This is a genomic window from Rhodococcus sp. NPDC059968, assembly GCF_042738615.1.
Lineage (GTDB): Bacteria > Actinomycetota > Actinomycetes > Mycobacteriales > Mycobacteriaceae > Rhodococcus_F.
Genome location: NZ_JBHWUE010000016.1, coordinates 56,357 through 114,027, shown reverse-complemented (window position 1 = coordinate 114,027; position 57,671 = coordinate 56,357). Strand labels below are relative to the sequence as shown.

43 protein-coding genes and 1 pseudogene (2 of these 44 running past the window's edge) are annotated in these 57,671 nt (G+C 64.8%); 26 read left to right on the top strand and 18 right to left on the bottom strand.

All coding sequences use genetic code 11. The features are described from left to right. The 4 genes in view from ACFWAY_RS16350 to ACFWAY_RS16335 are tightly spaced (each overlapping or abutting the next) and all read left to right on the top strand, a layout consistent with a single transcriptional unit that may run on beyond the window. Positions 1 to 902, top strand: partial view of an ABC transporter ATP-binding protein gene (locus ACFWAY_RS16350; RefSeq protein WP_378511278.1) — the 3' portion only. 211 nt of this gene lie to the left of the window's left edge; 902 of the gene's 1,113 nt are visible here — the last part of the coding sequence; its start codon lies beyond the left edge, outside the window; it ends in the stop codon at positions 900 to 902. Then, on the top strand, positions 899 to 1,795 hold the full coding sequence (locus tag ACFWAY_RS16345; RefSeq protein WP_378511263.1) for a 2-aminoethylphosphonate ABC transporter permease subunit: 897 nt from the start codon (positions 899 to 901) through the stop codon (positions 1,793 to 1,795). Before ACFWAY_RS16350 ends, ACFWAY_RS16345 begins: the two co-directional genes overlap by 4 nt. After that, the gene (locus tag ACFWAY_RS16340) at positions 1,773 to 2,570 is read left to right on the top strand and encodes an ABC transporter permease (RefSeq protein ID WP_378511262.1); all 798 of its coding nucleotides are present in this window, start codon (positions 1,773 to 1,775) and stop codon (positions 2,568 to 2,570) included. The genes ACFWAY_RS16345 and ACFWAY_RS16340 overlap by 23 nt, the downstream gene beginning before the upstream one ends. Continuing rightward, a complete protein-coding gene (locus ACFWAY_RS16335; protein WP_378511261.1) occupies positions 2,548 to 3,783 on the top strand; it encodes an NAD(P)/FAD-dependent oxidoreductase in 1,236 nt (411 codons plus the stop codon). Before ACFWAY_RS16340 ends, ACFWAY_RS16335 begins: the two co-directional genes overlap by 23 nt. A 1,054-nt stretch (positions 3,784 to 4,837) precedes the next feature. Here the strand turns inward: ACFWAY_RS16335 and ACFWAY_RS16330 are convergent. The 6 genes from ACFWAY_RS16330 to ACFWAY_RS16305 all read right to left on the bottom strand — a co-directional run bounded on the left by ACFWAY_RS16330 (position 4,838) and on the right by ACFWAY_RS16305 (position 11,579). Next, entirely contained in the window at positions 4,838 to 5,953 is a 1,116-nt protein-coding gene (locus ACFWAY_RS16330; RefSeq protein ID WP_378511260.1) for an ABC transporter ATP-binding protein, read from the bottom strand. A gap of 33 nt (positions 5,954 to 5,986) precedes the next feature. Then, on the bottom strand, positions 5,987 to 6,832 hold the full coding sequence (locus ACFWAY_RS16325; RefSeq protein ID WP_378511259.1) for an ABC transporter permease: 846 nt from the start codon (positions 6,830 to 6,832) through the stop codon (positions 5,987 to 5,989). After that, positions 6,820 to 7,716 carry an ABC transporter permease gene (locus ACFWAY_RS16320; RefSeq protein ID WP_378511258.1) on the bottom strand — a complete coding sequence of 299 codons (897 nt, stop codon included), beginning with the start codon at positions 7,714 to 7,716 and terminating at the stop codon, positions 6,820 to 6,822. The genes ACFWAY_RS16325 and ACFWAY_RS16320 overlap by 13 nt, the downstream gene beginning before the upstream one ends. Next, entirely contained in the window at positions 7,713 to 8,855 is a 1,143-nt protein-coding gene (locus ACFWAY_RS16315) for an ABC transporter substrate-binding protein (RefSeq protein WP_378511257.1), read from the bottom strand. Before ACFWAY_RS16315 ends, ACFWAY_RS16320 begins: the two co-directional genes overlap by 4 nt. Before the next feature lie 62 nt (positions 8,856 to 8,917). Beyond that, on the bottom strand, positions 8,918 to 10,342 hold the full coding sequence (locus tag ACFWAY_RS16310; protein WP_378511256.1) for an alkaline phosphatase family protein: 1,425 nt from the start codon (positions 10,340 to 10,342) through the stop codon (positions 8,918 to 8,920). A 106-nt stretch (positions 10,343 to 10,448) separates the two neighbouring features. Then, the gene (locus tag ACFWAY_RS16305; RefSeq protein ID WP_378511255.1) at positions 10,449 to 11,579 is read right to left on the bottom strand and encodes an aminotransferase class I/II-fold pyridoxal phosphate-dependent enzyme; all 1,131 of its coding nucleotides are present in this window, start codon (positions 11,577 to 11,579) and stop codon (positions 10,449 to 10,451) included. A gap of 618 nt (positions 11,580 to 12,197) precedes the next feature. Here ACFWAY_RS16305 and ACFWAY_RS16300 point away from each other — a divergent pair. The 4 genes from ACFWAY_RS16300 to ACFWAY_RS16285 all read left to right on the top strand — a co-directional run bounded on the left by ACFWAY_RS16300 (position 12,198) and on the right by ACFWAY_RS16285 (position 17,630). After that, the gene (locus tag ACFWAY_RS16300; protein ID WP_378511254.1) at positions 12,198 to 13,082 is read left to right on the top strand and encodes a MurR/RpiR family transcriptional regulator; all 885 of its coding nucleotides are present in this window, start codon (positions 12,198 to 12,200) and stop codon (positions 13,080 to 13,082) included. A 43-nt stretch (positions 13,083 to 13,125) separates the two neighbouring features. Then, positions 13,126 to 13,806, top strand: a complete 681-nt coding sequence (locus ACFWAY_RS16295) for an HAD family hydrolase (protein ID WP_378511253.1) — start codon at positions 13,126 to 13,128, stop codon at positions 13,804 to 13,806. A 582-nt stretch (positions 13,807 to 14,388) separates the two neighbouring features. After that, positions 14,389 to 15,702, top strand: coding sequence for an alkaline phosphatase family protein (locus ACFWAY_RS16290; RefSeq protein ID WP_378511252.1), 1,314 nt, complete (start codon positions 14,389 to 14,391; stop codon positions 15,700 to 15,702). A 605-nt stretch (positions 15,703 to 16,307) separates the two neighbouring features. Next, positions 16,308 to 17,630, top strand: coding sequence for an aspartate aminotransferase family protein (locus ACFWAY_RS16285; RefSeq protein ID WP_378511251.1), 1,323 nt, complete (start codon positions 16,308 to 16,310; stop codon positions 17,628 to 17,630). 846 nt (positions 17,631 to 18,476) lie between these two features. Here ACFWAY_RS16285 and ACFWAY_RS16280 read toward each other — a convergent pair. Together ACFWAY_RS16280 and ACFWAY_RS16275 are read right to left on the bottom strand one after the other, a co-directional pair. After that, complete coding sequence (locus ACFWAY_RS16280; RefSeq protein ID WP_378511250.1) at positions 18,477 to 19,331, bottom strand: 3-hydroxybutyrate dehydrogenase; 855 nt, start codon at positions 19,329 to 19,331, stop codon at positions 18,477 to 18,479. Continuing rightward, on the bottom strand, positions 19,328 to 20,701 hold the full coding sequence (locus ACFWAY_RS16275) for an MFS transporter (protein WP_378511249.1): 1,374 nt from the start codon (positions 20,699 to 20,701) through the stop codon (positions 19,328 to 19,330). Before ACFWAY_RS16275 ends, ACFWAY_RS16280 begins: the two co-directional genes overlap by 4 nt. 117 nt (positions 20,702 to 20,818) lie before the next feature. Between ACFWAY_RS16275 and ACFWAY_RS16270 the strand changes: the two genes are divergently transcribed. The 5 genes from ACFWAY_RS16270 to ACFWAY_RS16250 all read left to right on the top strand — a co-directional run bounded on the left by ACFWAY_RS16270 (position 20,819) and on the right by ACFWAY_RS16250 (position 28,140). Further along, positions 20,819 to 21,781 (top strand): LysR family transcriptional regulator, encoded by a 963-nt coding sequence (locus ACFWAY_RS16270; protein WP_378511248.1) that lies wholly within the window; start codon positions 20,819 to 20,821, stop codon positions 21,779 to 21,781. Between the two features lie 175 nt (positions 21,782 to 21,956). Continuing rightward, entirely contained in the window at positions 21,957 to 23,318 is a 1,362-nt protein-coding gene (locus tag ACFWAY_RS16265; RefSeq protein WP_378511247.1) for a serine hydrolase domain-containing protein, read from the top strand. A gap of 288 nt (positions 23,319 to 23,606) precedes the next feature. Further along, on the top strand, positions 23,607 to 25,313 hold the full coding sequence (locus ACFWAY_RS16260) for a tannase/feruloyl esterase family alpha/beta hydrolase (protein ID WP_378511246.1): 1,707 nt from the start codon (positions 23,607 to 23,609) through the stop codon (positions 25,311 to 25,313). 386 nt (positions 25,314 to 25,699) lie between these two features. Further along, entirely contained in the window at positions 25,700 to 27,130 is a 1,431-nt protein-coding gene (locus ACFWAY_RS16255) for a M20/M25/M40 family metallo-hydrolase (RefSeq protein WP_378511277.1), read from the top strand. 755 nt (positions 27,131 to 27,885) lie between these two features. Next, positions 27,886 to 28,140 (top strand): hypothetical protein, encoded by a 255-nt coding sequence (locus tag ACFWAY_RS16250; protein WP_378511245.1) that lies wholly within the window; start codon positions 27,886 to 27,888, stop codon positions 28,138 to 28,140. Between the two features lie 545 nt (positions 28,141 to 28,685). On the opposite strand, the pseudogene ACFWAY_RS16245 reads toward ACFWAY_RS16250, so the two are convergent. The 5 genes and pseudogenes from ACFWAY_RS16245 to ACFWAY_RS16225 all read right to left on the bottom strand — a co-directional run. Then, positions 28,686 to 28,859, bottom strand: a pseudogene (locus ACFWAY_RS16245) (IS110 family transposase); the annotation flags it as partial. A gap of 356 nt (positions 28,860 to 29,215) precedes the next feature. Beyond that, a complete protein-coding gene (locus ACFWAY_RS16240) occupies positions 29,216 to 30,478 on the bottom strand; it encodes an ATP-binding protein (protein WP_378511244.1) in 1,263 nt (420 codons plus the stop codon). A 769-nt stretch (positions 30,479 to 31,247) separates the two neighbouring features. Further along, positions 31,248 to 32,111, bottom strand: coding sequence for an aldo/keto reductase (locus ACFWAY_RS16235; protein ID WP_378511243.1), 864 nt, complete (start codon positions 32,109 to 32,111; stop codon positions 31,248 to 31,250). A 350-nt stretch (positions 32,112 to 32,461) separates the two neighbouring features. Continuing rightward, positions 32,462 to 33,799 carry an LLM class flavin-dependent oxidoreductase gene (locus tag ACFWAY_RS16230; RefSeq protein WP_378511242.1) on the bottom strand — a complete coding sequence of 446 codons (1,338 nt, stop codon included), beginning with the start codon at positions 33,797 to 33,799 and terminating at the stop codon, positions 32,462 to 32,464. Positions 33,800 to 33,810: 11 nt separating this feature from the next. Then, a complete protein-coding gene (locus ACFWAY_RS16225; protein WP_378511241.1) occupies positions 33,811 to 34,764 on the bottom strand; it encodes an LLM class flavin-dependent oxidoreductase in 954 nt (317 codons plus the stop codon). Between the two features lie 401 nt (positions 34,765 to 35,165). On the opposite strand from ACFWAY_RS16225, the gene ACFWAY_RS16220 reads away from it, so the two are divergent. From ACFWAY_RS16220 to ACFWAY_RS16205, 4 genes are read left to right on the top strand one after another with little or no spacing between them, the layout of a single operon-like run. Next, complete coding sequence (locus tag ACFWAY_RS16220) at positions 35,166 to 36,776, top strand: ABC transporter substrate-binding protein (RefSeq protein WP_378511240.1); 1,611 nt, start codon at positions 35,166 to 35,168, stop codon at positions 36,774 to 36,776. Then, entirely contained in the window at positions 36,773 to 37,774 is a 1,002-nt protein-coding gene (locus tag ACFWAY_RS16215; RefSeq protein ID WP_378511239.1) for an ABC transporter permease, read from the top strand. The genes ACFWAY_RS16220 and ACFWAY_RS16215 overlap by 4 nt, the downstream gene beginning before the upstream one ends. Next, complete coding sequence (locus tag ACFWAY_RS16210) at positions 37,771 to 38,622, top strand: ABC transporter permease (RefSeq protein ID WP_378511238.1); 852 nt, start codon at positions 37,771 to 37,773, stop codon at positions 38,620 to 38,622. The genes ACFWAY_RS16215 and ACFWAY_RS16210 overlap by 4 nt, the downstream gene beginning before the upstream one ends. Continuing rightward, positions 38,619 to 40,244, top strand: coding sequence for a dipeptide ABC transporter ATP-binding protein (locus ACFWAY_RS16205; RefSeq protein ID WP_378511237.1), 1,626 nt, complete (start codon positions 38,619 to 38,621; stop codon positions 40,242 to 40,244). The genes ACFWAY_RS16210 and ACFWAY_RS16205 overlap by 4 nt, the downstream gene beginning before the upstream one ends. A 201-nt stretch (positions 40,245 to 40,445) precedes the next feature. Here ACFWAY_RS16205 and ACFWAY_RS16200 read toward each other — a convergent pair whose 3' ends face one another. From ACFWAY_RS16200 to ACFWAY_RS16185, 4 genes are all read right to left on the bottom strand, one after another. Continuing rightward, positions 40,446 to 41,225, bottom strand: a complete 780-nt coding sequence (locus ACFWAY_RS16200) for a DeoR/GlpR family DNA-binding transcription regulator (protein WP_378511236.1) — start codon at positions 41,223 to 41,225, stop codon at positions 40,446 to 40,448. A 97-nt stretch (positions 41,226 to 41,322) separates the two neighbouring features. Further along, positions 41,323 to 42,843: a M81 family metallopeptidase gene (locus ACFWAY_RS16195; RefSeq protein ID WP_378511235.1), complete on the bottom strand. Its 1,521-nt coding sequence runs from the start codon at positions 42,841 to 42,843 to the stop codon at positions 41,323 to 41,325. Beyond that, positions 42,843 to 44,333 carry an FGGY-family carbohydrate kinase gene (locus ACFWAY_RS16190; protein WP_378511234.1) on the bottom strand — a complete coding sequence of 497 codons (1,491 nt, stop codon included), beginning with the start codon at positions 44,331 to 44,333 and terminating at the stop codon, positions 42,843 to 42,845. Before ACFWAY_RS16190 ends, ACFWAY_RS16195 begins: the two co-directional genes overlap by 1 nt. Next, complete coding sequence (locus tag ACFWAY_RS16185) at positions 44,326 to 45,585, bottom strand: nitrate/nitrite transporter (protein ID WP_378511233.1); 1,260 nt, start codon at positions 45,583 to 45,585, stop codon at positions 44,326 to 44,328. The genes ACFWAY_RS16190 and ACFWAY_RS16185 overlap by 8 nt, the downstream gene beginning before the upstream one ends. Before the next feature lie 541 nt (positions 45,586 to 46,126). Between ACFWAY_RS16185 and ACFWAY_RS16180 the strand changes: the two genes are divergently transcribed. The 7 genes from ACFWAY_RS16180 to pyk all read left to right on the top strand — a co-directional run bounded on the left by ACFWAY_RS16180 (position 46,127) and on the right by pyk (position 55,142). Next, positions 46,127 to 46,891 (top strand): DeoR/GlpR family DNA-binding transcription regulator, encoded by a 765-nt coding sequence (locus tag ACFWAY_RS16180; protein ID WP_378511232.1) that lies wholly within the window; start codon positions 46,127 to 46,129, stop codon positions 46,889 to 46,891. 93 nt (positions 46,892 to 46,984) lie between these two features. Next, on the top strand, positions 46,985 to 48,502 hold the full coding sequence (locus tag ACFWAY_RS16175; RefSeq protein ID WP_378511231.1) for an amino acid permease: 1,518 nt from the start codon (positions 46,985 to 46,987) through the stop codon (positions 48,500 to 48,502). Next, positions 48,499 to 49,929 carry an FGGY family carbohydrate kinase gene (locus ACFWAY_RS16170; protein WP_378511230.1) on the top strand — a complete coding sequence of 477 codons (1,431 nt, stop codon included), beginning with the start codon at positions 48,499 to 48,501 and terminating at the stop codon, positions 49,927 to 49,929. Before ACFWAY_RS16175 ends, ACFWAY_RS16170 begins: the two co-directional genes overlap by 4 nt. Continuing rightward, complete coding sequence (locus ACFWAY_RS16165; protein ID WP_378511229.1) at positions 49,926 to 51,374, top strand: NAD(P)/FAD-dependent oxidoreductase; 1,449 nt, start codon at positions 49,926 to 49,928, stop codon at positions 51,372 to 51,374. The genes ACFWAY_RS16170 and ACFWAY_RS16165 overlap by 4 nt, the downstream gene beginning before the upstream one ends. Next, positions 51,371 to 52,618, top strand: coding sequence for an NAD(P)/FAD-dependent oxidoreductase (locus tag ACFWAY_RS16160; protein ID WP_378511228.1), 1,248 nt, complete (start codon positions 51,371 to 51,373; stop codon positions 52,616 to 52,618). Before ACFWAY_RS16165 ends, ACFWAY_RS16160 begins: the two co-directional genes overlap by 4 nt. A 337-nt stretch (positions 52,619 to 52,955) precedes the next feature. After that, complete coding sequence (locus tag ACFWAY_RS16155; RefSeq protein ID WP_378511227.1) at positions 52,956 to 53,339, top strand: DUF1937 family protein; 384 nt, start codon at positions 52,956 to 52,958, stop codon at positions 53,337 to 53,339. A gap of 312 nt (positions 53,340 to 53,651) precedes the next feature. Next, positions 53,652 to 55,142 (top strand): pyruvate kinase, encoded by a 1,491-nt coding sequence (gene pyk, locus ACFWAY_RS16150; RefSeq protein WP_378511226.1) that lies wholly within the window; start codon positions 53,652 to 53,654, stop codon positions 55,140 to 55,142. A gap of 288 nt (positions 55,143 to 55,430) precedes the next feature. Here pyk and ACFWAY_RS16145 read toward each other — a convergent pair whose 3' ends face one another. Next, positions 55,431 to 56,114, bottom strand: a complete 684-nt coding sequence (locus ACFWAY_RS16145) for a GntR family transcriptional regulator (RefSeq protein WP_378511225.1) — start codon at positions 56,112 to 56,114, stop codon at positions 55,431 to 55,433. A gap of 171 nt (positions 56,115 to 56,285) precedes the next feature. Here ACFWAY_RS16145 and ACFWAY_RS16140 point away from each other — a divergent pair, with 171 nt between their 5' ends. Together ACFWAY_RS16140 and ACFWAY_RS16135 are read left to right on the top strand one after the other, a co-directional pair. Beyond that, on the top strand, positions 56,286 to 57,047 hold the full coding sequence (locus ACFWAY_RS16140; RefSeq protein WP_378511224.1) for an HpcH/HpaI aldolase/citrate lyase family protein: 762 nt from the start codon (positions 56,286 to 56,288) through the stop codon (positions 57,045 to 57,047). Continuing rightward, positions 57,044 to 57,671: the start of an MFS transporter gene (locus ACFWAY_RS16135; RefSeq protein ID WP_378511223.1), read on the top strand. The gene runs 719 nt beyond the window's last position; 628 of the gene's 1,347 nt are visible here — the first part of the coding sequence; it begins with the start codon at positions 57,044 to 57,046; the stop codon falls past the right edge of the window. The genes ACFWAY_RS16140 and ACFWAY_RS16135 overlap by 4 nt, the downstream gene beginning before the upstream one ends.

The window sequence follows — 57,671 nt, the reverse complement described above, 5'->3', positions numbered from 1 at the left end:
CGGGTAGCGATGTCACTGACGTGCCGCCGGCAAAAAGAGGTATCGGCGTGGTGCTGCAATCGTATGCGCTGTTCCCGCACATGCGGGTGGCGGACAATGTGGCATTCGGTCTGAAGGCACAACGCGTTGCGCGACGTGACATCGCCGCACGAGTGTCCGAGGCGCTGGACATGGTGGGCATGCGTGCTCATGGCGACCGGTTGCCCCGTGAGCTCTCCGGCGGACAACAGCAGAGGATCGCGATCGCGCGAGCGTTGGCGATCAAACCTCGCGTCTTGCTGCTGGACGAGCCGTTGGCGGCGTTGGACGCGCGGTTGCGTCAGTCGATGCTGTCCGAGCTGCAGGCGCTCAGAAACGCGCTTCCGGACACCACGATGCTGTATGTCACCCACGATCAGGCTGAAGCGCTCGCGCTGGCCGACCGAATCGTCGTCATGAACGATGCGCGGTTGATCGATGTCGACACCGCCGAGAACCTGTGGAATCGGCCGCAGTCGAGTTTTACCGCGGCCTTCCTCGGGGGTGCCAATCTGATCCGGTGCAGGCTCGAGCGGATCTTCGGCACGTCGGCGTTGGTTTCGTTTGCGGGCCGGACCGTCCACGCAGAGGTGCCGCACCCGTCAGCCGAGGCACGGGATTGGCGAGTGGGATCAACAACCCTGTTGTGCGTACGTCCGCACACCGTGCAGATCGGCTCGCCGGCCGAAACGGATGCGGTGCGAGGTATTGTGACTGCCGCGGTGTGGCGGGGCGCCACCACCCGGCTTGTGGTGGACCTCGCAGGGTTGCCTGATCAACTGATCGAGGTCGATACGCCCGGGCACCTGCATTTCGGAATCGGCGACGAGGTGGGCGTGCGGTTTGCCGATCCGGCCGGCGTGCTTGTGCACGAGGCGCCGTGACCGCGGTGCGGGAGCGGACCGCGCCGGCCGGGACAGCGCAGCGGGGTCCGCGTTCGTATGCGGTGTTGTGGGCCATGCCACCGCTGCTGATGGTGCTCGTCGTCGCGGTGTACCCGCTGGTTCGGGTATGCCTGGAGTCGGTTCGCGGCGAGTCGACCTGGTCGAAAATGTTGGCTTCGGCATCGTTTCGCGAGGCGCTGTGGCGGACGGTCGCGATCGCGGTGACATCGACGGCAGGATGTCTGGTTCTTGGTACCTTCTTGGCTATCGTACTGGCGTTTGTCCCCTTTCCCGGATCTCGAATGATCGGGCGGTGTATCGACACAGTGCTCGCGCTTCCCTCGTTTTTGATTACGCTGGCGTTCACCTTCCTCTACGGTACGGCCGGGCTGCTCAATGCGGCGATCTCACTCGCTACAGGCGAGGCATCACCGATGGTGAACTTTCTCTACACCCCGGCCGGGGTGATCGCGGCCGAGATCACCTTCTTCACACCGTTTGTTGTTCGGTCGCTGCTGGCGTCCTTCGCAGTTCTTCCCCGGCAACATCTCGATGCTGCGGCAAGCCTCGGTGCATCACCGTGGCGAGTACTGCGTTCGGTCGTCATGCCCGAAGCGTGGCCGGCATTGGTGGCGGGCGGTGGTCTGGTTCTGTTGCTGTCGCTCAACGAGTTCGGGATTGTTCTGTTTACCGGCGCGAAGGGCGTCACCACACTACCGGTACTGATTTACACGAAGGGAATCGTCACCTTCGATCTTCCCGGCGCCGCCGCGGTCGCCACCGTTCAGATCGGGCTTTCGCTGACCCTCTACGGCCTGTATCGGGTGAGCTTCGCGCGAGCGATGGCCAGTCGCAGGAAGGAGACTCCAGGTGTTGCTGTGGAGCCGGCGTAGTAAGTCAGCGATTCTCGCGATCTTCGCGGTTGTCGTGCTCGTCGTATTTGTCGCGCCATTGGGAACGGTATTACTCGCGAGCCTGGCAGGGGCATGGAACGGTCCCCTGCCGTCGGACCTCAATCTCGCACATTTCGACGACGCACTGTCCGGGGAGAATCTCGATACCATCTCCGTGAGTCTGCAGACGGCGTACCTCGCTGGGGCCATCGCGTTGGTGGTGGGAACCTGGGCGGCGTTGGTTGCGCGCGAATCTCCTCGCTGGCTGAGTAGGGTGATCGACGCCGTGTTCCATCTACCCATCGCAGTGCCGTCGGTTGCTGTCGGGCTCGGACTTCTGATTGCCTTCAACTCGCGCCCCTTCCTGCTGGGCGGGACGAAATGGATCGTCATCCTCGCCCATGCCACTTTGGTACTGGCTTTCGCGTTCAGTTCGGTATCGGCAGCGCTCGAGCGCCTCGATCCGGCATACACGCAGATCGCTGAATCCCTTGGCGCAGGCCCGGTTCGCGTGCTGATCCGGGTCACTGTGCCGCTGCTTCTGCCAGCCTTGGGTGCGGCGGCCGGCTTGGCCGTCGCACTGTCGATGGGCGAGCTTGGGGCAACGATCATGGTGTACCCGGCCACCTGGAAGACGCTGCCAGTGACGATCTTCGCGCTGAGCGACCGCGGTCAGACGTTCCAGGCATCGGCATGTACGACAATCTTGCTCCTGCTGACCTTGCTGTCGCTCCTTGCGCTGGGACGAATCCGTGGGCGCGCCGCCGTCCGCTAAAGCCCCAAATACCCCGCTTACCAGACAGTTCACCATCACAAGATCGATCGTAGGAGGAAATCCGTTGCAGATTCGGGTAGGTATCGTTGGTGCCGGTCTCATGGGCGCCGCAACCACGTATCACTTGGCAGCACTGGGCGCCAAGGTCACCGTGTTCGACTCACACAGCCCTGGTGGGGGCACGAGCGGGTCGAGCTTCGCGTGGATCAGCGCGAGTGCGCCCGCGATCGAGGATCGAGATTACTTCGATCTGTGCCATACCGCCATGAGCGAAGTCTCGGCACTTGCCGATGACATCGGCGGCGAGCACTGGTTTCAGCCTTCTGGGCATCTCCGTTGGGCAGTTCACGGCTCCGACACCGAAAAGGAGCTCCTCGCGCACGCCGACCAAATCGCAGGCTACGGATATCAAGTAAACATCCGTAGTGCCCAAGATGTCCGCGAGTCAATCGAACCAACGATCCAATTCGAATCGCCGAACCAACCGGTGCTGGTATTCCCACAAGAATCCTGGATCGATGCCCCCGCGTTGATTCACCGATTGTTGGCCGCAGCGAAGGCACACGGAGCCGAGACGGTCATTGGAAGGACCGTGACGCACATCGACACGGACAGTTCGTCCGTCACCGGAGTGGTGCTCGATGACGGCTCCCGCTACACCCTCGATGTTCTCGTCAACGCAGCAGGTCAATGGAGCGGACACATAGCGTCACTCGTGGGTCGAGATCTCCCACTGTTGTCGAGCCCTGGACTCGTCGCCAGACTACGAAGCAAGAACTTCCGAACAACCTGGGCAATGCACAGTCCGCACGTCGAGATTCGGCCCGACGGCGACTGCCAGATGCTGCTCCACAGCCGTGAAATTGACGCACAGTTGGACGCCAGCGGATTCGCCGACGACCAGCAAGTCGACGATCTCTACACACTCGCCAAAACCGTCATACCCGATCTCGAGACGAGCCGTGTCATCGATGCTCGGGTCGGCTGGCGCCCCCTCCCACTGGACACCCTGCCCTCGGTCGGAAGAATCAGCACGCTCGGCGGCTACTACGAGCTCGTAACGCACATGGGCGCAATCCTGGCGCCCATGCTGGGACGGCTCGCTGCAACCGAGATTGTGACCGACCAAGATAGTGTGCGGCTCGCAAAATACCGTCCCGAGCGGGACGGTCTCCGCACAGTGAAACCAGGCGACGTTCTGTCGTCGTCCTAGGATCGGCCAGATCAGGGAAATCCGGTGGTGGGTGGTCTCGGACGTGTCAGACACGCGGCCGGGCCACCTTACGCCGGCGCGCTTCGTTGGACGCGTGTTCGAGGGTCTTAAGCCAGCGAGGTCGAGGGGACGGTAGCCTCGGACTTTCATCCTCGCGCTCCCACAGGACCAAGCGTGTCAGTTCCCGGCACGCCGCTCATCCTGGCGGTCGGAACTCGGTCGTCCACACCTCATGCGCGGACAGTCCGCTTGCCGCTGCGTGCAGGCCCTTCCCACTATCGCTGGGCCTGTCAACGCCGGCCGAAAATTATTCCCCCTCGTTGACGGGGCCTTTTCGAATGGTCTGAGCCTTGAATTATGCTCGCGCCCACTAGGTGTTCATGCACCGCAGTACGGCGTGGATCTCGGTCCGGTAACACCGGCCATGGTGGTTCATCCCGCGAATGACCGGATTGATCCACCGCACTCAATCATCCAACATCGGTCGTGGTGCGTAGCCGGAGTCCGCAGGAACGATCCACCGTGCCCATGTTCTTGCGGGCATCGCCGCTGACCGCAGGCATAACCACCGAGAACACGCTCGACTGGTCCCGCGTGAATCATCTCGCCCGAAACAACCACTCGTGGAAGGTGTTCGAGGCATCCTCACCTCGATAGCCTGCCGGGTGGCCTGGGTATCCGTTCCGGACCCGTGGAGCGCGGGACAGGGGAACGAAAAATTCAACCTCCCCATCCTCCATGCCCATCACTCCCGCACGCAGAATCGCCAGCACACTCAGCGGTTTCGCCCTCCCCAGGCCGCGAAGCTGGGTGGCGCTGGTTCCGAGCGCGCGGAGGAGATCAGGCGCGCGGTGTCGTTCGCCGATGCACCCAGAGGGTGCAGTTCATCGGTTATCCCGGATCGAATGTACTTTGCCGGGTCTTTCGATGATTCGAGCCCTTCGACGGCCCTGCCCCCGACCCCGCTCGCAAACTCGGTGGAATCTCGGCTGAGATCGCCGTGTCGGCGGAGGCGAAGTGGCGTGGCCTTATGAGGCAGAACGGTCAGGCGGCTTCAGTCGTCGGACGCCCTCTCACCGTGGCGCTTGTCGACCATGACCGACCGGTCCTGCAGTGTCACGGCGACTGCGGCCCCCACCGGGAAGGCCGAGGCATCGTAACTGGACAGGTCGGCCTTGACCGTGGTGCCATCGGCGAGCCGCACGGTGAGGCGGGTGACCGAGCCGAGGAACGTGATCCCGGTGACCCGCGCGGTGCCGTCCGGTTCGGCGGTCAGCTGGACGGACTCGGGCCGTACCAGTACGTCCACGTCCCGGTCCGCGCCATGGCCAGGCCCATCGACGGGCAGCCGGCGGCCGAGCACCTCAACGGTCGTGCCGCCGTCTACGGTATAGCCGGGTACCCGGGTCATGGTGCCGACGAACTCGGCGACGAAGGCAGTCGCCGGGCGCGCATACAGTTCGGCGGGTGCGGCGCACTGCTCGAGGCGGCCCGCGCGCATCACGGCGACACGATCGGCCATCGACAGCGCCTCTTCCTGGTCATGGGTGACGAATAGGGTGGTGATGGCGAGTTCGCGCTGCAGCCGCCGGATTTCGTCGCGGAGTGTCAGGCGGACCTTGGCGTCGAGGGCGGACAGCGGCTCGTCCAGCAGGAGAACGCGTGGACGCAGCGCCAGCGCGCGGGCGAGCGCGATGCGTTGCTGCTGGCCACCGGAGAGTTGGTGCGGGTAACGGTCGCCGTGCTGTGGAAGCCCGACCAGGTCGAGGAGGTGGGTGGCGCGGGCGCGGCGCTCGGCTGCCCCGACCCTGCGCATGCGCAGCCCGAAGGCTACGTTGTCCGCGGCATTGAGGTGCGGGAAGAGACTGTAGGACTGGAAGACCATCCCGGCGTCACGCCGGTGCGCGGGCACGGACGTAACGTCCTCGCCGTCGACCAGCACCTGGCCGGAGTCGGGCATCTCGAACCCGGCGAGTGTGCGGAGCGCAGTGGTCTTGCCGCAGCCGGACGGGCCGAGCAGGGCGAGCAGTTCGCCGGGCCTGATCTCGAGGTTCAAGCTGTCGAGCGCGACCGCCTGGCCGTAGGAGCGCCGCAGCTGCCGGAGTTCCACGGTGGCACCGGTTGCCGGGGAGGCGGTGATGGTGGGCGGGGCAAGGGTTGCGTTCGGCATGGCTGGGATCTCTCTTTCGTCAAGTGCTGGGGTCTAGGCCCGGTGGCGGGGTCCGCCGCTTGCGGAGAGCACGACCAGCAGCGCCCAGGTGAGCAGCAGGCTGATCATGGAGATGGCGATGGTGACGGGACCTTGAGCGCCGTTGGAGCTATTGACGATCCACACGGCGAACGTCTGGAAGCCGAGTACGGAGGGCACCGTGAACTCGCCGAGCACCAGGGCGAGGGTGAGCGCGATGGCGCTGAGCAGGGCGCCACGAAGGTTGGGCAGAATCACCGTGACCACCGCACGGATGCGGCTCGCGCCGTTGTTCTGGGCCGCCTCCATGAGCGTGGGTACATCGAGGGCGCGCAGCCCGGTGTCGAGTGCCCGGTAGGCGAGCGGCAGCGCCAGCACCACGAAGGCGAGCACCAGGACCACCGGGAAGGAGGGGTTCTGGATCGCGATCATCGTCGCGAAGAACGGTGTGTCGGCCAGGTAGTCGGGTCCCCACTTGAACACCGTGGTGAGCCCGGCGGCCAGTGCCAGCGCGGGCACGACGAGCGGCAGCGAGCACACCACCTCGACGACCGCGCGCAGTCGCGGACCTCCGAGCCGCGCCGCGACCATCGCGGGGACCAGGATCAGCAACACCACGGCGGTGGTGGTGGCTGCGAGGCCGAGGGACATCGCCAGTGACGGCAAGAAGCCGGGGGCGTCGAGGATGCCGGTGTAGGCGTCGAGAGTGAACCCTGCGCCGGGGTCGTCAATGGTGTAGAGGACAGCGCAGAGCAACGGGACGGCGAAGTAGACCGCGCTCACCAGCAGTATGGCTCTGCGCCCCAACGAGGGTCGGGTCCGCGCGCGCCGCGGCGGGGTGGGTTCGTTCAGACCAGCCATCGGGTGCTCCTGCGCTGCAGGGGGATGTAGAGAGCCATCACCACACCGGCGACCACGACCATGTCGAGGCTCATCGCGAGTCCCACATTGCCCTGCCCGACGAAAACGTTGCCGTTGAGCGCGTTGGCGATCTGCAGGGTGAGCAGCGGCACCGTGGCGCCGACCATGGCGCGTGCGGTGGCGTAGGCCGAGAAGGAACTGCCGAAGAGCAAGATGAAGCCGCCGAGCAGCGAGGGTGTGAGCACCGGCAGAGCGACGTACCGCCAGTATTGCCATGTGGACGCGCCGTTGTTTTGCGCGGCCTCGCGCCATTGCGTCCGGAGGCCATCGAGGGCTGGGATGACGGTGAGCACCATGAGCGGGATGAGGAAGTACAGATAGACCAGGACCAGGCCCCAGAAGCTGTACAGGCTCCACCCGATCTTGTCCAGGCCGAGGTGTTGGGTGAGCACGCCCGCGTTGCCGAGTGTGGCCACGAAGGCGAAGGCGACCGGTACGCCGCTGAAGTTGGCGAGCACCCCTGATGCGCTGAGCACCGCGTGCCGCAGCGCGGCGAATCGGGAGGTCACTACGGCCTGTGCGAGCAGCAGTCCGGCGAGGGTGGCGAGCAGGGCGGCCGTCAGTGACAGTTTGACGCTTCCGAGGAGGGCTGTGAGGTAGGGGTCGTGGAGTGAGGCGGTGATGTTGGCGGTGGTGAGCCTGCCGTCCGGTGCGGTGAGTGCGCCGCTGATCATGGCGAGCGCGGGCACCCCGAATGCGACGGCCACGAACGCCAGCAGCGGCGTGACCGCCAGGAGCCGTCCCGCCGTCCCGGAGCGGCGGGCAGACGCGCCGGGGGGCGCCGTTGTGTTCGTGGTCGTCGTGTTCGTATCGGTGAGAGTCATCCGGAGATGGCCTTCGCCCAGCCCTGGCCGAGTACCTGCTTGGCGTTGTTGAGCTGGTCCTGTGTCGGGAAGGCCGCGGTGCCGCTGACGGGGGGCAGCTTGGCGGCGGCCGCCTGGTCGAGGGTGCCGTCCTGCTGCATCGAGGACGTCAGTACCGGTCTGGCGTAGCCAGCGAGAAAGAGGTTTTGGCCCTCGACGCTGTAGAGGTATTCCTGCCACAGTCGTGCGGCGGCCGGGTGTGGTGCCCACTTGTTGATGGCCTGGGTGTAGTAGTTGGCGTACTTGCCGTCGGTGGGGATGTTCACCTGCCAGTCCAGGCCTTTGGAGTTGAACTCGTCGGCGTAACCGGTGTTGAGGAAGTCCCAGTAGATGGCGATCGGTGTCTCGCCCGACCCGATGGTCGCCTGCGTCGCCTGGACGGGGTTGAAGTTGCCGATCTTGTGCAGTTCCGCGAAGAAGTCGATGCCGGGCTGGATGTTGTCCAAGCTACCGCCGTTGGCGAGGGCCGCGGCGTAGACGGCGGCGAAGGCGCCGCCCGCCTGGGAGGGGTCGCCGCTGAGCGCGATCATGCCCTTGTACCGGGGGTTGCGCAGGTCGGCGAAGGTCTTGGGGCAGGTGGTGACCTTCTTGGCGTCGCAGCCGATGGAGACATAGCCGTTGTAGTCGTTGTACCAGGTGCCGTCGGCGGCGGCCTGGTCGGCGGGGATCTTGTTGAACGAGGCGACCTTGTACGGCGCGAACAGTCCCTGTTGTTGGCCGCTGAGCGCGAAGGCGGCACCCACTTCGGCGACGTCGGGGGCGCGTTCCTGGCCCTTGCGGGAGGTGATCGCGTTGAGTACATCCTGGCTGGAACCATGGGGGTTCTCGAGGTTGACCGTGATGCCGTACTTTGCGGTGAAGCTGTCGATGATGGCGCCGTAGTTGGCCCAGTCCCGCGACAGTGCCAGCGTATTGACCGATCCTTCCTTCTGGGCCGCGGCGATCAGGGCGTCCATGTCGCCGAAATCGGAGGCGGAGGTGGCGGTCTGCGCGCCGGTGGAGGTGCCGGTCGATGCCGACCCGCAGGCGCTCAGTGTCAGAGCAATGACCGCGAGGCCGCACACGGCGGCACCGGCGAAACGGAAGCGGGAGAAAATCACGGGGGCGTTCCTTCGGGTCTTGGGAAAGGTGAGTGGTGGATCAGGGTCGATCAGCCTGCTGCTCACGGTCGACACCTCTCGGCGGAGAGGAAATAGTGCCGCCCGCCGAACTGCTGAAAATGGGCGGTGGTCACGTCGGCGGCACTGCGCTCTGCGACGACACGTCGGCTTTCTGGTGCTGCGGATCCGGTGCCGGTACTACGGGGGCTTGCCTCACTGAGTACACGTCCGGACATCGACGGCGGGACCGGTAGGCCGATGAGCCAGCAGATGGTTGGGGGGATGTCGAGGTGGTCGGCGGGGAAGTGGAATTGTTCGGCGGTTCGAAAGCTCGGCCCGTTCAGGACAAGCGGTATGTGCATGTCTGCCGATGATGTCGATCCATGTCCCCCGGCGAGTTGTTCGCCGGCGCCTCGGGCGCTGAGGCCGACGCGCAGCTCACCAGCGTGATCGTGGTAGGTCAGCGACACGTACGCCAACAAGTCGGGGTCGGTTGTCGGTCCGGACCGTAAGTCATCGAGCGAAAGGGCGCCCGGAACTTTGCTGCGCTCAGCGAAAGTGGGCCCGGACCACCCGGCTGACATGACGGCCTCGATCACTGCATCGGCTTCTTCAGGGCGCAGCCGCTTGCCCGCATACACCAGCAGGCCACCGTTGTTGTCGACGATGCGGACATCGCGCGAGATCGGCAGCGGAATCCATGACGCCGTCTCGGCCACGTCAATGGTGTGAGTTGCGTTGGAGAAGCCATGGTCCGAGGTCACGATGATGTCGGTGTGCGGTGCGGACTGACGAACCCGACCGACCAGCCGGCGCAGGCGACGGTCGATCTCGAGGAGTGCATCATCGCTGGCGGGACGGTCGGCGCCGTTGTCATGCTGGATGTCATCGAGCTCGCCGGACCACAGCACAACGACATCGGGTGCGAGCTCGGGCATCACGTAGTCGACGATGAGGTCCACTGCCCAGTCCAGTTGGGGGAAGGGGCCATCCGCTGTGCGCGGATCGTTTCCCGCGAGTTGGTTCCGAACACTGTCGGGTTGGGCGTAGAAGGCGTCGTTCTGGAACGGATATGCGCCGATGACCGCGCCGTGTCCGTCGATCGCCCCCGGATTGAGCAGCAGTGTGCCCCCGTTCGAACCCGTGCCGACGGCGACCAGTTTGCGTCCGTGGTCCGCCAGGTGCTCGCTGAGAGTGGGCACTGGAAGCAGTCGATTCCCTCGACGTGCCCGGAGCAGATCCAGGTTGTCGGGGCAGGCGGCATCGATCAGACGTCCGGCGGCCCAGATGTAGTTGCCCATTATCCCGGCCGCAGCCGGAGCCTGTCCGGTAGCCAGGGACGCCGCTGCCGGGAATGTCAGTGAGGGTGCAACAGATCGCGCGTGGTCGTAGGAGACACCGCGGCGAGCGAGTTCGGTGATGAACGGCATCTTCGACACATCGGACGCCCGGAGCCCGTCGACAACGATGAGCAGCGTACTCACCATTTCTGACTCTCCCACGGTTGGGCTTGTCCGCGTGGGCTGTGAGCTCGGGCGAGCGTTTCCGGGCTCGACCGTGCGTTGTAATGTGCTGGCCGGTGGGGTGAGGGCATCAGCTGATCCGGTCGGTGAGGATCGTGGCCATGGTCGTCAGGCCCCGGCGTAGTTGTGCGTCGTCGACGGCGAAGCTCAATCGCAGATGTCCGGGCGCTCCGAAAGACGCACCGGGCACCGTGATGACGCCCGCGGTCAGCAGGTGGTCTGCAAGTGCGACATCATCGGGGTGGAACCGCCGTATATCGGGGAAGAGGTAGAACGCTCCGTCAGGAGGCGACTGCAGCAGTCCGAGAGGTCCCAGGATCGACTCACACAGACTCAGCCTGCCGCGCAGCAGCGACCGGAACTCGGCGGTTACGTCCGGTCCGGTCAGGGCAGCGAAGGCGGCAGCCTGTGTGATGCGGCTGACGTTCGAGGTCGTGTGGGACTGGATGGCGGTCGCGGTGTCGATGACTTGTTTCGGGCCCGACATCCAGCCGACCCGCCACCCCGTCATCGCGTACGACTTGGACACGCTACCCACGGTGACGAGCCGGTCGGTCACCGCTGGCTCGACGTGGCCCGGTGCCGGTACGGACCCGAAGCCGAGATCGACATAGGTTTCATCGGAGACGATCCAGATGCCGCAGGCTGCCGCCCAGGACAAGATGGCGTGCAGCTCGGTCTTGTCGTAGACCTGGCCGGTTGGGTTGTTCGGCGAGCACAGCAGCAGCACCCGCGTCGCCGGGGTTCGGGCGGCCTCCAACTCGTCCGGGCTTACTTTGAGTTCACCGGCGGGCGGCTCAACGATCACCGGGTTGCCGTTGGCGAGGCGGACGGACGAGGGGAAGGTCACCCAATACGGTGCCGGTATCAGGACCTCGTCCCCAGGTTCGAGCAGGGCCCTGAACGTGTTGAACAGCGCCTGTTTCGCGCCGTGGGTCACCAGGACGTTCGAGCTTGCCAGGGGCGCCGAGGCGCGCAAGGTAAGTCGGTCCGCGATCGCCTGCCGCAGGCGATCCTCACCGCCGGTGGGACCGTAGCAGTGATTCTCCGGCCGGGCCGCGGCCTCGATCGCTGCGGCGACGATATGGGCGGGAGTTGGCAGGTCGAGTTCTCCCGCCGAGAGGTCGACGACATCGACGCCCTCGCGGCGCAGATGCTCGGCGCGTTGCCGCAAGACGGCGGTCGGCGACAGCGTAATCATTGATCATTCCTCATTTCCGATGCTGGTAATCCGCCCGGAAGGGGCGGCAGCGGTGGTAGCACAGTCGTCGGGCGACTGGTGTCGGGTTGTAATCCGTGGCCTGCCGGCGATGCGCCAGGAGCGGGCTGGGTCCGGCGCACGGTGATGACGGCCTCGCGCCGCTGGACCGTCTGGTCGACGGCCCCGGATCGCAGCTCTGTCTGTACCGTGGCGTAGTGACTCGGTCACCACGCGCCAATCGGCTGTGGCATCGCGCCGGCGACCGAGAGCCTGCGGACGTCCACCGGCCGCCCTGCGCTGACTCGCCCACCTCTTGTTGTGCCACAACCGATTGCCGAACTCGTCGTACCGGGCGGGTGGCATCCGCCTGGTCACACTCGCGGCATGGCTGCAGATGGGTGATCGGACATGAAGTTCCTTGGCGCTGAAAGTGTTCGGACCCGGAGGACGCTATGCAGCAACAGCAACGTCCACCACAACTCTGAGCAAACGCTGGATGAACTATTCCATAGAAGTCCTGTCAATGGGATTGTTCATCCGACAACTGTTAGCGTGTCCCTCGCGGCCGGCGATCGCTGGACGCCCTGGACCTACGGACCTAGGAGATGAGCAGTCACGATGACGATGACGAAGCAGGTATTGGTCGGTGGCGAGTTCGTCACCCGGGCGCGGGCGGCGATGTCCGGGCTCGGAGAAACCGACAAGCGGGTGCTCGAGACGATCCTGCAGGACCCCGAGGCGGTGGTCCGCGCCTCGGCCACCGAGCTTGCCGCCCAGGCCGGCACAGCACAGTCGTCGGCCGTGCGGGCATGCCAACGCATCGGCTACCGCGGCTTTCAGGATGTGAAGCTCGCCATCGCACGCGACCTGGCCCGCCAACAGGACACCGACGTCAACCTCTCGCACGACGAACGAATCGACGAGGCCACACCACCGACCGAAATCCTCGACCGGATCCTGCGGCGCAGCGGCCACGCACTCCTCGATGCCACCCGCACCGTCGACGGCAAGCACTTCGCCCAGACGGTCGAACGCTTCTCGACCGCAACAAAGATCCTCGTCATCGGCAACGGGACATCGGTGGCGCCCGCCCACGACGCGGCGTACCGCCTGTCGGTGCTCGGTCTCACCGCCAGCGCCCCGGCCGATGTCATGACCCAACACCTTGCCGCGCGCCAGCTCGACGCCTCATGCGCGTGCCTGGTGATCAGCAACACCGGCGCCACCCGGGAAACCCTGACGGCCGCCGAGGCGGCGAAGCAGGCCGGCGCGTTCGTCGCCGCGATCACCAGTTACAGCAACTCGGCACTGACCCGCATCGCCGATGCCCCGCTCGTCGCCGGCGGCCCGGAATACGGGTTCCGACTGGCCGCAATGTCGAGCCGACTGGCACACCTCGGCGTCGTCGACGCGATCTTCGTCGGTATCGCAGCGCGTAGTCCCCAGCCCGCAGAGAACGCCCTCGACCTCATGGCCGATGTCACCGCCGAACACTCGCTCTGAAATCCCGCCCACAACAGACCCACTCTCAAGGAAGCCCACCCTGATGCTGCACAACTCTGTCCCGCCGATCACGCTGGCCGTACTGGACATGGCCGGCACCACCGTCGACGAACACGGAGCCGTCCGCACAGCCGTCCTCGCCGCCATCGATCACGTCACCGACGGCAACCGCCCCGCCGACTTCGACCACGTCTTCCACCGTGCCCGCGGCGGAGCCAAGACAACCATGTTCCGCGCCCTCCTCCGCGACGACGACCTCGCCCGCCGCGCCCACACCCGCTTCGAACTCGAACTCGAGAACGCGATCCGAGCGGGCGTCGTCGAACCCATCGACGGCGCCGCCACCACCTTCGAGGCCCTCCGCGACCGCCACGTCAAGATCGCCCTCACCACCGGATTCTCCGTCACCACCCGCCGCGCCCTCCTCGAGCACCTCGGCTGGACCGACACCGTCGATCTCGTCCTCTCCCCCGAGGACGTCGGCCGCGGTCGCCCCTACCCCGACACCGTCCTGACCGCGATCCTGCGCCTTCAGGTCGACTCCGTCGCCGCAGTCGCCGTCGTCGGCGATACCACCAACGACCTTCTCTGCGGCACCCGCGCCGGCGCCTCCGTGGTCGCCGGAGTGCTTACCGGCGCACACGACCGCGACACCCTCACCCACGCCCCCCACACCCACCTCATCGACGACATCACCGGCTTGGCCACGATCATCGGGGAGTAGTAGTTGTCCGGGTGAATCCAACTCCGGCGCACCGCCTTAGCCCGCAGGAAGGTCTGCACGGCAGGGTTTCGCCGAAGGAAGTCCAGAGCTTCTGCATCAACGCTCGAGCCCGGTCCGGTGGAGCCGATCAGGGTGCGTGCGGCGACCAATTTCCCGGATCCCGACTCGCCCACGATCGCCCGGCCCTCGCCAGGCGGGCTGGGCGTAATAGATCCTCTGCACCATAGTCTGATTCGCGAAACCAAGCTCGTCGAGGCATACCGCATCAATCGGCAAGCAACGCTCAGGGCACTGAACCGAATGGGTACGGTCTGGAATGGTACGTATGGCGCCCGGCGTCGGGACCCATGCCGCCCCGGCGGTGCTGCTCCGACACGTATCGACGACGAGGAAATGAGCCTGCGCGAATCGCGGGCTCCCACTGGTGTTGACGTCACCCGCACCTCCTCGGAAGGTTCGGAAACACCAACGTGGATCAGCAGGGCCGGATACGCCGGATATGCCCTGCGACTACTTCAGCCACCAGCCTGAGATATCAGACCGTTCGAACATCACCGCGAAATATCAAGGAGGAAACTGATCATGTCTTCCACCGAACACAGCCGACAGACGGTTGTCGCAAACGGCCAGAGTTACATCGCGCCCCAGAAACCAACCGTCGTGATCACAATCGACGGATGCGCGGTCGAATACCTCACCGCAGCGCTCGAGAAGGGCTGTATGCCCAACCTGCAGGCGCTGCTCGACGGGGGCGCGTTCTCGGTCGACGCCCTGTCCGAGATGCCGAGCTTCACCAACCCGAACAACATCTCCATCGTCACCGGAGTAGCACCAGCGATCCACGGCATCGTAGGCAACTACTACCGTGACCCCCACGGTGTCGAACGACAGCTCACGCAGCCGTCCGATCTTCGCGCGTCGACAATCCATGCGGCCCTACATGCTCACGGGATCCCGGTACTCATGGTGACGGCCAAGGACAAGCTCCGCCGTCTCCTTAGCGTGGGAGGAGTGCCCTCGGTGAGCGTCGAGAAGGCAGATTCGCTGCCGATCGCACCCTACGGCGATGCGACGGCAGCCGACCTCGTGGGTAGGCCGGCACCGCACATTTACGACTGGGACGCAAGCATCTACGCCATGGACATCGGTCTCGCCGCGCATCGGCAAGCCGGTCCGATCGGATTGCTCTACGTCTCCTTCACCGACTACGTGCAACACCGCGAACCACCTGGATCGGCCCTCGCCAACCAGTTCTACAGCGCATTCGACGATCGCCTCGGCATCTACCTTGCCGAGGGCTTCCTTGTCGGGATCACTGCCGACCACGGAATGAATGCGAAACACAACCACGACGGGTCTCCCCGTCTGATCCTTCTCGAAGACGTCCTGCAGGAAGCTGGCATCAAGGGCCACGCTGTCTTGCCTATCACCGATCCCTACACAGCACACCACGGTGCACTCGGATCATTCGCCTGGGTATACGTTGACCGCACCGACCGTGATCGGGCGATTGAAATCATCGGGAATGCAGCAGGTGTCACGGAGGCCTACACCGGCAGGGAAGCTGCCGCGGCATACGAACTACCCAGCGACCTCATCGGGGACATCGCGGTCAGCGGTGACCGAAGCATGGTACTTGGCCGCTCGGCCTCCTTTCATGCAGCCTCGCCGCCCCCCGGCCACCTCAGATCCCACGGAGGTCGCTACGAACAGCCCATCCCACTGATTCTCAGTGAGCAACCGCGGCCCGAATTCCTCGGTTCACGTGCGGGGCGGCCACACCGCAACCGCTACATCCACGATCTTCTACTCAACGGATGCACGGAGCAACAAGAGGCACCGTCCGGCATCGGAAGTGTTCAAAAGCCGATCAGCGTTGCCCCATTTGGCGAATGACGACGCTCGGTCGCCACGTCAAACGACGAGGAGATCGGCTTCAATGGCCGAATCGCCGCTGCGGGCAGCTGTTCATCGGAATTCGGGCTGTCGTGCAACAGCCGGCATCGGACAGCGACTACGCCCTCCATCGAGCACGGCGCGGCATGATTGCGTTGGCGCCGCGAGGCCGAGAGTGAACACAACGTGATGACGCCTCCACCGATCGGCACACAACGCGCTTGGCTGCGTAACTGGGAACACCAAGGAGAATCTGGGGCACTCCGATCTCGAATCCGCCGGAGTATCGACGCACCGACGGAACGTGACATCGAGAACGGTGGCATCTCTCTGCGGGTCGGGATTAATGATGAGCTCCTCTGGTGCGGCGAGGATCGTCATGGTCTGTCCACAGCCGATGACATCCGCGCTGCCGACTCGGGATCCAGGAGTCGGTTCGATGCCATATTGTGCACTATTTCGCGGTGGAGACATCCCCTGAGCTCCCCACCGGCACGGTGCCGGAGAGCTACCTGCCCGGACCGCGATGGTGCCACAGATTGCGGCCACTAACGGCGGCTCGCCCAGTACGACAAAGATCATCACCACACCTTGAGGAAACCGTCATGACCAACGCGCAGCACCGGCCTGGCACGTCAAACACGGAAGGGACGGACGCGGAATACCTTCGACGATTCGGCTTCTCGTCGAAGCAGGACGTGGTCGCAAAATCCATCAGCCACTGGAATCCCGACAAGACCCGATTCTGGATCGATGCCGGAGTGCCCCTGATAATCGGTCGTCGCCATGGATACTTCATGTTCGACATTGACGGACACCGACTCATCGATGTCAGCCTTAACGGTGGCATCTACAACCTGGGCCACAGAAACCCTGAGATCATCGCCGCTGTTGTCGACGGGCTCGAGTACTTCGATATCGGTAGCCATCAGTTCCCGTCCGTGGCACGTACAGCCCTCGCCGAAGCCCTGATCGACGCCACCGAGATGGCGGTATCAAAGGTCGCTTTCGGTAGCGGCGGTGGCGAAGCCGTCGATATTGCGTTGAAATCGGCGCGACACGCAACTGGACGCCGCAAGGTCGTCTCGATCAGGAACGCCTATCACGGTCACACAGGCCTGGCAGTTGCGACCGGCGATCCACGCTACTCGCAGATGTTCCTGGCTGATCGACCTGACGAATTCGTCCAGGTGCCGTTCAACGACATCAACGCAATGCGGACCACGCTCGAACGCGAGGACGTCGCCGCAGTCATTCTGGAGACCATCCCAGCAACATACGGCTTTCCCCTACCCGATCCGGGCTACCTTCCAGCGGTAAAATCTCTCTGCGAACAGTTCGGCTCCCTCTATATCGCTGATGAAGTTCAAACGGGCATGATGCGTACCGGTCGCCTCTGGGCGATCTCCGGTTACGGAGTCACCCCCGACATAATCGTCAGTGCAAAAGGCTTCTCGGGAGGTATCTACCCGATCTCGGCGGTTCTCCTGAACCAGAAAACCTCCGCATGGCTCGACGAAAACGGGTTCGGCCACATATCGACCTTCGGAGGCGCCGAAATCGGGTGCATCGCGGCGCTGAAAACCCTTGAAATCACGACGCGCACCTCAACTCGGGAATCGGTGGTTCAGCTCGCCGAGGCGATGACCGCCGGCTTGGTTGCTATTCAGGACCGCTACTCCGACTGGCTACTCGAAGTCCGCCAGAACGGCCTCGTGATCGGGCTGAAGTTTGCCCAACCTAATGGCGCAAAGATCGTCATGAAGCATATGTATGCAGCTGGCGTGTACGCAAAGTTCGCCGCTCTCGATCCGAGTGTGCTGCAGTTCAAGCCGGGCCTTCTTCTCGACGAGGACCTTACCAACGAACTCCTCACCCTGACTGAAGCAGCGGTCGGCCAAGCCTGGTCGGAAGTACAGCGCGCTTGAATACGACACTGGTTGCAGAAGTGCAACGCGTTGCGATCGCCCGCTGCCTGGAGAACATCCGCCCGGCACCGTACAGCGGATGAGACCTGCAGATTCCGCCACAGCCCAATTCACAGATCCAGCGCGCACATTGCGGATTCTCGTATACGGATAGGTACCCAGACGTCGCGGCCAGCGGCGTGAAAATACCTGTCGTAACCCACATCACACCTTCTCGATCGGTTCAGGGCCGTGTCATATGATTTCCGCGCACTGACCGCCGTCCGGCGGCAACGCGGCGGCCTGGTGCTCCGACCTCGCCAGCCAAACCCCCAGCGGCTGGCGAGGCCGCCCACACTTCGACGGTCCGACTGGACCCGACTCGGGACCGTCGATGGGAACCCCGCCTCCCCGCGCCGCGGGATGGCGGGGTTCCACTTCCGGCCGTAGCTTACGCGAGGGGACGGTGTCATCTCCGCTGTTCAGGACCATTTCTTACTGGGGTCAAGGCTCGACTGGGACCAAACGCGAGAGCGCGGGCATGGAAGGGGAACCTACCGGGAACGCCGTCGCGCACCGACTCGATCACCCCGTCTGATGCTCACGATGACACGGACTCCGAGGTGGCATCGGTACACCTTGACGCGGTCACCCATATTCAAACCGTCGCGGTTTCCCGGATATTCGGTCATACGTCACGATGAACCCGTAGGAGTTCGGTGCGCAAGCCCTCCGGTACTACCGGGTTCTAGCGAACCTCCGAACAAACCTCCACAAGACAGATACAGTCCGATGCTCACCGGAACATGCAGCACACCCCGACCCGGGCAGAAACACGCTGCGAAGAACGCTCCCGCCCCTGGACTTTCACCCGGCGGTCCAGCCGCCGTCCATCGTGTACGCAGCTCCGGTTACCATCGCCGCAGCGTCCGAGGTCAGGAACGCCACGAGCTCGGCGACCTCGGCCGGCTCGATCAGTCTCTTGATCGCGGTGCGCGCCAGAAACACGTCTTCTGTGACCCGTTCCTCCGAGATCTCGTGTGCCCGAGCCTGTTCGGAGATCTGAGCGGAGACGAGCGCGGTCCGGACGTAGCCGGGATTGACGCAGTTGCTAGTCACACCGTGTTCGCCGCCTTCGAGTGCGGTCACCTTCGACAGGCCTTCGATGCCGTGTTTGGCGGCGACGTAGGCGGCTTTGTACTTCGACGCCCGCAATCCGTGCACCGAGGAGATGTGCACGATCCGCCCGAATCCGCGCTCGTACATCCCCCGTAGTGCGGCGCGGGTAAGCAGAAACGGCGCTTCGAGCATGAGGGTGGTGATGCGGCGGAAGTGTGCGGGGTCGAAGCTCTCGATCGGGCTCAGGTGCTGTATTCCCGCGTTGTTGATCAGGATGTCGACATCCAGGGTGAGCTCGGCCAGGGCGCCGGTGTCGGTCAGGTCCACCTGCCAGGCCTTGCCGCCGATACGCTCGGCCACCGTGGCTGCGGCGTCGCCGTCGAGATCGGCGACGGTGACCTCGGCGCCGGCGCTGGCCAGTCGCTCGGCGACCGCGGCCCCGATGCCGCCTCCGGCTCCGGTGACCAGCACGTGCCGACCGGTCGGGCCTCCATTGCGTTCGGCGACCCCGAGGGTGGCGGTGGTGGGTTGGGCGTCGTCGGGGTCCAATCGCTGCGCCAGGGCCAGCCCGGTACTTGCCATTGGTGTGGGTCGGATCGTCATCGCGCCACCTGCATGACCTCATCCCGGTCATCCCGGTCATTGTGGCGGTCGGCTGCATCCATGGTGGACAGGCTGATTCCTCGGGTCTCCCGGACGAACAACACCGCCACGAAGCTCACCGTGCACGCGATCGCCAGATACACCGCGATCGGGGTCGCGGAGTGGTAGTTCTTGAGTAGATTGGTGGCGATGATCGGGGCGAGTGAGCCGGCCGCGATCGAGGTCACCTGCGCCGCGAGCGAGACCCCCGAGTAGCGCATGCGGGTCGGGAACGATTCGGCCATGATCGCCGGTTGCGGGGCGTACATCATCGCGTGGAACACCAACCCCAGGGTGACGGCGAGGACGACGAAGACGGCGCGGCCGGTGTCGAACAGGGTGAAGGCGAAGAAACCCCAGGTGGCGCTCAGGGCGGCCCCGGTGAAGTACACCGGTCGCCTGCCCACGCGATCGGCGATCGAACCGAACATCGGCATCACAATCAAGTGCACCACGTGCGCGATCAGTAGCCAGGCCAGGATCGATGCAGTGTCCATTTTCACGACGGTCTTGAGGTAGGTGATCGAGAACGTGACGACCAGGTAGTACATGATGTTCTCGCCGAACCGCAGCCCCATGGCCGAGAGCACGCCCCGCGGGTAGCGCTTGACCACCTCGAGCGCCCCGTAGGACACCTGCTGCTCCCGCTTGGCCTCCTGCTGCGCCTCGATGAACAGCGGAGACTCGTCGACCTGTGTCCGGATGTAGTACCCGACGAGCACGATCACCGCGGAGAGGAAGAACGCGATCCGCCAACCCCAGCTGAGGAACGCCGCGTCGGAGAGGGTGTTGGTCAGGATCAACAGCACGACGGTGGCCGCCAGATTTCCGCCGGGCACCCCGGCCTGCGGCCAGGACGCCCAGAAGCCGCGGGACCGGTCGGGGCACTGCTCGGCCACCAGCAGCACCGCGCCGCCCCATTCTCCGCCGACCGCGAAGCCCTGGACGAAGCGCAGCAGCACCAACAGCGCCGGAGCCCAGTAGCCGATCTGGCCGAAGGTCGGCAGGCAGCCCATCAGGAAGGTCGCGACGCCGATCATCATGATCGAAATCTGCAGCAGGTGTTTGCGGCCGAGCCGGTCACCGAAGTAGCCGAAGACGATCCCGCCGATTGGGCGGGCCGCGAAGCCGACCGCATAGGTGACGAACGCCGCGATGATCGCGTCGTACTCACTTCCGCCGGCCGGGAAGAAGACCTTGTTGAAGACCACGGTGGCGGCGATCCCGTAGAGGAAGAACTCGTACCACTCGACGACCGTTCCCGCCATCGAGGCAGCCACGATCTTGCGTAGCCCCGTGGGACCCGCGGCGAACTCGTCTTGCTTGACCATTTGTGGACTCCTGTTGTCACAGCACACCGTCAAAGTGATGTGCACCACGCTCACCCGAAGTCTCACTGAAGGAAAAAGCACACGCAATAACCAACTTTGCCCATACAATCTGCGTTCATGCACATTGATCGTCTCGACGCCAGCAGCCTGATCACACTGCTCGCCGTAGCCCGGACCGGCCGCTACACAGCCGCAGCCGACCTGCTCGAGATCAACCACACCACCGCCTCCCGCCGCATCACCGCACTCGAGCAGACACTGGGGGGACCGCTGCTCGCTCGCGGTCCCAGCGGCTGGGAGCCGACCGACCTCGGCAAAACCGCCCTGCGGGCCGCCGAACAGATCGAGTCGACACTGGCCGGGTTGCACAGCGAATCTACCGACGCCCTGCACGGCACTGTGCGGATCGCGGCGACCGACGGATTCAGCGCCCGCATCGTCGTCCCCGTCGTGGCCGCACTCGGACACGAAAATCCGTTGTTCTCAGTCGATCTCATCACCGTCACCCGGCGAGCCCCCTCGACGTACTCGGGTATCGACATCGAAGTGGTGGTCGGTAGGCCGAACACCTTCCGAGTCGAGCCGATACTGCTCGGCAAGTACCGGTTGGGCCTGTACGGCTCGTCCGACTACCTCGCCGCCGCAGGAATCCCGAATGAACGCAGCGACCTCGTCGGCCAACCCCTGGTGTACTTCATCGAATCGATGCTCACCGTCGACGACCTCGACTCCGCCAGGCTCCAGCTGACCCAGATGACGGACCGACTCAACTCGACCAACGTCCTGATCCATGTCGAGGCGACCCGTGCAGGCGCCGGCCTGGGCCTGCTCCCCTGCTTCCTCGCCGACGACTGCCCCGACCTGATCCGTGTACTGGCCGATGATGTGTGGGAAGACCTCGAATACTGGATGGTCGTACGCCCCGAGGCCGCACGTCGACGCGAGGTCATCGCAGTCGCAACCGCACTACGTGAGCGCGTGCACACCATGCGCGCACAACTCCTCGGGCAGTCCGCCTCACGACACGGCTCCGATCCCGGGACCACCGCGACACCCGAGCCGATCCAGTCGTCGACCTGACCTGTCGCGTCCCTGCCGACAGATACGGAACGCACGTACGCGCACATCGCCACCCAAAAAGACGGTTTTACGTCTGCAAAATCGCAGATCGAGGGTGCGGAACTAGTTATTGAACTTGCGGTCGGTGAGCACGAGTATTTGTCAGGCGCCCCGCAAGTGAGTCGCATCACAAGAGATGACGTTCGCGGTCCATATCACAAGGAAGTGGTATGGCCATGAGGAGGAATACCACGCCATGAACAACCGTGACACCGACCGCCACTACGTTATGAACCGGCGGTCCGCGCTCGTCACCGCGGGCGGGCTATTCGCCGCCGGCGCTCTCGCCGCCTGCGGCACCAACGCGTCCTCCAGCCCCGCATCACAGAGCGCTAGCGTGGTACCAGGCCTAGAGCCGATCGCTGACAATTGCCTCGACCCCACTATGGCGAATCAGGCCGCGACCTACCGCAACATCGACCGTCAAAAGCTGGGAACACGCGTCATTCCCCGGGATCCGAACCGCACCAGCCCGCTACCTGGGAGCGGAAAGTCACTGAACGGCCTGCGCTACACCTACAAGGGGACCGAACGCACCCTCGACAGCTTCGTGGCCGACAACCGGATCAGCGGCCTACTGGTACTCAAGGACGGCGCGATCGTCCACGAGCAGTACGCGATGGGTAACACTGAAACGTCGCGGTGGACGTCGATGTCCATCGCTAAGTCCGTTACTGCAACGTTGATCGGGGCGGCCTTGGTCGACGGCGCGATCGGCAGCCTCGACGACCCGATCCCGCAGTATGTTCCCGAATTGAAGGACAGCGCCTACAAGGACAACACGATCCGGCAAGTGCTCCAAATGGTCTCGGGCGTCAAATGGGTCGAGGACGGTGCCAACGACCCATACGGCGACAACGACATCGCACGGATGTTCAACGGGGTGTACGGCAACGACCCCAGCGCAGTGATGGAACTCATGCGAACCCGCCCGCGGGCAGCGGCACCGGGCACCGTCTTCAACTACTCCACCGGCGAGGCCTACGTAGCCTCCACACTCTTGGCGAACGCGACCGGGAAGACAGTCAGCGACTACCTGTCGGAGAAGATCTGGCGCCCCGCTGGCATGGAAGCTGACGGCTACTGGATGCTCGACAATCCCGGCGGCCGCGAGTTGGGCGGAAGTTGCTTCCAGGCCACACTGCGCGATTACGGCCGCTTGGGACAGTTCATTATGACGCCCCCTGAGGGAGTCCTGCCGAAGGGGTGGCGGGACGAGGCCGGCAAACCCCAATCGCCGATCACTCAATACGATATGTACCCCGACGATCCAGACCACTACGGCTACGGCTACTACTGGTGGTGTTTTCCGCCGGGCGTGGTCGGTGCGCGTGGACCCGCGCCGACCTTCATGGGAATGGGTCACGGAGGGCAGAGGCTCTACATCAACCCGTCGGAGCGCGTGGCGGCTGTGCTGTGGAGCGCCTGGCCGAACAAGCAAGGGCGCGATGACGAGTTCTTTGTGGTGCTCGACGGGGTGGTCAACGCACTACGTTGATTGCGTTCCCGCGGAACCGGTCCCGTTGGCACAAGGCCCCTTACGAGAATTCGAAGCCGACGGCCGCGGGGTGGCCGATTCGGCATCTCGAGGTTCCCTTGTGCGGCACGACCGGAGGGTCTTGGCTGTCCGAACTTTGTAGGCCGGTCACGTCGCATTCTCGAGCTGGCGACTCCGGCACCGATTCGTTACCCGAGTTCTGCATCTGAGTACACACACATTTTCCCCGAGTTCAGTGAGACACATCCGTTTACGGAGGTACTGAATGGTTACGAAGGAGTACCTGAAATGTCCACCATATCCACCACCGGCCCCCGAACTCCGGGCCGCCGAGCCGCCGCACTCGCCGCACTCGCCGCAGCAGGACTTATCCTCGCCGCGGCCGCACTGTCCGCGTGCGGCACGGACACGTCGCAAACCAGCGACCAAGCCAGTGATGCAAGCTCGTGTACCGACCTGGCGGGCACCAGCATCCCGGCCTCAGCCATCGGGTTGCCGACCAGCGGCGGGTATGTCGCACGAGCACAGCTGGTGTCGGCGGAGGGCACCGGCGAAACGGCGACCGCTGAATACTGCGAGGTACAAGCGGCCCTGAAACCCGTGGATCCGAACGCGCAGAACATCACAATGACGATTGGGCTGCCCACGAACTGGAACAACAAAGCGTGGATGCTCGGAGGCGGCGGCTACAACGGAACCGAGCGAGTGGTCGGCGGATCTTGGTGGGACGGCGGCACGCCTCTGATCACTCGGGGATATGTGACCTTCGGCAGTGATTCCGGTCATGTCGGGCGTTCGATTGACGGCCACGGTCTGGACGGTTCATTCGCGCTCGACGGCAACAAGGAGACGATCGACAACTACACCGGCGATGCTCTGAAAAAGACACATGATGCTGCAGTGTTTTTGATGAACGCGCGCTACGGCAAGACACCGGAGCGCATCTATTTCGTCGGCGGCTCCACCGGCGGACGGGAAGCGCTGCAGGTCGCGCAGCAATGGCCCACCGACTTCGACGGGGTGGTGTCTATGGCCCCGGCCTGGAACGGTGCCTCCCTCGACCTCGAATTCGGTCGGCTGACCAACGTATTCTCCCAGCCGGGTGCGTGGCCGAACCCGGCTAAGCAGACACTGATCTACAACGCTGTCATGGACGCCTGCGACGGCAACGACGGAGCCTCCGATGGCCTCATTTCCAACCCTGGCGGCTGCCATTACGACCCGCACGTTCTGCGCTGCCCCGACGGCACCGATACCGGCGACACCTGCCTGTCCGACGTACAGGTCAATGCCCTCATTGCCGCGGACGGCTCGCTGAAGGTGAACTACCCGCTCGCCAGCGGAGAAACCGGATACCCGGGCTTCCCGTTCTTGTCCGGGATGGAGATGCGGGACCCGAAGGAAGACATCGGCTCGAAGCCACCGGCCAACCCCACATCCAGCGGCAGTGGATTCTATATGAGGTTCTGGGAGCAGTGGATCCGCAACTTCGTCACCCAAGACGCGAAATACAACGCGCTGACCGTAGACCCGCAAAACCCCGGACAGTGGCAGCAACGGATCAGCGAACTGACCGAGCGCCAGGACATCAACAACCCCGACCTGAACGCGTTCGCCACAGCAGGCGGCAAGATGCTGATAGTCCACGGGACGTCGGACCAGATTGTCAGCTACCGGTCCACCGTGGACTACTTCAATCGGGTACAGGCCACCATGGGATCGGAAGCAGTGAACGATTTCGCTCGCCTGTATCTGGTTCCGGGCTTTGACCACTGGACCAAGGCCGTCGCGTTCAACCCCCTATGGGATTGGGCTGCGGCTCTGGATAACTGGGTCGAAAACGACCAGGCCCCACAAAGCCAGGTGGCATCCGACACCACGGCCGAAGGAAACAACCGCACCCGCCCCCTGTGTGAATACCCGGCCTGGCCGAAGTACAACGGCACCGGTGACGTGAACCAGGCCAACAACTTCACCTGCGTCACCGCACCCTGACAGCGGCGCAGCACGTAGCGTTCGGCCCCGGGAACAGAACGACCGGCTGGACCGGGTCTGCCGAATTGGCTAGAGACCTGAATCGCGGTGGGCCAGTCGGTCTCGGGACGATTGGTTGCTCTGCCCTGGAATTAGGTGATGAAGACATGCACAGCCTCACGCCCGGTCATCCCGAGGACTGAAATCTGCGATTCTTAACTGAAGCCAAATTTTCTGTACTAAATGATCCACGCCATAGCAAGGAGTGTCCGATGAGTTTTCCCAAGGTCGAGTTGGCCGCCAACGCTCGGGCCCTGAGAAGGCCACGACGCGGGCTTCCTACGGCGCTTCACCCTGATTCTCAACGAAAACGGCCTTCCGGCGGTGGGCCAGGCCCACTCTTCAAGATCTTTGCTGTGGCGGCCACCGCGACGGTGGCTCTGGCTGGGTGTGGCTCGGACACGACGGATACTCCGGCACAGTCCAGTGGCGCACCGTCAGCCGGTGACGATCTTGGCGCGTTCCGGGACATATACCGAGAGTTGATCGAAACCAACACCACCGCGTCCGCCGGCAACTGCACGGAGGCGGCGACGAAGATGGCTGATCGACTCAAAGCGGCGGGATATCCGGAAGACGATCTCGTGCAGTTCGTCCCAGAAGATCACCCAAAGGACGGAGGGCTGGTTGCCACGCTGCAGGGATCCGATCCAGCGGCCAAGCCGATCCTGTTGCTCGCCCACATCGACGTGGTCGAAGCCAAGGCTGAGGATTGGGGCCGCGACCCATTCAAGCTCGTCGAGGAGAACGGCTACTTCATTGCGCGCGGCGCAGAGGACGACAAGCAAATGGCCGCTATTTGGGTGGACAGCCTGATCCGATACCGCCAGGAGGGCTTCAAACCCAAGAAGCCCATCCGCATCGCCCTGACCTGCGGCGAGGAGGGTGGCGGCACCGTGAACGGTGCGAAATGGCTGCATGAGAATCGTCCCGACCTGGTCGATGTGGATTTCGTTTTGAACGAAGGTGCTTTCGGAAAGCTCGACGCTGACGCCAAACCAGTATTCTTGGCGGTCGAAGCAGGGCAGAAGGTCTACCAGGACTTCACTCTTGCAGCGACCGACGAGGGCGGCCACAGCAGCCAGCCCCGCCCCTACAACCCCATCGTCGCCCTCGGGGCCGGGCTGGACCGACTGGCGGCCGCACCGTTCCCAGTCCAGCTCAACGAGACCACGACGGCGTACTTCGCCGGACAGGCCCCACTTGTCCCCGGTGAGGTCGGGGACGCCATGCGTGCCCTCGCCGCCAATCCCAACGATGCTGTCGCGGCGGCAACTGTAGCTCAAGATCCGCTGTCCAACGGGATGATGCGAACCACCTGCGTGGCCACCAAGTTCGATGGCGGCCACGCCAACAATGCGTTACCGCAGAACGCAACGGCTAACGTGAACTGCCGTATGCTGCCGGGCAGCAACCCTCAGGACGTCCAGGACGCCATCGTCAAAGCCGTGGCAGATCCCAAGATCTCGGTCACCCCCACAGACCCGTTCTCTACCGACATTGCCAAGGCACCGCCTCTTGCACCGGCTGTCATCGACCCCATCAAAGAGGTCGCAGCGACGATCTGGCCAGGGATCCCGCTGGTACCCCAGATGTCACCGTGGGGGACCGACGCGGCCCAGTTCGGCGACACCCCGGTGTACGGACTCAACGGGCTCTTCGAGCAACCCGGCGAGAGCCACATCCACGGCCTCAACGAACGGGTCCGCGTGCAGTCGCTCTACGACTCACGTGACTTCCTCTACGAACTTGTGAAGAAGTACACCGACGGTGCGTGAGCGCCGCTCAGCGTCTACAAAATTCGGGTCAGCCAGACCACGGTGTAGACGGTGTCTCCACCAAAATGAATCAATCATTGTGATCGAAAGGCTGCCGCCGACGGCCGACAGATCGTCGGCGGCGGCGGACGAAGTCCGATATCGGTTCGACGCACATCGATGTGCACGGACCTCTGGAACTCGCTCCTCCAGCATCCCGGCGGGGTCGAGGTTCTCCACGAGCCGATCCGCAGCGCTTCGGCGCCCGAATCGTGGCCCGCCTTCGGCCGGATCTGCTTCAACGGGAACCCGCACCGCGATCGGATTTCCGCAGGTCTCTCAGGCGGCCCGATATTGAGGGTGTGAAAATTCCATGAACTCTCGTGAGTACCGCCGATGGCGCCAACGACGACGCGCCGCGTGGGACGACGCCCACCACAAACCCAAACATCCTGACACCGAGGCAGAGCGCCTCATCGAATTCGCCCGCATCTGGGCTCCATACGGAGGTGCTACCGAGGAGGAGACCCTTGTCCACTTCGGAATGACCACCGGCCGGTTCATCGAGCGTTTGTGGCAGGTCATCCCCGAATCGAATTGCTCCCAAGAAGAGATACGGAGGTTAGCGAACGCATACTCGCGCCGCCCACAACCCAACAGTTCCCGACGGGTTCGGTAATTCCCTCGACGTTTCGGCTAGGTGGAAGGCCCCGCCAACCGGCGGTCCCACAGACCCATTGCCCAGAATCCAGAATAGGCAACGCAAGCAGGAGAAAATGTGGCACAGCCATCGCGACACCGACATCCTCGACTTCGCGCTTCTCTGGGAGCCCCTCGGAGGGCCCGCTTCGGAACACGTTGCTGCCGCGTTCGCCATCGATATCGAGGACTACCACCGCCGGCTTCGCGCTGCCGCGAAAAGCCAGCTGGCCCTCCTTCAGAACGGTGCCACTTCTCGCGAGCACATCTACGGGTTGTCCGCGATCGCAGCATTTGATCGAGCTCCCATCCGAGCGACCGGATCTTCCTGATCGCAACAACCATATGCGTTGGTGTTTGAGGAGACGCCACTGAGTAGGAGTCCAGGGTCGCCGAGACTGCTGACCGCTCGTCATCCGATAGGAACGCGCGGATTCCACTCGTAACTCATGGGATCCACTATTCGACCACGTGGAGCCGGGCGCCGTATCTGTCTGTCAATTCCTGCCATCATCGCAATGGTCTCGTCGATCCCGCAGTCGACAACCGCACCACGGTCGAGCATCAGCGCCGCGTGATCAATGACTCAAGCATGCTGTGATACATCGCGAGGTAACGCGGACGGTCCAGTCTCGCCAGCACAGCGTTATAGCCGAGATTGCGCTCAACTATGCCCCCCGTCGAAGACGATAGAGAGGCTCCACCCCGGAATATAGGACCAAATAATGACACGCGTCCCACCGCAATGCCGATGACGGGATGGCAGAGGAAAACGCATAGGCAGCCTATCTGCACCAATTCCTCACGCCCATAACAGAAAGAACTCATATTGATCGTGTCAAACCGCCGCGGGGACGTTGGGCGGTACGTCGGGTTGCTAGGTTCGGTTGTCTCGGATGAGGGCGTAGAGGACACCAGTACGTGCCAGACAGATGGTTGCCTGGACCGAGCGATTGCCTGGGTCTCGTTGCGTTGGTAGTAGGCGCGAGAGCCAGGGTCGCAGCGGATCGCGGTGAGCGCGGACATCTACATCACCCGGCGCAGCGGGCGACAGTGGCGGCGACCGACGGGAGATCGACGCTCAAACCCTGCGGCACACCCTTGCCGGCGGCAAGCGTCAGTCCTGGCGGGGGAAGAGTGTCACAATACTCTCCGTGCCCAGCTTATCGATTGTCACGGACACCTATCCGGTGGGCCATTCTGATCGTCATCAATTCCGCTGAGGCGCCCACACGATTCGACTTCGAACTCGTTCTGCCGCGGGGAGTGACGACTTCCAGGCCCCGACATGGAGTCAGTGTCGGAACCTCGAACCGGCAGCCATTGGGAGAGTCAGCAACTGTCGGTCGGCTTGAAAGCCTTCTGCGCAATACGGTCGGCGCCCGGAGCCAACCCTCTATTGCGGCTCTAGCTCCGGGCGAAGCGATCGATGTCCACGGTGAACGCGTCGAGCATGTCCGGGGTCAACGTCGGGCGCATCGCACCAATCACCCCCAGATAATCCTCGGTGCTGGCATGACACCGTCCGCCCGTGTCGATACTGCACTCAAATATTGTCTGCGCCACCATCCGCGCCGCATGCGCCACATCAGCAGGAGTAAATCCGTCCGAGGCAACCACCAACGCGGAAACGTCGACCTGCTCCCCCACCAGATACCGCTCCCACAACGCATACCGCGCCTGCGCATCCGGGGCCCCGATCGGCAACACATAATCGAACCGACCATGCCGCAAAAACGCCTCGTCGAGATCACGCACCGAATTCGTCGCACACACCAGCAACCGGCCCGCCCGCTCCCGAAAACCGACGATCGACTTCAGCAACTCGTTCACCACCCCCACCGACTCCGACCCCGGCCGGCGCCGGGCCGCCACCTCCTCCACCTCGTCGATGAAGACCACCACGTGATTGAGCTCGGACATCGACCCGAACATCTCGCCGATCCCGGCCGCGAGACCGTCCCCGTTCGAGGACAACCGCGACGGAAACAACTCCACGAACGGCCACCCCAGCCGGCTCGCGATCGCCCGCGCGAAGGTGGTCTTGCCCGTGCCCGGCGGCCCGAACAGCACCACCGCCCGCGGCGGTGTCACCCCGTGCTCGGCCGCGAGCACCGACCGGGACAGCGGAAGCACGATCCGCCGCTCGATCAGCGTCTTCTCCTTCGCCATCCCGGCGACCTGTTTCCACAACCCCGCCGGCGGCACCGCCCCACCGAGCCGGGCCAACACTCCCGCGGTCCGCGGGGACACCGTCCCGACCTTCTCGTAATAGGTGATGCCCGCCCGCGCGGTGAATCCGGAATTGGTCAACGCTGCCGCACCGGTCTCCCCGTCCGGCAACAGGGCGCTGAGCCGCCGCACGCCCTTCGCCAGCAACCGGTACTCGAGCTCGGAAATCAGGGCGCTCCCCAACCCCAGCCCCCGCCAATCGGGATCGAGGGAGATCCGGAGGATCCACGCCCGATCCTCATCCACCCGGCTGACCGCGGCACCGATCACCCGATCACCGGCCACCGCCACCACCGCCGGGTGCCGGCCCAGCAAACCGGCCACCATGTCCGACATCGCGAACACCGGGCGTTCAGAGGTCGACGGCGAACTCGCATTAAGTCGCACAACCGATTCCAGATCTTCGCGCACGAAATCGCGAATAGCCCAACCCTCCATCGAAGGCCTCCCAACACTCGCCAGCCAATGCGCACCGTCGACTCCGAGCTCCGCCACGCAGGAATCCGTAGGCGCTGGCCAACGAGCATAAACCCCACACGCACGTCAGTCACCCCTCAACGGCCGAACCGCCCTCCCTACCACTCTCGGGCATCTACCGGAAGGACACATCCAGAAATCACTGGAAATCGATAGGCAGTGGACCTGCGTTCCATGAACCGAGGCGTAGCCGCAAATCATCACGGACTCAGAGTGAACGGCCCACGGTATGCGGCGACCGCCTACTTGGCAGCGACGCACTCGACCTGCTCTCCCCTGCGCGCCGGGGTCGTCCTGGTCGTCGATGCCGCCCGGCCGCTCCTGGCGCAGCCACATTCCGGACCCCCTTGCCCGATTCGTTCAGGTTGGGGTGCGGGTGCTGTCGTCCCGAATCTGCACGCCAACGGCGTCGTCACCACCGCGCGGGCGATCTGCGGATCGGCCGACGCCTCGCACAGCTCGACATCGCCGACGAGCCGTGCTCACGACCACGACCCGACAACCGTCGCCTCGGTGCGTGTTCATCAACGGATCGACGAGAACACCGAAGTCGATCAGGTTTCCTCGACATCGCCGCCTTCGTCTGTGCGATCGGCCGGGCCGTGCCCTGCGTGCGATCGGGGCCGGGCTTTCTCGACCGGAAGTCGATCAAGAGCCACGGCGGATGGTATTCCTGCACTGTCGTCGGCGGTGTTCCGTGAGGCGGGCAGCACAGAACTGAGTGAGGCGCTCAGATCGCAGCCGACAAGGCAGCGAATTCGTCGTCGGTAAGCTTGATCTCGCTTGCGGCGATGTTTTCCTCCACATGTGCAACACGGGCGGTGCCGGGGATCGGCACCACTACTGGGGAGCGGCGCAGCAGCCAGGCGAGCGCTAGTTGAGCCGGGGTTGCCGCGTGTTCTTTCGCGGCTGCGTCGAGCGGACCGCCCGGCCGGGCGAGTTCACCGGTGGCGATGGGGAACCACGGGATGAATGCGATGTTGTTTGCTACCGCGTGTTCCAGCACGTCCTCGGCCTTTCGGTTGGCGAGGTTGTACAGGTTCTGCACTGACACGATCTCCACCAGTTCAGCTGCCTGCTTCAGCTGGTCTACGGTGACCTCGGAGACTCCGATGTGCCGGATTTTGCCTTCCTGCTGCAGTTCACGCAAGGCACCGAGTTGGTCGGCGAGTGGCACGTCCGGGTCTATGCGGTGCAGTTGGTAGAGGTCGATGTGGTCGACGCCGAGGTGGCGCAGGCTCAGGTGCAGTTGTTGACGCAGGTACTGAGGTCGGCCGAGCGGCTGCCAGTCGGCGGGCCCCGAGCGGGTTTGCCCGGCCTTCGTGGCGATGACGAGGTCATCGGGGTAGGGGTGCAATGCTTTTCGGATCAGCTGTTCACTGACGAACGGGCCGTAGGAGTCGGCGGTGTCGATGAAGTTCACTCCGAGTTCGAGGGCTCGGCGCAGGACACGGACGGCTTGGTCGGGATCAGACGGGTCGCCCCATACGCCTGGGCCGGTGATCTGCATGGCACCGTAGCCGAGCCGGCGGATAGGCAGATCACCGCCGAGGAGGTGTGTGCCGGATGCGGTGGCGGGTTGTGCGGTTGTCATGTGCTAGTTACCTCGGGTCGTGGGGGGAAAGTCGTTCTTGTTTTTTGGGTTTCGACACGGCGGACGATCCTGGTCGATCGATACTGTGGTTGATCGGGCTGGGTGCGCCTCCAATGCGCTGGTTCTGCGTGACCGCAGGGCCGTGTGGTGGTCGCGGCAATGATGGGGGCGGGTCTGGCCCTGCACCGGCGGCCGATAATCGGTGGGTGGCCGTCCTGTGGGTGCCGATCGCGAGGATTCCTGGCCGTGGCGAGGAGGACGAATCCACACCGTCCAGGTGCGTCGGCGGACGTTGCGGCACAAGGAAAGGTTGGCCGGGAGAGCAAGTACCACCACGGTCCCGGTCGGAATCACACGCCCTGCCGAGCACTGGCCGTTCGGGGGCCCGGCGACAGGCTTGTCGTCCACCGGTTCCACCGCGCGCGCAGTGTCGTCTCGGTGTATTCGTGTCGGAATAGGCCGCGGCGCCGCAGGATCGGCACGACTTCGTCGACGAAGATTTCCAGCCCGGACGGGAAGGCGTCGGGCATGATGTTGAACCCGTCGGCCGCGCCGGCGCGGAACCATTCCTCGATGGTGTCGGCTACTTGTTCGGGGGTGCCGATGATGCGGCGGTGCCCGCCGGCGCCGAATTCGCGCATCGCCTCTCGCAGGGTATAGCGGCGTCCTTGGGCGATGAGGCGTTCGCCGATGCCGCGGACGATCGATTCACGGAAGCCGAGTGACGCGGCGAATGTGTTCGGGTTGTCGGGGTCGGTCAGGGCGTCTTGCGGGAAGGGTTCGTCGATCGGGTAGCCGCTGAGGTCGTGGCCTAGTTGTCGGCCGAGGACGGTGAGTTCTTGGTTGGGTTCCTGCAGTTCGCGTGCGGTTTCGTAGCGCTCGACCGCCTCGGCGTGGGTGCTGCCGATGACGGTGATCAGTCCCGGCAGGATGGCGATGTCGCTGCGGGCGCGGCCGTGGCGTTGGGCGATCTGTTTGACGTGTTCGTAGTGTTCGGTGCCGGCTGCGAGGGTGGTTTCCGCGGTGAAGACGGCGTTGGCGGTGCGGCCGGCGAGTTCTCGTCCTGCGGGTGAGCCACCGGCCTGGACGATCAGGGGATGGCCCTGTGGTGAGCCGTCCAGCGGTAGTCGGCCGTTGAATTCGAAGAATTCGCCGCGGTGGGTGATCTCGCGGCCGTCGATGGCCGCCTGCCACAGCGACAGCACCACATCGACGAATTCGTCGGCGCGCCGGTAACGCGATGAACGGTCCGGGTTGGCGGGCAGCCCGAAGTTGGCGCCGGCACCCGCACTGGCGGTGGTGACCGCGTTCCAGGCGGCGCGGCCGCCGCTGAGGTGGTCGAGAGCCAGGGTGCGTTCGGCGAGCTCGACGGGGTCATTGTAGGTGGTGGACAGGGTGCCGATGAGCCCGATCCGGCTGGTGGCCGCGGCGATGGTGGCCAGGATGGTGGTGGGTTCGAGTGACCGGTTGTCGCGATAGAAGGTTTTGCCGAGTGGGTCGACGGACATCGATGGATTGTCGGCGAGGAACACCGCGTCGAGGGTGCCTCGTTCCGCGAGGCGTCCGATGTCGGCGAAATAGTCACCGCTGGCGATGGAAGTCTTGGGCAGTTCGGACAATTGCCAGGCGGCCGGGCTGATTCCCAGGTCGAGGATGTTGGCGTTGAGGATGACGTGGTCGCCGGTCATGAGATTCTCCTTCACACCGGCGCGAAAACCGGGCGTAGACGCTGTGGTTCAAGTTCGCTGCGCCGCGTGATATCGAGGTACTCGCGCAGTGTTTGCCGGGTGGTGCGCGTTCGGACCAGGTCGGTTCCCACCAGTTCGGGCAGGATGTGCTCGACGAAATTGTGAAGGTCAGCGATGTCGACCCGGACCAGCACGCCAGACACGGCGGCCGGGGCGGCTGCCAGTTCCTTGACCAGGGACAGCAAGTCGGGTTGGCGGCCGTCGACTCGCACATGCGCGGTCACGGTGGCCGGCAGTTCGGTTGCCGCAGAGGCATGGTCAGAGGCGGTTACCACCGCGACGTCGGCCACGCCGGCGGCCTCGGACTCGCCGGTCCGGTAGTTCCAGAACACGACCGGCTCCCCCTGCGGTGTCGTCGGCACGTTCAAAGGGCCGGTCGTCGCGAATACTCCGGCGTGGTCGGCGTAACGCACCTCGGCCTGCGGCGGGCGGGGGGACGGGGCATCGAGGGTGAGCGATTCGATGGGCCATGTCCGCCACAACGCGCGCACCGCGGCGGTGGCATCGGCTAAAAGTGACGCTCCGGGTAGTGCGGTAGGCTCTGCCCAGGTCCCGTGTTCGGGCGCGCCGAGGACGATGCTCTGGTCGCTGCGGATAGCCAGCCAGCCTGCCCGCCCACCCGAGATGTGATCGAGGGATGCGGTGCGGCGGGCGATGTTGTACGGGTGGTCACGTTGCGGGGAGGCGGCGGCGACGATACCGAGTCCGTAAGTACGGCGCGCGAAGACGGTGCCGACGAGCAGCGGGCTCACCGACGCCGCGGCGTATGTACCGCGATCGGCGCCGAGCACGACGTAACCGATCCCAGCCTCATCGAGCAGTTCGGGCACCCGGTCGAAGCCGTTGCCCACCGCGTGGGCAAGTTGATCATCCGGAATTTCGACACCCAGAACCAGGGTGGTCATGTCCCATCTCTCTTTCAAAGTTCGTCAGCGGCTCATCGATCCGTCCCAGCCAGAAATGCCGCGTCGGGCGCAGAACTCACATGAGCAGGGCCGCCATTTCCACCCCGAGGGCGGAAAATCAGTATAATTTGCCGGTCACGATAAACGACGAAGTGGACGGGAGCGCTCCCGCCTCAAACGCATATGTGTGATCTACCGCACGCGTCGACCCACTTATCCAACACGCTTGCCGCACCGAATAATACGCGACTCCGATCGTACAGCGCTCCAGGGGCCCCTCGTTTAAATCATCATGATCGTAGGAGCTGGGCAGCCGATATTTCTCGCGTACGCTCACCCCCGCGATGTCGAACGTAAAAGCAGTAAATCGAATAGCCCTCATAGTGGCGACAATTCTGGCAATGGTGACCACCACAGCAGCGTGCGCCGGGCCACGCAGCGGAGACGGACGCGCAACTGGCGTCCCTGCGGCGGCGGGAGATCCAGTCGATGACGGGGTCATCGAATACGGTCACGAGCAGGAGCCGCCGTGCGCGAATGGCGGGTGGATCCATAACGCGTATCTGGATCGGCAGTATCTGGACAGCCTGGTATCACTGGCCGACGACGGTACCGTCGTGCCGTGGCTGGCGACCACCTGGGAGATCTCCCCGGATCGCCGTAGCTACACCTTCCACCTCCGTCAGGACGTCACGTTCACCGATGGCACCCGCCTCGATGCGGCCGCGGTCAAATACAACTTCGACTACAACCTCGACCCCCGCACCCAAAACAGCTCGGTCGTCGGTTATCTGGGCCCGTATTTCGCTTCTGGTCAGGTCGTCGACGACTTCACCTTCCGGCTGGAGCTCGAGTCCGCGTACGAGCCGCTTCTGACCGTGGTCTCCCAACCCTGGTTCGGGATCCAGTCGCCGACGGCCTTGGCGCGCGGCCCGCAGGCCAATTGCACGGCGCCCATCGGGTCGGGACCGTTCATCTTGGAGAAGTGGGAGCGGAACAAGGCGATCACCTTCGTCCGCAATCCGAACTACAACTCCGCACCCGCGAATGCACGTCATCAGGGTCCGCCGTATGTGAAGAAGCTGATCTGGAAATTCTTGAAGGATCCGGTGCTGCGATACGGCTCGCTGACCAGCGGCTCCTCAGACGTCATTTACAATGTCCCGGCGGTGAATTGGGCTGATGCGGCCGAGAGGTTCCAGGTGCGCCAGTTCGTCATCGGCGGGCGCCCCAACACCGTCACCCTCAATGTCACGCACGCGCCGTTCGACGACATCCGGGTACGGCAGGCGTTCGCGTGGTCGGCCGACCGCCGCGCCGCGGTGCAGGGCGCGTTCCTCGGGGTGGTGCCCTACACCCCCAACGGGGCGCTCAGCCCGGCCACCACCGATTACGATCCCACCCTCGACGACGCCTACCATTACGATCCGGCGCGAGCGCAAGCACTGCTCGACGAGGCCGGCTGGACTGGGCGCGATGAGCAAGGAATCCGACTCAAAGACGGTGCACCGTTGCAGGTTTCACTGATCTACCCGGCCGGGGCCGTCGTAGGCCCGGAAGGCGAGGCCGTCTTGCAGGACCTCGCAGTCCAGGCGCGGCAGGTCGGTTTCGACGTGCGCTTGGTGCCGGCCACCCAAAGCGAATGGTTCGGCGGGAAATACTCGGCCGCCGACGCCTACAACGCGACACTTGCCTATTGGGTCAGCCCGACCGCGGCCCTGCTGTCCATCCCGTGGCGGCAGCGGCTGGGCCCCAACCCGAACACCAGCAACATCGCGTACTACAACGACCCGCTGTTGCAGCGGGCCATCGAAAGTGGCAACGCCGCCACAGATCCCGTCGACAGGAACCGCAATTATGCTGCCGCCCAACGCATCGTCTCCGACCAGGCCCTCGCGCTCGGACTGTACGCCCAGACCACCTCACTCGCGGTGACACCACGCCTGCACGATGTGTGGTTAGAGAAGACCCTGGGCGGGCCGATCTTCGCCGACGCGAGGTTCGTCCAATGACCACCACCGACGCCGCCGCCGCTACCCTGCTGCCGACGCCACGACGGCGTCGGCGCCCACACGCCGCCAAATCGTGGATCAACAAGATCGTCGGCGCAGTCGTGGTGCTGTGGGCGGCGGCCACTGCGACGTTCCTGCTCCAGGCGCTGGCGCCGGGCGACCGCGCAACACTGCTGCTCAATCTCGCGTCCGGCCAGAGCCGCCAACGGACACCGGAGGAAGTGGCGCCGGTCAATGAGAAATTCGGGTTCACCGATCCGCTGGCCCGCCAGTACCTGCATTATCTCGGTGGGATCCTGCGCGGTGACCTGGGCACCTCGTACCAGCTGCAGCGGCCGGTGGCTGCGGTAATCCTCGACCAGATCGCACCCACCCTCGCGTTGACCGTCACCGCGCTGGTGGCGGCCTGGCTGATCGTGATCGCGGCGACCGTGCTCAGCGCCGGCCGGCCCGGCCCGCTGGGGGGACTGTCCAGCCTAGCGGAGACCGTCGCCGCCGGCGTACCCCACTACTGGCTCGGGATCATCCTGCTAGTGGTGTTCGCGATCAACCTCGGCTGGTTCCCCGTGGAAGGCGGCGACAGCCTCAAAGGTCTGGTGCTACCCGCTCTGACCCTCGCGATCCCGCTGGCCGGCTTCCTCGGCCAGGTGACAAGAGCGGAATTCACCCGCGCGCTCGAACAACCACACGTGCTGTCGGCACGGGCGCGTGGACTCGGTGACACCGCCACCCGGTTCCGGCATGTGCTGCGCCACTCGCTGATCCCCGCGCTCAGCATCTCCGGATGGGCGATGGGCGCACTGTTCGGCGGCGCCGTCATCACCGAAACGATCTTCGCCCGCGCCGGTATCGGACAAACCTTGGTCACCGCCGCGCAATCACGGGATGCGCCGCTGGTCAGCGGCATCGTCATCGTCATCGCCGCGGTCTACGTGATCGCGAACCTGGTGGTGGATGTCGTGTACACCGTTGTCGACCCAAGGATCTCCACGTCATGAGCACCGTGAGCACCCGAACCCACACCGAGAGCACTCGAACCCGCATCACCCGACCACCGGCGGTAGTCCTGCTCGCTGCCGCGGTCCTGGCGGTCGCGGTGTCGGCCGCCCTCGTGCCGGATTTCCTGGCCGGCGACCCGGTCGCTGTCGATCTCGACACGGTGCTGTCCCCGCCGTCGTGGCAGCATCCCTTCGGCACCGATCTCTCGGGCCGCGACCTCTACGCCCGGGTCGTCCACGGTACGCGGGACTCGCTGCTCATCGGGCTCGGCGCCACCGCGGTCGGGCTGGCGATCGCCGCGCTCCTCGGATTCACCTCCGCCTTGGCACCGAAACCCGTCGCCGCGGTCGTCAACCGGTTCGTCGAGGTGCTGTTCGCGTTCCCGACGATCCTGCTGGCACTGCTGCTGCTCAGCGTTTTCGGCCAAGGCCGCGCAATGCTGATCATCGCTGTAGGGATCGGCGCCGCCCCTGGCTACGCCCGCATCATCCGCGGTCAAGTCCTCACCGTGCGCGGCTCCCCCTACATCGAGGCCGCCGGCGCGCTCGGGCATTCCCGATTACGGGTGTTCCGCCAGCACCTCGTCCCCAACGCGATGCGCCCCATGGTGATCATCGCGACACTCGGCGTCGGCCAAACCATCGTGTGGGCCTCCGGACTGTCATTCCTCGGCCTCGGGGTGCCGCCGCCCGCGCCGGAATGGGGCGCCCTGCTCAACGCCGGCCGAACATTCATCACCCACGCCTGGTGGCTCGAAGTGTTCCCCGGCCTGGTAATCGTCGCGATCGCCCTTGCCGCGACCACGCTCGGTCGCCACATCGAACGACGTCTGGAAGGACAATCATGACCGAACCGCTGTTGCGGGTGCAGAACCTGCACATCAGCTTCGGAGACCAGCCCGTGGTGCATGACGTTTCGTTCACCGTTCACCCCGGCGAGTGCCTGGCAATCGTGGGCGAATCCGGATCCGGAAAATCAGTCACCGCACGCACGCTGATCGGTCTCACCGGACCCGGCTCCACCGTCGCCGCCGACGCCGTGGAATTTCGCGGCGAATCGTTGCTGCCCAAGAGTGAGCGGGAATGGAAGAAACTGCGCGGCAAAGACATCGGCTTCGTCCTGCAGGACGCTCTCGTCTCGCTCGATCCGCTACGGCCGGTCGGCCGCGAAATCGAGGAAGCATTGTCGGCCCACGGCTACGGACCACGCACACGCCGACGCGCCCGAGTGTTGGAGTTACTCCAGCTGACAGGCGTGCCACAGCCCGAACTGCGCTCGCAGCAACGGACCGATCAGTTGTCCGGTGGACTGCGGCAACGTGCGCTCATTGCCGCGGCACTGGCCCTCGACCCGCCCCTGCTGATCGCCGACGAGCCGACCACCGCATTGGACGCGACCGTCGCAGCACACATCCTCGACGTACTCGCCGCAGCCAAGCGACGCGGCAAAGCGATCATCCTGATCAGCCACGACCTGTCGGTGGTCGCACAGATCGCCGACCGCGTCGCCGTGATGCGCGCCGGTGAAATCGTAGAATCCGGCGATACCGCCGATGTCCTGAGTCAGCCGCACCACCCCTACACTCGAACGCTGCTGGACTCGATTCCGTCGAGCGCCTCCAAAGGCACCCTGCTGGTAGACCGCACCCCGCTCGCCCCCGCAGCTCCCCCGGCCCCCGGGGCACCCCCCGCGCTCGCTGTCCGCGGATTGCGGAAGATCTTCTCCACCCACGGCGACGACAAGCCCATCGGCGTCCACGACGTCGCCTTCGAACTGGCCGCGGGGACCACGCTGGGCATCGTCGGGGAATCCGGATCGGGCAAGACCACCACCGCCCGCATGGTGCTCGGTCTGTTGCAACCGGACTCGGGGACAGTGGAGCTGAACGGAACACCATGGTCGTCGCTGTCCGAACGCGACAAACGCGGCCGACGCCATGAGATCTCGGTGATCTACCAGGACCCACTCAGCTCCTTCGACCCCCGCTGGAGCGTCGGGCGGATCCTTGACGACGCCCTCGGTGCCGCCGCCGTGCCCCGGCTCGAGCGCGAGGAGCGCATCACCGAACTCCTCAGCCAAGTGCAGCTGCCCTCCTCGGTGCGCAACCGGACACCGATACGGCTGTCCGGTGGGCAACGCCAACGCGTCGCCATCGCCCGGGCCCTCGCCGGTCGACCATCGGTGATCGTCTGCGACGAACCCGTCTCCGCACTCGACGTCTCCGTCCAGGCACACGTGCTGGACCTGCTGACCACCTTGCAGGCCCGCACCGGGGTCGCCCTGTTGTTCATCTCCCACGACCTTGGTGTCATCCACCACATGAGCGACCGCATCCTTGTCATGAAGGACGGCGTCATCGTCGAACACGGCGACGCCGACCAGGTCTTCGAGCGACCTGAGCACCCCTACACTCGCGCACTGCTCGACGCGATTCCTCGCCTGGCATCGCCCTCGATCGCCGTCGCCTAGTCACAGCGACCGCACAGACGGTCGATTGTTGGGATACCGGGCTTCGCCGGATCGGCGCCTGGGGCACTGCAGAATTCAGTCCGCGGTAGCGGGACATCGCAATGTCACGCAGGCTGACAGGCGCTGCATGCTTCGCTGCCGCCCCTCCACCGGAACTCCGGGTTCACCGGTTCTCAGTCCCGTTGAGCGCAAGGCCTGAAGTCAGCCTTTGCGTGGTCGTGGATAAACAACGTTCGTCACGGCTTTGACGAGGGCGCCAGTTGTGTCTGCGCTGGGCGCTTTTTCGGTGACGAGGTCAGCGATCGGTTCCCAATCGCACACCACGGCATCGGCTATTCGTCCGTCTTTCGAACTGTCGGCGAGCAGGACGTTGCGGTCGGAGTTCTCGATGACCGTCCGACTGAGGGAGGCGTAGTCGACTTTGTAGTCGGTCACGCCGCGGCCTCCCGACATACCACTGCAGCTGATGAAGGCCAGGTCGTAGTGGTAATTGCGGAGGAACTCATTGGTGACGGTGCCGCTGAGCGAGGGCTCCTCGAACTGCACGAAGCCGGGTGCGACCAGAACCTTGACGCGTTCGGAACGAAGCAGTTCTGTGGCGACCAACATCGACGATGTGACGACGGTCCCGATGAATGTTCGGCTGATCGCGCGGGCGAGCTGCTGGGTGGTGGTGCCCGCGTCGATGAACAGGGTGCGCTCGGTGGTGATGAGTTGCGCGGCGAGCATGCCGATCGTGCGCTTGGCGGCTGCGTTGATCGTGGTTCTGGTGTTGTGAGGTTGTTCTGGCGCCGGGGGTTTGGTGAGGCTGACTGCGCCGCCGTGTACGCGCCGGAGGAGCCCCCGATTCTCCAGCTCGGCGAGGTCGCGTCTGATGGTTTCGGTCGACACGCCGAGCGCTCTGGCGGCATCCAACGCCGACAGGGTGGAATTCGCCTCGACCTGCGCCAGTATTTGTCGGTGCCGATCTTGCGAGAACACTCGACCGTCCTTTCGATCATTACTGGGCGCCGGCGGAGTGGTTGCGCGCACCCACCCCCACGGGTGAGTGCGGCGCAACCACACGCGGCACGTCACATTATGCTCGCCGCCCGGCGATTGGCGCGTAGGTGACGGTCCATTCCGGAGCGGGATCGTCGCGCCACGGATAGATGGTTGTGGGCAGCCTGGTGAACGGCAGACGCATCAGGTCCGAACTGGCCGCGCCCGGTGTATCGGCTTCGACGATGGCGCCGGCGAAGGCGCTGTAGCCGGCCCGGAACGACGTCGAGGCCTTCACCACGACGAGGTCGTACAGCGTCGGTTCGATGCCGTGTGCCCGGTAGAGCTGGGGGTCGCCGTTGCCGGCCATCCATTCACACACCACGACATCGAGATTGCCGAAGGTCAGGACCGCGGTGCGTCCGATGCGTTGTGTCATGCCGCGTCCGGCGGGCCCCTCCTGGCGGAAGACGCCGTCGTGCAGTGACTTCACCCTCGCCTCGCCGGTGATCGACGTCGACGCCGGGTTTCTGGTGGCCCCCAGGGTGAACTCGGCGGTGGCACCGACGCCGAGCTCGTGTGCCTTGCGTGCGGCGGGAGCATCGTTGACGACGGACGCGGCGCGGATGTTTCCGCCGATCGCGAGGATCTGTTCGGCGACGGCCATGTTGTCGCCGGATGCGCCCGCATTGCAGGAGTCCGCGGAGTCGACGAGGATGATCGGCTTCGGCTGGGATGTGTCTTTTGCCAGGGCGATGACGTCGTCGATCGTGGCCAGGCTCGACTTGAACTCGTATCGTTTTCCGTAGAGGAGCTCGGCTAGCTCGGTCGCGTACCTGGCTGCGTCCTCGGCGTTGTCCGCGACCGCGATCGCGGCGGAGTTCGGTTCGGGAATGTCCAGCCAGGGTTGCATCTGGTAGACGGTGAAGTCGAGGATGCTGCCGGCGTCGCGCAAGGTGTGTCCGTGGTCGATGACTTCCTTGAATGCCCCATCGAGGGTGTTGTAGGACGCTGCGGGCGCGATCATGGGGATGGGTACCCACGCGGTGACCGGGCGAACATCGCTGGCGATGGCGTCGATCCCGATTCGTGCTGTGCGGTAGCCAGTTTCGAAGTGATCGACATGGGGGTAGGTGAGATACCCCAGGATCACGTTGGCGTGTTCGACCAGCGTCTGTGAGATGTAGGCGTGAAGATCGGTCGCGACGGCGATGACCGTGTCGTTCCCGACGAGTGCGCGGATGCGTTTGGTGATTTCGCCTTCTGGGTCGTCGAAATCGGTTGTCATGAGGGCACCGTGAAACGACACGAAGATTCCGTCGAGCCCGGGGTTGGCTTCGATCTGCGGAATCAGTCGACTCAGGTAGTGGTCCATGACGGCCTGCTCGGCTACGCCTCCGCTCTGACTGGCCATGACGGTTCCGCAGATCACCTCCGGCTCGAGTGATGACTCGTCGAGGGCTTTAAGAAATCCTCCGATCGCACAGGGTTGATCGGTGAAGGTGTCGCGGACTGCCTGCCCCTCGTACTCGCCGGTGTGGTGCCAGAACTCCAGGCTCGACAGTGTGGGGTTGAAGGAGTTGCTCTCCTGCCGGAATTCTGTGAGCAGGATCTTCATCAGTAGTTTCCGTTCAGGTCGGTGTGCACGTCCTGCAGTGCGTCGTGCAGCTTGAGGTAGGTGTCGTAGTTGCGGTCGTAGACGTCACGATTCGCGGGGTTCGGCTGGTATTGCTTCTGGATGCGCACCGCGTCGGCGACGGCGTCGAGGTCTTGGATCCAGCCCAGACCCAGTGCGGCGCAGTAGAAGGCGCCCAGGGTTCCCGTGTATCGCGGAGCGTCGGGAACCTGCACCGTGATCTGCAGGACGTCGGCCAGGATCTGCATCCAGACATCGCTGACCGCTCCGCCGCCCACGACGCGGATGGTTTCCGGTCGGGTACCGGTTCGCCGCGCGTAGTCGTCCAGATTGCGGCGGTGGGTGAAACAGACGCTTTCCATCATCGCTCTCGCCATGTGCCGGCGATCCGTGCTGGTGGTGAGGTTGATGAACATGCCTTTGGAGTTCTTCGACAATGGGGCCAGTTCGCCGGTGAGCCAGTGGGTGGCCAGCACGCCGTCGCTGCCGGGTGGGACTTCCTCGACGTCCTTTCCGATCAGGCTGTAGATGTCGCCGTTGAGGACGGACCGTTCGACGCGGTAGAGCTGGTCGACGAGCCAGTCGAGAGCGAGGCACCCGGTTTGCAGCGCGAACGTGGCGCCCTCGGTCTTGCTGTTGACGGAGAAGTACTGTGGCGCGTCGAGCTGGAAACGGTCTTCGATGAGGCTGACGAGCCACGAGGAGGTACCGAAGTAGATGTGCGCGTCGCCGAGCTGGGCTCGGCCGACGCCCCAGGTGATGGCGACGAGGTCGCCGAAACCACCGAAGACCGTCGTGCCCTTCCGAAGCCCCAGCCCTTCGGCGGCGCGGGCGGTGAGCGTGCCGACCGCGTCCGTCGCCTCCGTGGCCGGCGGGAACTTGTCGAGATCCTCGGTCAGACCGGCCGACTCGAGAACGGCCGCGTAGTAGTCGTTCAGTCTCGGATTTTGCGACCGGATCAGATCGTCGGACGGCTCGGTACCGATCGCGCCCGTTGCTCGGAACTTCAGAAACGAGTTGAGACCGAGAATGTGGTCGGAGCGGCTCCACAGGTCGGGCTCGTTCTCCTTCATCCACATCAGGCGTGGCCAAAACTCCTGGCCGGTACCGACGAACGAGCCGTGTGTGGCGTTCAGCCGCGCGGCCTGTTCGGTTGCTCGGTAATCCATCCAGATGATGCTGTCGCGGACGACGTTGCCGTCGGCGTCCACACCGATGATGTTCTTCCACGGGGCGACGAAAACCGCCGCGTGTACGTCGACGGGGCTGGCCGAGCTGCGCCGCAGAACCGCCTGGCTCGTCGCGCACACGTGCTCCCAGATCTCCTCGGGATCTTGTTCGGCCCACCCTGGATGGGGTTGGTTGACCTGGTAGGTGGCTCCTCCCTCGGCGATGATGCGTCCGGTGCGATCGATCAGCGCAGCCTTGAGGGACGAGGTTCCGATGTCGAAGGTCATCACATATTCAGGCATTGATCTCGGCTCCGTTACTGGGTGCGACGACGTTCGGGGTGACTCGACGTCGGGCGCCGAGCACGAGGTTGATGACCAGGCCGATGACTGCGGCGGCCGCGGTGACGTACCAGGCCACGGTCCATCCGTAGGACTCGGCCAGCATCGGCACCCACACCGGGGCGATGATGCCGCCGGCGCCGGCGATGAGGATCACGAGGCCGACGGCTGGGCCGGCGGCCGCGGAGCCGAGCAGGTCCGAGGGCAGCGACAGTCCCGGACCGTTGGTGGCTGGGACACCCCAGCCTGCGATGACCGCAACGAGCAGCGCCAGTCCGAAGCTCAGCGGGGCAAGGTGGGGAATGAGTGCGCAGCCAACGGCTCCGACGAACAGTGCGATCCAGGCGTTGGTGAAGGTGCGGGCGCGTAGGGGGCCCATCCGCCGGACCAGCTTGTCCGAGACCCATCCGCCGAACGGCGTCGACACGACCGCGATCAAGCCGTTGAGTAGCACGACTGTGCCGACCGCACCCGAAGAGAAGCCGATGGAGTACAGATACTGGGCCAGGTAGGCATACATGCCGTAGCAGTTGAAGAAGCAACAGAATGTTGCGGCGCCCAGCAGCCACAGCCGCGGGTCGGTGTACACGCTGCGATGGGATGCGGTCTCCGATGTCGTGGCTTCGACTGCGGTTTCCTCGTCGAGCGGGGGCGCGTCCTTGACCAGGGCGAGGAAGGCGATGGCTCCGACGACGGTCAGTGCGGTGATGACCCAGAATGTGCCCTGCCAGCCCAGGACTGGGTTCAGTAACCCGGTCAGGTATCCGCCGAGCGCCGATCCGAGTCCGATCGCCCCGAGCAGGATGCCGACCGCCAGGCCGCGCTTCTTGACTGGATACCAGGCGCTGACGATCGCGCACATGAGGACCACCATGCATCCCCAGCCCTGCACGAAGCGCAGCGCCAGGATGACCGGGTAGCTCGGTATCACCGGTATGAGCGCCGACGCGATCAGAAATGCGGTGATCACGTAGAGGAACATTCGCCTCCACCCGAGCTTCGGAATCCACTTGCCCTGGACGAAGCCCCCGATCGCGTACCCGGCGATGAGCGCTGCGGACCCGAGCTGGATTTTGCCGGGTGTGAGGTCGAAGGTGGTGGCCAGTTCGTTGACGGCCACGGACCACGAGGTCAGCGACATGTATACAAGCGAGAGCATGAGTGTCGTTCCGACAAGCGCTGCGGTCTGTCCTGACCGACTGGTTCTAGTCATGTTCGATGATCCTCTGCCGAACCGGCGGATATCGGTACCACCGGTGATGGGAATGCATCCACCAGCAATCGAGGCCTTATGTGAAGCGCATCGTGCGGATGGTTGCACTGTTTTCCAGGTCACATCAATCCTCGGCCCATGTGGGAAATCATTCAATTTTTGTGGGAATTTGTGCGTTTAAGTCGTGGTGCGCGCCACACTGGCCTTCGGTTTCCCGGGTGGTTTCGCACGGCGGAGCGCAACTCTTTCCGCGTCCGCCACCGAGTGCACACCTTCCGTGACGGCCCAGTCGTCGATCATCCACGGCCTGTCGGAGCCCCACCGCTCGAGACGACCCTCACGCACGCTTCGGGTTCACGCACGCACTCCTGCCGGGCCCAGACCGTGCCCGTAATCGGGGCCTGACCGCGAGCGATGCGGTGTCACGTGCAACAGGTTCGGTCCTCGTGTGGCCCAGTTCTCATTTTCGGGTTGACTGCAGACGGGCGAAATAGCACACTTGCAGTCATATCCAGTCAGTCATCCACAAGGACGGTCACAGATGCTTCCCGTTGAACGCCACAAGGCCATCGTGAACGCTCTCGATTCCGCCGGCGTGGTCAGCACTGAGGGGCTGGTGCAGCTGCTGGGCGTTTCGCAGGAGACTGTCCGGCGTGATCTCGCGTTGCTCGAGGAACGCGGCACACTCCGGCGGGTGCACGGCGGGGCCGCGAGTGTCGTGGCCCGAGGCGGTGAGGAGCCGTCCTTCACCGAGCGCTCACAGCTCGAACACGAAGCCAAGGCCGAACTCGCCCAGGCGGCGGTCAGCTTGATTCAAACCGGTCAAACCATCGTGATCGACATCGGCACGACCGCGGTCGAGGTCGCCCGTGCGATTCCGCACAGCTTCCGCGGAACGGTCGCGACGCCGTCACTGCTGGTTGCCGCGGAGCTCGCCGAGCGTCCCGACATCGACCTGCTGGTCTGCGGCGGTCGGGTTCGGAGAGGCGATCTGGCGTGCGCGAATGCTCACGCCAAGGCGTTCTTCACCGATTTGTATGCCGATCTGGCGTTCGTCAGTTCCGGTGGGCTCGACGCGGAGATCGGATTGACCGATTTCCATCTCGACGAGGTCGATGTCCGCAAGACGATCCTCGCCAACAGCGCGCACAGCTACGTGCTCGCCGATTCCTCCAAGATCGGCCGGGTGGCTCCGCACCGGGTGTGCACTCTGGACAACCTGGATGGCCTGATCACCGATTTCCCTGTGGCACAGGACATTGCCCAGGCATTCGAGGACGCCGGCGGGGTGATCTTGACGGCGTGAGTGCGGCGGAAGCCACCGCCCGAAATGAAGGCGGGCGACGTTGCAGCGTCGCCCGCGGGATCGAACACCCAACTCCAGTCAGAAAGACGATCCATGAGTCATCATTCCACACCCTCAGATTCCGCTGGTGTCGGTGAGTTCGGCTATACCGAGTCCCTCGAGCGCTCTACCGGCCGGTTCGCCTCGTTCGCTGTTGCGTTCGCGTTCGTCTCCATCGCTACCGGCATCTTCACCACGTACGGCAGTGTGCTCACTACCTCTGGTCCGCTCGGGATCTGGACGTGGCCGATCGTGGTCGTCGGACAGCTGGCGGTCGCGTTGGTCCTGGGGTCTCTCGCCGCCCGCATCCCGGTGACCGGTTACGCCTATCAGTGGGTGTCGCGGTTGGCCAATCCGGTGCTCGGATGGATCACGGGGTGGATCTCGTTCACCTTTTTGGCCATCGTTGTAGTGGCGGTCGACTACACCGTCGCCGCCACCGTGCTGCCCGCGTTGTTCGAGTTCCACGGCACCCCCACCACCAGTTTCGTCATCACCGGCATCGTGCTGATCCTGCAGGGCCTGTTGGTGGGTTTGTCCACCAAATGGACCGAGCGGGTCAACAATTTCGCGGTCACCGCGGAACTGATCGGGATGGTGGCACTGGTCGCGTTGCTGCTGATCGTGGGCGTCGTCGCGCACAAACTCAACGTCGGCAATCTCTTCGAACGTGGGGACATCCCCGCCGAGGGGTACTGGAGCTTCGGTACCGCCACCTCGGCCGGGCCGTGGATGATGGGATTTCTGCTCGGTGCGTTCACCATCGTCGGCTTCGAGTCTGCGGCCAACCTCGCCGAGGAGACCAAACGGCCGGAGGTCGTGGTGCCGCGGGCGATGTGGCAGGCCGTGCTCGCCTCCGGCGGGTTGGGCTTTCTGCTCCTGCTCGCGGTCACCGCATTGACCGACGACCCGGTCGCGCTCGCGCAGTCCGGGACACCGGTCGCCGACGTCATCCGCTCGGTGCTGGGCTCCTACGTCGGGACCGCGTTGCTGGTGCTGGTCGCGGTCGCCATCTTCGCCTGCGGGCTGGTCATCTTGATGACCGGTGTGCGGTTGGTGTGGGCGATGTCGCGCGACGAGCGCTTCCCTGCCTGGCAGTACCTGCACAAGGTCTCGCCGCGGTTCAAGACCCCGCTCAATGCGACCGTCCTGGTCACCGTCGTCGCCGCACTGATCCTCGGGATCTTCTCCACCCGCACCGACGCCCTGTTCAATCTGTTCGCCGCCGCAACGTTGTTGCCGTCGATCATCTACGCCGTCACCGTCGCGCTGTACATCGTCAAGCGGCGCTCACTGCCCCCAACCAACGGATTCCAGTTGGGGCGCTGGGAAATTCCCGTCCTCGTCGTCTCGGTCGTATGGTTGGTGTTCGAACTGTCCCTCTTCCGCGACGCCTCGTTCCGCGACCCGTGGCTGTACGTATTGGTCATGGTCGTCCTCGGGGGCCTCTACCTCGGATTCCTCCTGCTCACTCGCGGGACCCACGGCCTGCGTATGCCTGAAATGCGGTCGATCGACGCCGAACTCGACGCCACCGCAACCAAAGAAAATGGATTGGAGTCGGCGAAATGACCGTCCTCGCCATCGACCAGGGCACCTCGGGCACCAAAGCGGTCGTCCTCGACCCCGAGGAAGGAGTGGTCGGGGTCGCCGAAGTCCCGATCCACCCGCACTACCTCAACGGTGGTGGCGTCGAGCAGGATCCGGGCGAACTGCTCGAATCGGTCCTGCAGGCCGGACGCACCGCCATCGCGGACGCCGGCCGCCCCGTCGACGCCGTCTCCCTGGCCAACCAGGGCGAGACCGTCCTTGTATGGGACCCGCGGTCCGGCAAGCCGCTGACGCAGGCCATCGTCTGGCAGGATCGGCGCGCCGAAGGACTGTGCCGGGACCTCGACCCCCACAAGGACGAGATCGCCGCCCGCACCGGGCTCGTGCTCGACTCGTACTTCTCCGCCCCGAAGATGGCCTGGCTGCGCCGCAACGTCGAGACCGCAGGCGTGGTCACCACCTCCGACAGCTGGCTGATCCATCAGCTCACCGGCGCCTTCGTCACCGACGCCTCGACCGCGAGCCGCTCACTGGCCGTCGACCTCGACGGAGTCGACTGGAGTGGCGAGCTGCTGGCACTATTCGGCCTCGAAGGCGAACGCCTCCCGCAGATCGTCGCCAACGACGCCCTGGTCGGCACGACGTCGGCGTTCGGTGGCGACATCCCGGTCGGTGGCCTGGTGGTCGATCAGCAGGCCGCCCTGCTCGCCGAGGGATGCCTCGATGCGGGAATGGCCAAGTGCACGTTCGGGACCGGCGCATTCCTGCTCGCCAACACCGGCACCAGCGCGGTACGGTCCGGTTCCGGACTGACCTCGTCGGTGGCCTGGCGCACCGGGGGCACGACCTCCTACTGCATCGACGGGCAGGTCTACACCGCGGCCTCCGCCATCCGGTGGCTGTGCTCGCTGGGGATCATCAACAGCGCCCACGACCTGGACTCGGTCGCCGCGGCCGACAGCAACGGGGTGTTGTGCGTGCCCGCACTGGCCGGTTTGGCCGCGCCGTGGTGGCGTTCGGATGCCACCGCGTCGCTGGCGGGGATGACGCTCTCGACCGGCCGCGGGCACGTGGTCCTCGCCGTTCTGCAGGGGATCGCCGCCCAGGTCGGCGAACTGATGTCGGCGATCGAATCCGACATCGGCACTGAACTGGTGCGGCTGCGGGTCGACGGCGGCCTGACCCAGTCGAAGGTCCTGATGCAGGCCACCGCGAACATCCTGCAAATTCCCGTCGACGTATATCCCTCCGCGCACGCAACCGCGCTCGGCGCCGCCGCCCTGGCCGAGCTGTCCCTGAACCCCAGCCGCGGCGTGCGTGACGTCGTCCCGGCCTGGGATCCCGCCTCGACCTACGAACCGCAATGGGGCCCGGACCGGGCCGCCGAATTCCGCACGGCATGGCGCGAGCTCGCCGCCACCACCTACAACTCTCAGGAGTCATTGTGAACACCCCGCCAGTCCACGACGTAGTCGTCATCGGGGCGGGCATCGTCGGATCGGCGATCGCACGCGAACTCGCCGGCTACGAGCTCTCGGTCGCCTTGCTCGACGCCCGCGCAGATGTCGGTGACGGCACCAGCAAGGCCAACACCGCCATCTTGCACACCGGATTCGACGCCAAGCCCGGCACCCTCGAATCGAAGATGGTCAGCCGCGGCTACGAACTGCTCTCCGAGTACTCCGGTCAGACCGGCATCCCCGTCGAGCACACCGGCGCCCTGCTGGTGGCGTGGGATCAGGAACAGCTCGACGCGTTGCCCTCGCTCAAGAAGAAGGCCGAGGCCAACGGCTACAAGAAGTGCCGGATCATCGACGCCGACGCCGTCTACGCTCAGCTTCCCCACCTCGGGGAGGGGGCCCTCGGCGCCCTGACCGTCCCCGACGAGTCCATCATCTGCACCTGGACCACCAACCTCGCGCTGGCCACCGACGCCGTCAACCGCGGTACCGCCCTGCTCACCAGTCACGCCGTCGGTGCGATCGAGGTCGGTGACGAGGTGACCACCCTGCACACCGGCGGTGGCCTGGTGCAGGCGAAGTGGGTCGTCAACGCCGCCGGACTCGGCGCGGACGTCCTCGACGAACAGTTCGGATACAAGCGGTTCACCGTCACCCCTCGCCGCGGCGAACTGCTCGTCTACGACAAGCTCGCCCGTCCGCTCGTCGACAAGATCGTCCTGCCGGTTCCCACCGCCCGCGGCAAAGGGGTGCTGGTCTCCCCCACCATCTACGGCAACGTGATGCTGGGCCCGACCGCCGAGGACCTCGACGACAAGACCGCCACCGGCACCTCGCAGGCCGGCTTCGACTTCCTCCTCGACAAGGGCCGGAAGTTGATGCCGCAGCTACTCGACGAGGAGGTCACCGCCACCTACTCCGGCCTGCGCGCGGCCACCGACCACGGCGACTACCTCATCGAAGCGGATTCCGACCAGCGCTACCTGCTCGTCGGCGGCATCCGCTCGACCGGACTGACCTCGGGAATGGCTGTCGCCGAGTGTGTTCGGGATCGGCTCGAGGACGCCGGCCTGAAACTGGTGACCAGATCCGAGCTGCCCGCACCTCCGCGGATGCCCAACATCGGCGAATCCTTCACCCGCCCCTACCAGGACGAGAAGAAGATCGCCGCCGATCCCGCCTACGGCGAGGTGGTGTGCTTCTGCGAGCGCGTGACCAAGGGCGAGATCCGCGACGCCTTCGACTCGGTCATCCCCCCGTCCGGGCTCGAAGGGCTGCGGCGCCGCACTCGCGTGATGAACGGCCGTTGCCAGGGATTCTTCTGCGGCGCGGAGGTACAGAGCCTGCTCGACCAGCGCGGACAAACGCCCTGCGGGCGTGAACGAAACAGCGCCCCCCAGACGGGCACGATGAAGCAGGAGATCGGACGATGAACACCGCTGTGACCACCGACGTCGCCATCGTCGGCGGCGGACCAGCAGGACTGACCGCGGCGGCCGAACTGGCCCGAGACCGGTCCCGCAGCGTCCTCGTCCTCGACCGCGAATCGGTTGCCGGCGGCATCCCCCGGCACTGTGACCACCTTGGCTACGGCATTCGGGACATGAAGACCTTCATCACCGGCCCCGCCTACGCCCGCAAGCTCGTGGACAAGGCCACCGCTGCCGGCGCCCAGATCCGCACCAACGCCACTGTCACCGGCTGGGCCGGGGACCGCGCCCTCGAAGTGACCTCCCCACAGGGACGCCTGACGGTCGATGCCCGCGCCATCATCCTGGCCACCGGGGCCCGCGAACGCCCCCGCCCCGCCCGGATGATCCCCGGGGACCGCCCATCCGGGGTGTACACCACCGGGCAGCTGCAGAACCTGGTCCACCTCCACCACCGCAAGATCGGCACACGCGCGGTGGTGGTCGGCGGCGAGCTGGTCAGCTGGTCGGCGGTGCTCACCCTCAAGCACGCCGGATGCAGCACCGCCCTGATGACCACGACGTATCCCTCGCCCGAGTCCTACGGCGTGTTCAACCTCGCCGGCAAGTCCCCCATCCTGGGCGTCGACGTCGCCACCCGCACCCGGGTCACCAACATCATCGGTAAGCCCGCCTTGCGGGCGGTGGAAATCGAGAACATCGACACCGGGGAACGCCAAATCATCGACTGCGACACCCTGGTCCTGACCGGCGACTGGATCCCCGACCACGAACTCGCCCGCATCACCGGCCTCGACATGGATCCGAAAACCAAAGGCCCCCTTGTCGACACCGCGCTCCGCACCAGCCGTGACGGGGTCTTCGCCATCGGTAACCTGCTCCACCCCGTCGACACCGCCGACATCGCCGCCCTCGACGGCCGGCACGTGACCGAATCAGTCCGTAACTACCTCGGCGGCCGCCCACCGGTACACGACGGTGTCCGAATCCTGACGGATGCTCCACTGCGGTGGATCTCCCCCGGAGTGCTCCGCCCCGGCGACAGCGCCCCCGCCCGCAACCGGCTGCTGCTGTGGACCGACACCCTGGTGCGGATCCCGAAGATCGTGGTCCGACAAGACGGCAAGATCATCGCCCGCAAGACCCTCCTGTGGCCGGCCTCGCCCGGCCGCGTCTTCCGGGTGCCCTCGAGCGTCCTGGACAAGGCCGACACCCGCGGCGGGCCCGTCACCGTCTCGCTCGGCTGATTCCCCTCGAACCCGGGGCAGGCTGGACTGGTCTGCGCGGTCCAGCCCGCCCCGTACCAACAGAACGCTCGAGATATCGACTACGTTGCACTGCACCATGATCCGATAAAAGTGGATTGATCACGAACCATTCCGCACGGCGACCGCGTTATCTCCCCCTCAATCCGACGACCCTATCGAAGGCGTGACGCGTCACCGCAGACGGAGTCGAAGCGCACCTGCGGACTGCACTCGATATCCCACCGCCATTGCAGTCGGTTGCCACGCCCTGTACCGACTTGGCGAGTCATCACTCTGCCCGCAGAACATCACACCCACCCCCACCGAAAGGAACAACATGAGGAAGATCTTCCTGGCCTGCCCCTACAGCCACACCGACCCCTCGGTCACCCACGATCGGTTCATCGAGTCGAACAAGGTGGCCGCCACCATCATCGAATCCGGCAATGCCGTCTTCAGCCAGGTGTCGATGTCCCACCCGATCAACCTGACCTTCGAAGGCAAGGACAAAACCGAGATCGGCGCCCTGTGGACGCCCGTCGACGAGGTGTTCATGGACATGCTCGACGAGCTGATCATCCTCGACCTACCCGGCTGGGACCAGAGCTCGGGCATCAAGCGCGAAATCACGTTCTTTGAAACCCGCGGCCGCCGTGTCAGCCTGTGGTCGAACGTGTCCCACGAATTCGACCAGGACACCGTCACCGTCGCCTCGCGCTGACCCCCGACCCAGGTGATGGGCACGCGCAGGGAATCGTCCATGCTCAGGTGAAGTACCCGGCAGCCGCCACCGGGTCTCTTCGGCTCATACGCCGTGATGCTCGTCCCGCCTGCGGAACTCGCCCTCAGGCGGGACGAGCTCCCTCCCTCCCTCCGCTCCACCCGATGACCCCGGCTGCGGGTGAAATAGAGCGGCGCGGAACGCCCGCGGCTTCTGACCATTCCCGGCCCTCTTCCGGTGCCCCGCACCACCGATCGAGGCAGTGCTACCACTCGCCTCCGCGCACCCTCTGCCTACCCCTCAGGACAACCCATGACCATCACCGATACGCCCCCGTGCCCCACCACGGCTTCACACTCCAAGACCACACACACCGTGCGCCGCGCCCGAATCGTGTGCACGCTCGGTCCCGCGACCGCGACGAGCGAGCGGATCACCGACCTCGTCGAGGCGGGGATGGACGTGGCGCGACTCAATTTCAGTCACGGCCTGCACGCCGATCACGCCGCCAACTACCGCCGCGTCCGCGCTGCCGCCGCGGCGACCGGCAAGGCCGTCGGTGTGCTCGCCGACCTGCAAGGACCCAAGATCCGGCTCGGCAGATTTACCGACGGATCCACCGTGTGGTCGGCCGGCGAACAAGTCCGCATCACCACCGACGCCGTCGAGGGCACCCACGATCGTGTGTCCACGACCTACAAGCAGCTCGCTCACGACGCCCGGCCTGGTGATCGGCTATTGGTCGACGACGGCAAGCTGGCGTTGACCGTCACCGAGATCGACGGCCCAGACGTCGTCTGCACGGTCACCGAGGGCGGACCGGTCTCGAACAACAAGGGGCTCTCGCTGCCCGGCATGAACGTCTCCGTCCCGGCGCTGTCGGACAAAGACATCGAGGACCTCGAGTTCGCGTTGACTCTCGGCGTCGACGTGATTGCCCTGTCCTTCGTGCGCTCGCCCGCCGATCTCGCACTGGTGCACGAGGTGATGGATCGAGTCGGCCGCCGAGTTCCGGTGATCGCCAAGATCGAGAAGCCTGAAGCAGTCGACAATCTGGAGGCAATCGTTCTCGCTTTCGACGCCATCATGGTCGCCCGCGGCGATCTGGGCGTAGAGCTGCCTCTCGAGCAGGTACCGCTCGTGCAAAAACGCGCGGTCCAGATCGCCCGCGAGAACGCGCGGCCGGTGATCGTCGCAACCCAGATGCTCGACTCGATGATCGAAAATTCTCGTCCCACCCGCGCCGAAGCATCTGATGTGGCCAACGCGGTGCTCGACGGTGCCGACGCAGTGATGCTCTCCGGTGAGACGTCGGTAGGCAAGTATCCAATCGAGACGGTACACACGATGGCGCGGATCATCGAAGCCGTCGAAACCGAGTCCACCTTCGTTCCGCCGCTGCTGCACTCTCCACGGACAAAGGGGGGTGTCATCTCGTTCGCCGCCCGCGACATCGGCGAACGCCTCAATGCCAAAGCGTTGGTCGCGTTCACCACGTCCGGTGACACCGTGCGCCGACTGGCCCGGCTGCATACCCCCCTCCCGCTGCTCGCCTTCGCCCCGACGGAGTCGGTGTGCAATCAGCTGACCATGAGCTGGGGCACCGAAACCCACCAGGTCGCGGATGTCAGCACCACCGACGAAATGATCCGTCAGGTCGATCAACACTTGCTGACCCTGGACCGGTATGCCCCCGGAGACCTGATCATCATCGTCGCCGGATCGCCGATCCACTCTGTCGGTTCCACCAATTTCGTGCTCGCACATCGACTCGGGGAAGACGACTACTCCACCAACCACTAACCGTGACGAGGGGCTGTCATGCCGCGATCGAAGGGCCCTGTCGAAATCCACAGCTCGCGGACGCATCCTGAACCGACATTCACGCGTACGCAGCCTTGCCCAGCGCGCCGTCCGCCGTTCCTGATGCGGCGGGGCGGTGAACGGCGCGCTCCCTGTCGCAATGTGTGGCCGCGGGCGTGCGCAGCACCGCGGCGCACCAGAGTGTGCCGGGCCGATGAGGAAACGTGATGCCTTGCCTCCGCGGGACAGCTGTGTGCACAACCGGGGAGGGGGTGGTTCGTTCGACCGCTACTGTGCGCCCGATCCGAGTACCGCGGTGACTTCGGGCGCCGGCTGCAGGTGCTCGTCCAACAGCTGCTGCAGTCGCTCGTTGTCGTACGCATCGAGCGCGGCGACGATGCCGCGATGTTGGGAGTCGATCAGCGGGGCTCGACCCGGGCTGCTCTGCAGGGCACGCAGGCCGACCCGTTGCTGTCGCGAGCGCAGGGTGTCGTACAGCTCGGTCAGCACCGCATTTCCCTGTGCCTGCACCATCGCTCGATGAAAGCGCCAGTTCAGCTCTACGGCTTGGAGCCAGTCCTGGCCTTGTTCTGCCTCTTCCATCTCCTCGAGCAGGACATGCATCTCGGCAGGGGCGCCTTTCCGTTCGGCACACAACGCGTGACCCGCGTGGCCTTCGATCAGCCGCCTCGTCGAGTTCACCTCCTCGAGTTCCCGGGCGGTCACCACATGGACCTGGGCTCCCTTCCGGGGCAACTGATCGATGAACCGTTCGGAGCCGAGGCGGTGGAACGCCTCGCGCACCGGGGTCCTCGATGTGCCTACCGACTCCGCCACCCAAACTTCGTCGAGGAACGTTCCTTCGGCGATCCGACCGGTGATGATGCCGTCGCGGAGCCAGTCGTAGACCCGCCCCGCAGCCGACCTCCGGCCCGACTGTGCCTGGACGCTCTCCGCTGCATGGGTCACCACGACTTTGCCTCCTCCATGGACCGCTCTCGCACCCCACCCTACTGGACACTCGAAGTACTCTTCGTGTATACATGGCGGACACAGTAGATTGTGACACCCGCCACTGACTGTTCCGATCTTGTTACCGGTCGCACCATGACTAGTGCGCCGTTACATCTCCAGGAGTTCTCCATGACGACCCCACCCCACGCTGATCCCCGGTTTGCCGTTTGGCTGTCCGACCCCAACTTCGCTGCCGCGGAGATCGCTCGCGGTATCGGCTACGGCGCTACAGTTCTCGACATCGAGCACGGCGCGTTCGGCCTCGCCGACCTGGAACGGTTCATCCCATTCCTCAAGGCGCTGGGGATGGACGTGCTCGCCAAGGTCCTCACACCCGATCGCGGGCCGATTCAGCAGGCCCTCGATTTCGGTGCCGACGCTGTCGTCATTCCGCACGTGGAAAGCGCCGCTCATGCGCGCGAGATCACCGCATTCGCGAAATTTCCCCCTCTGGGCGATCGCAGCCTTGCCGGCGGCCGGACCATCGCATACGGGCCGTACACCGACGACTGGGTCGCGGCCGAAGATATCCGGGTCCGGTGTTACCCGATGATCGAGGACGCCGGTGCACTCGCCGATATCGACGCCATCTTGGAACTCGCCACCGTGGACGGGGTATTCGTCGGTCCCGGCGATCTGTCCATCCGCCGTGAGCGCGGAACTTACACCCGTGAAGCAGGTGATTTCGCCGACCTCCAGAAGATTGCCGACGCCGCCCACGCCGCGGGCAAACACTGGCTGATGCCCGCCTGGACAGAGGAAGAAAAGAGGTTCGCGTTGGAAAACAACGCCCACCAACTCGCTTTGATCATGCAACACGGGGCACTGCGAGCCGGGTTCGAGCGCCCCTTCGCCGAGACGGCGGCGCTGCTGGCCGGATTCTCCGAATGAGCACCGGCAGCATCGCCTACACCCCGGAGCAGAAGAAGTCCGGCTTCGGCCGTGTCCGCTGGCAGATCGCGGGAGTCCTCGGGTTCGGGCAATTCGTCAACTACATCGATCGCGTCAACCTGTCGGTCGCCACCCCCGAGATCATGAAGTCGTTCGACATCTCGGCCGCACAGATGGGCGTCGTGTCGTCCGCATTCCTGTGGACCTACGCCATGCTGCAACTGCCGATCGGCACGATCATCGACAAGATCGGTGTGCGCTGGGTCAATCGTGTCGGTGTGTTGCTGTGGGCAGTGGCGTCCTTCGCGTCGGCCGCCGCCGGCGGCCTCGGGTTGCTCATCGTCGCGCGGTTGGTGTTGGGCATCGGCGAAGCCCCCGCCGTACCGGCGGCCTGGAAAGCGATAGGACAGTGGTTCCCGAAACACGAGCGTGGCACCGCCACCTCCGTCTTCGATGGTTCGTCGAAGATGGCGAACGTCCTCGGCGTCCCGGTCATGGCGTTCCTCGTCTCCACCTACAGCTGGCATGCCGCTTTCATCTTTACCGGCGTGATGAGCCTGCTGTTCCTCGCCCTCTGGTGGGTTTTGTACGACTCGCCCAAGACCGCGCTCGCCAAGGGACGGC

Coding starts and splice junctions, on each gene's coding strand:
- ACFWAY_RS16320 (WP_378511258.1), bottom strand. CDS start 7,716: ATGACTCTCACCGATACGAACACGACGACCACGAACACAACGGCGCCC.
- ACFWAY_RS16285 (WP_378511251.1), top strand. CDS start 16,308: ATGACCAACGCGCAGCACCGGCCTGGCACGTCAAACACGGAAGGGACG.
- ACFWAY_RS16160 (WP_378511228.1), top strand. CDS start 51,371: ATGAACACCGCTGTGACCACCGACGTCGCCATCGTCGGCGGCGGACCA.
- ACFWAY_RS16290 (WP_378511252.1), top strand. CDS start 14,389: ATGTCTTCCACCGAACACAGCCGACAGACGGTTGTCGCAAACGGCCAG.
- ACFWAY_RS16215 (WP_378511239.1), top strand. CDS start 36,773: ATGACCACCACCGACGCCGCCGCCGCTACCCTGCTGCCGACGCCACGA.
- ACFWAY_RS16250 (WP_378511245.1), top strand. CDS start 27,886: ATGTGGCACAGCCATCGCGACACCGACATCCTCGACTTCGCGCTTCTC.
- ACFWAY_RS16175 (WP_378511231.1), top strand. CDS start 46,985: ATGAGTCATCATTCCACACCCTCAGATTCCGCTGGTGTCGGTGAGTTC.
- ACFWAY_RS16170 (WP_378511230.1), top strand. CDS start 48,499: ATGACCGTCCTCGCCATCGACCAGGGCACCTCGGGCACCAAAGCGGTC.
- ACFWAY_RS16260 (WP_378511246.1), top strand. CDS start 23,607: ATGTCCACCATATCCACCACCGGCCCCCGAACTCCGGGCCGCCGAGCC.
- ACFWAY_RS16180 (WP_378511232.1), top strand. CDS start 46,127: ATGCTTCCCGTTGAACGCCACAAGGCCATCGTGAACGCTCTCGATTCC.
- ACFWAY_RS16195 (WP_378511235.1), bottom strand. CDS start 42,843: ATGAAGATCCTGCTCACAGAATTCCGGCAGGAGAGCAACTCCTTCAAC.
- ACFWAY_RS16225 (WP_378511241.1), bottom strand. CDS start 34,764: ATGACCACCCTGGTTCTGGGTGTCGAAATTCCGGATGATCAACTTGCC.
- ACFWAY_RS16220 (WP_378511240.1), top strand. CDS start 35,166: ATGGTGACCACCACAGCAGCGTGCGCCGGGCCACGCAGCGGAGACGGA.
- ACFWAY_RS16205 (WP_378511237.1), top strand. CDS start 38,619: ATGACCGAACCGCTGTTGCGGGTGCAGAACCTGCACATCAGCTTCGGA.
- ACFWAY_RS16275 (WP_378511249.1), bottom strand. CDS start 20,701: ATGGTCAAGCAAGACGAGTTCGCCGCGGGTCCCACGGGGCTACGCAAG.
- ACFWAY_RS16325 (WP_378511259.1), bottom strand. CDS start 6,832: ATGGCTGGTCTGAACGAACCCACCCCGCCGCGGCGCGCGCGGACCCGA.
- ACFWAY_RS16235 (WP_378511243.1), bottom strand. CDS start 32,111: ATGACAACCGCACAACCCGCCACCGCATCCGGCACACACCTCCTCGGC.
- ACFWAY_RS16240 (WP_378511244.1), bottom strand. CDS start 30,478: ATGGAGGGTTGGGCTATTCGCGATTTCGTGCGCGAAGATCTGGAATCG.
- ACFWAY_RS16230 (WP_378511242.1), bottom strand. CDS start 33,799: ATGACCGGCGACCACGTCATCCTCAACGCCAACATCCTCGACCTGGGA.
- ACFWAY_RS16300 (WP_378511254.1), top strand. CDS start 12,198: ATGACGATGACGAAGCAGGTATTGGTCGGTGGCGAGTTCGTCACCCGG.
- ACFWAY_RS16305 (WP_378511255.1), bottom strand. CDS start 11,579: ATGATTACGCTGTCGCCGACCGCCGTCTTGCGGCAACGCGCCGAGCAT.
- ACFWAY_RS16155 (WP_378511227.1), top strand. CDS start 52,956: ATGAGGAAGATCTTCCTGGCCTGCCCCTACAGCCACACCGACCCCTCG.
- ACFWAY_RS16210 (WP_378511238.1), top strand. CDS start 37,771: ATGAGCACCGTGAGCACCCGAACCCACACCGAGAGCACTCGAACCCGC.
- ACFWAY_RS16190 (WP_378511234.1), bottom strand. CDS start 44,333: ATGCCTGAATATGTGATGACCTTCGACATCGGAACCTCGTCCCTCAAG.
- pyk (WP_378511226.1), top strand. CDS start 53,652: ATGACCATCACCGATACGCCCCCGTGCCCCACCACGGCTTCACACTCC.
- ACFWAY_RS16185 (WP_378511233.1), bottom strand. CDS start 45,585: ATGACTAGAACCAGTCGGTCAGGACAGACCGCAGCGCTTGTCGGAACG.
- ACFWAY_RS16270 (WP_378511248.1), top strand. CDS start 20,819: ATGCACATTGATCGTCTCGACGCCAGCAGCCTGATCACACTGCTCGCC.
- ACFWAY_RS16280 (WP_378511250.1), bottom strand. CDS start 19,331: ATGACGATCCGACCCACACCAATGGCAAGTACCGGGCTGGCCCTGGCG.
- ACFWAY_RS16295 (WP_378511253.1), top strand. CDS start 13,126: ATGCTGCACAACTCTGTCCCGCCGATCACGCTGGCCGTACTGGACATG.
- ACFWAY_RS16140 (WP_378511224.1), top strand. CDS start 56,286: ATGACGACCCCACCCCACGCTGATCCCCGGTTTGCCGTTTGGCTGTCC.
- ACFWAY_RS16265 (WP_378511247.1), top strand. CDS start 21,957: ATGACGTTCGCGGTCCATATCACAAGGAAGTGGTATGGCCATGAGGAG.
- ACFWAY_RS16330 (WP_378511260.1), bottom strand. CDS start 5,953: ATGCCGAACGCAACCCTTGCCCCGCCCACCATCACCGCCTCCCCGGCA.
- ACFWAY_RS16310 (WP_378511256.1), bottom strand. CDS start 10,342: ATGGTGAGTACGCTGCTCATCGTTGTCGACGGGCTCCGGGCGTCCGAT.